The 54799-nt window shown below is 54.7% G+C and carries 58 protein-coding genes (1 of these 58 only partly in view); 57 read left to right on the plus strand and 1 reads right to left on the minus strand.

Going from position 1 to position 54799, the window contains the following annotated elements; genetic code table 11:
* Positions 1 to 11: the 5' end (the start) of a helix-turn-helix domain-containing protein gene (locus ACSEXW_RS14510; RefSeq protein WP_438446880.1), read on the minus strand. It extends 220 nt beyond the left edge of the window; only the first 11 of its 231 coding nucleotides appear in the window; the start codon lies at positions 9 to 11; its stop codon lies beyond the left edge, outside the window.
* Positions 12 to 184: 173 nt separating this feature from the next.
* Here ACSEXW_RS14510 and ACSEXW_RS14515 point away from each other — a divergent pair, with 173 nt between their 5' ends.
* The 57 genes from ACSEXW_RS14515 to tnpA form a co-directional block, all read left to right on the plus strand.
* Positions 185 to 367, plus strand: a complete 183-nt coding sequence (locus ACSEXW_RS14515; protein ID WP_438446881.1) for a hypothetical protein — start codon at positions 185 to 187, stop codon at positions 365 to 367.
* Positions 364 to 630: a hypothetical protein gene (locus ACSEXW_RS14520; protein WP_438446882.1), complete on the plus strand. Its 267-nt coding sequence runs from the start codon at positions 364 to 366 to the stop codon at positions 628 to 630. Before ACSEXW_RS14515 ends, ACSEXW_RS14520 begins: the two co-directional genes overlap by 4 nt.
* A 398-nt stretch (positions 631 to 1028) precedes the next feature.
* On the plus strand, positions 1029 to 2297 hold the full coding sequence (locus ACSEXW_RS14525; protein ID WP_438446883.1) for an FtsK/SpoIIIE domain-containing protein: 1269 nt from the start codon (positions 1029 to 1031) through the stop codon (positions 2295 to 2297).
* Entirely contained in the window at positions 2290 to 2682 is a 393-nt protein-coding gene (locus tag ACSEXW_RS14530) for a competence protein CoiA family protein (RefSeq protein ID WP_438446884.1), read from the plus strand. The genes ACSEXW_RS14525 and ACSEXW_RS14530 overlap by 8 nt, the downstream gene beginning before the upstream one ends.
* Before the next feature lie 294 nt (positions 2683 to 2976).
* Positions 2977 to 5082 (plus strand): type I DNA topoisomerase, encoded by a 2106-nt coding sequence (gene topA / locus ACSEXW_RS14535; RefSeq protein WP_438446885.1) that lies wholly within the window; start codon positions 2977 to 2979, stop codon positions 5080 to 5082.
* 167 nt (positions 5083 to 5249) lie between these two features.
* Positions 5250 to 6581, plus strand: coding sequence for an FADH(2)-oxidizing methylenetetrahydrofolate--tRNA-(uracil(54)-C(5))-methyltransferase TrmFO (gene trmFO / locus ACSEXW_RS14540; RefSeq protein WP_438446886.1), 1332 nt, complete (start codon positions 5250 to 5252; stop codon positions 6579 to 6581).
* A 173-nt stretch (positions 6582 to 6754) separates the two neighbouring features.
* On the plus strand, positions 6755 to 7297 hold the full coding sequence (gene hslV / locus ACSEXW_RS14545; RefSeq protein WP_438446887.1) for an ATP-dependent protease subunit HslV: 543 nt from the start codon (positions 6755 to 6757) through the stop codon (positions 7295 to 7297).
* A gap of 18 nt (positions 7298 to 7315) precedes the next feature.
* Positions 7316 to 8707 (plus strand): ATP-dependent protease ATPase subunit HslU, encoded by a 1392-nt coding sequence (hslU, locus tag ACSEXW_RS14550; protein ID WP_438446888.1) that lies wholly within the window; start codon positions 7316 to 7318, stop codon positions 8705 to 8707.
* Between the two features lie 29 nt (positions 8708 to 8736).
* The gene (codY, locus tag ACSEXW_RS14555; protein ID WP_438446889.1) at positions 8737 to 9516 is read left to right on the plus strand and encodes a GTP-sensing pleiotropic transcriptional regulator CodY; all 780 of its coding nucleotides are present in this window, start codon (positions 8737 to 8739) and stop codon (positions 9514 to 9516) included.
* 240 nt (positions 9517 to 9756) lie between these two features.
* A complete protein-coding gene (flgB, locus tag ACSEXW_RS14560) occupies positions 9757 to 10161 on the plus strand; it encodes a flagellar basal body rod protein FlgB (RefSeq protein WP_438446890.1) in 405 nt (134 codons plus the stop codon).
* Between the two features lie 2 nt (positions 10162 to 10163).
* Positions 10164 to 10616, plus strand: coding sequence for a flagellar basal body rod protein FlgC (gene flgC, locus ACSEXW_RS14565; protein ID WP_438446891.1), 453 nt, complete (start codon positions 10164 to 10166; stop codon positions 10614 to 10616).
* Between the two features lie 16 nt (positions 10617 to 10632).
* Positions 10633 to 10947, plus strand: coding sequence for a flagellar hook-basal body complex protein FliE (gene fliE, locus ACSEXW_RS14570; RefSeq protein WP_438446942.1), 315 nt, complete (start codon positions 10633 to 10635; stop codon positions 10945 to 10947).
* Positions 10948 to 10988: 41 nt separating this feature from the next.
* Complete coding sequence (gene fliF, locus ACSEXW_RS14575) at positions 10989 to 12569, plus strand: flagellar basal-body MS-ring/collar protein FliF (protein ID WP_438446892.1); 1581 nt, start codon at positions 10989 to 10991, stop codon at positions 12567 to 12569.
* Between the two features lie 12 nt (positions 12570 to 12581).
* Positions 12582 to 13604 carry a flagellar motor switch protein FliG gene (gene fliG / locus ACSEXW_RS14580; protein WP_438446893.1) on the plus strand — a complete coding sequence of 341 codons (1023 nt, stop codon included), beginning with the start codon at positions 12582 to 12584 and terminating at the stop codon, positions 13602 to 13604.
* Between the two features lies 1 nt (position 13605).
* A complete protein-coding gene (locus tag ACSEXW_RS14585) occupies positions 13606 to 14433 on the plus strand; it encodes a FliH/SctL family protein (RefSeq protein WP_438446943.1) in 828 nt (275 codons plus the stop codon).
* Positions 14433 to 15752 carry a flagellar protein export ATPase FliI gene (gene fliI, locus ACSEXW_RS14590; protein ID WP_438446944.1) on the plus strand — a complete coding sequence of 440 codons (1320 nt, stop codon included), beginning with the start codon at positions 14433 to 14435 and terminating at the stop codon, positions 15750 to 15752. The genes ACSEXW_RS14585 and fliI overlap by 1 nt, the downstream gene beginning before the upstream one ends.
* Before the next feature lie 8 nt (positions 15753 to 15760).
* On the plus strand, positions 15761 to 16201 hold the full coding sequence (fliJ, locus tag ACSEXW_RS14595; protein WP_438446894.1) for a flagellar export protein FliJ: 441 nt from the start codon (positions 15761 to 15763) through the stop codon (positions 16199 to 16201).
* Between the two features lie 36 nt (positions 16202 to 16237).
* The gene (locus ACSEXW_RS14600; protein ID WP_438446895.1) at positions 16238 to 17161 is read left to right on the plus strand and encodes a hypothetical protein; all 924 of its coding nucleotides are present in this window, start codon (positions 16238 to 16240) and stop codon (positions 17159 to 17161) included.
* A 40-nt stretch (positions 17162 to 17201) separates the two neighbouring features.
* Complete coding sequence (locus ACSEXW_RS14605) at positions 17202 to 18656, plus strand: flagellar hook-length control protein FliK (RefSeq protein WP_438446896.1); 1455 nt, start codon at positions 17202 to 17204, stop codon at positions 18654 to 18656.
* A 39-nt stretch (positions 18657 to 18695) separates the two neighbouring features.
* Entirely contained in the window at positions 18696 to 19142 is a 447-nt protein-coding gene (locus tag ACSEXW_RS14610; RefSeq protein WP_438446897.1) for a flagellar hook capping FlgD N-terminal domain-containing protein, read from the plus strand.
* The gene (locus ACSEXW_RS14615) at positions 19142 to 19516 is read left to right on the plus strand and encodes a TIGR02530 family flagellar biosynthesis protein (protein ID WP_438446898.1); all 375 of its coding nucleotides are present in this window, start codon (positions 19142 to 19144) and stop codon (positions 19514 to 19516) included. The genes ACSEXW_RS14610 and ACSEXW_RS14615 overlap by 1 nt, the downstream gene beginning before the upstream one ends.
* Positions 19517 to 19627: 111 nt before the next feature.
* Positions 19628 to 20458: a flagellar basal body rod protein FlgG gene (gene flgG, locus ACSEXW_RS14620; RefSeq protein ID WP_438446899.1), complete on the plus strand. Its 831-nt coding sequence runs from the start codon at positions 19628 to 19630 to the stop codon at positions 20456 to 20458.
* Positions 20459 to 20529: 71 nt separating this feature from the next.
* On the plus strand, positions 20530 to 20751 hold the full coding sequence (locus ACSEXW_RS14625; RefSeq protein WP_438446900.1) for a flagellar FlbD family protein: 222 nt from the start codon (positions 20530 to 20532) through the stop codon (positions 20749 to 20751).
* Positions 20751 to 21230 carry a flagellar basal body-associated FliL family protein gene (locus ACSEXW_RS14630; protein ID WP_438446901.1) on the plus strand — a complete coding sequence of 160 codons (480 nt, stop codon included), beginning with the start codon at positions 20751 to 20753 and terminating at the stop codon, positions 21228 to 21230. The genes ACSEXW_RS14625 and ACSEXW_RS14630 overlap by 1 nt, the downstream gene beginning before the upstream one ends.
* Positions 21231 to 21269: 39 nt before the next feature.
* On the plus strand, positions 21270 to 22271 hold the full coding sequence (fliM, locus tag ACSEXW_RS14635) for a flagellar motor switch protein FliM (protein WP_438446902.1): 1002 nt from the start codon (positions 21270 to 21272) through the stop codon (positions 22269 to 22271).
* Positions 22261 to 23589, plus strand: coding sequence for a flagellar motor switch phosphatase FliY (gene fliY, locus ACSEXW_RS14640; protein ID WP_438446903.1), 1329 nt, complete (start codon positions 22261 to 22263; stop codon positions 23587 to 23589). The genes fliM and fliY overlap by 11 nt, the downstream gene beginning before the upstream one ends.
* 21 nt (positions 23590 to 23610) lie before the next feature.
* Complete coding sequence (locus ACSEXW_RS14645; protein ID WP_438446904.1) at positions 23611 to 23973, plus strand: response regulator; 363 nt, start codon at positions 23611 to 23613, stop codon at positions 23971 to 23973.
* Between the two features lie 29 nt (positions 23974 to 24002).
* Positions 24003 to 24635 (plus strand): flagellar biosynthetic protein FliO, encoded by a 633-nt coding sequence (locus ACSEXW_RS14650; RefSeq protein ID WP_438446905.1) that lies wholly within the window; start codon positions 24003 to 24005, stop codon positions 24633 to 24635.
* A complete protein-coding gene (gene fliP / locus ACSEXW_RS14655; RefSeq protein ID WP_438446906.1) occupies positions 24625 to 25386 on the plus strand; it encodes a flagellar type III secretion system pore protein FliP in 762 nt (253 codons plus the stop codon). The genes ACSEXW_RS14650 and fliP overlap by 11 nt, the downstream gene beginning before the upstream one ends.
* Positions 25387 to 25410: 24 nt before the next feature.
* Positions 25411 to 25680: a flagellar biosynthesis protein FliQ gene (gene fliQ / locus ACSEXW_RS14660; protein WP_438446907.1), complete on the plus strand. Its 270-nt coding sequence runs from the start codon at positions 25411 to 25413 to the stop codon at positions 25678 to 25680.
* An 8-nt stretch (positions 25681 to 25688) separates the two neighbouring features.
* Positions 25689 to 26474, plus strand: coding sequence for a flagellar biosynthetic protein FliR (gene fliR / locus ACSEXW_RS14665; RefSeq protein WP_438446908.1), 786 nt, complete (start codon positions 25689 to 25691; stop codon positions 26472 to 26474).
* Between the two features lie 23 nt (positions 26475 to 26497).
* Positions 26498 to 27589 carry a flagellar biosynthesis protein FlhB gene (gene flhB, locus ACSEXW_RS14670; RefSeq protein ID WP_438446909.1) on the plus strand — a complete coding sequence of 364 codons (1092 nt, stop codon included), beginning with the start codon at positions 26498 to 26500 and terminating at the stop codon, positions 27587 to 27589.
* Between the two features lie 20 nt (positions 27590 to 27609).
* Positions 27610 to 29643, plus strand: coding sequence for a flagellar biosynthesis protein FlhA (gene flhA, locus ACSEXW_RS14675; protein WP_438446910.1), 2034 nt, complete (start codon positions 27610 to 27612; stop codon positions 29641 to 29643).
* Positions 29640 to 31031 carry a flagellar biosynthesis GTPase FlhF gene (flhF, locus tag ACSEXW_RS14680; RefSeq protein ID WP_438446911.1) on the plus strand — a complete coding sequence of 464 codons (1392 nt, stop codon included), beginning with the start codon at positions 29640 to 29642 and terminating at the stop codon, positions 31029 to 31031. The genes flhA and flhF overlap by 4 nt, the downstream gene beginning before the upstream one ends.
* Positions 31024 to 31905, plus strand: coding sequence for a MinD/ParA family protein (locus ACSEXW_RS14685; protein WP_438446912.1), 882 nt, complete (start codon positions 31024 to 31026; stop codon positions 31903 to 31905). Before flhF ends, ACSEXW_RS14685 begins: the two co-directional genes overlap by 8 nt.
* A 53-nt stretch (positions 31906 to 31958) precedes the next feature.
* On the plus strand, positions 31959 to 33098 hold the full coding sequence (locus tag ACSEXW_RS14690) for a protein-glutamate methylesterase/protein-glutamine glutaminase (RefSeq protein WP_438446913.1): 1140 nt from the start codon (positions 31959 to 31961) through the stop codon (positions 33096 to 33098).
* A gap of 79 nt (positions 33099 to 33177) precedes the next feature.
* Positions 33178 to 35241 (plus strand): chemotaxis protein CheW, encoded by a 2064-nt coding sequence (locus ACSEXW_RS14695; RefSeq protein ID WP_438446914.1) that lies wholly within the window; start codon positions 33178 to 33180, stop codon positions 35239 to 35241.
* A 31-nt stretch (positions 35242 to 35272) separates the two neighbouring features.
* A complete protein-coding gene (locus ACSEXW_RS14700) occupies positions 35273 to 35731 on the plus strand; it encodes a chemotaxis protein CheW (RefSeq protein WP_438446915.1) in 459 nt (152 codons plus the stop codon).
* Positions 35732 to 35769: 38 nt separating this feature from the next.
* The gene (locus ACSEXW_RS14705; protein ID WP_438446945.1) at positions 35770 to 36357 is read left to right on the plus strand and encodes a chemotaxis protein CheC; all 588 of its coding nucleotides are present in this window, start codon (positions 35770 to 35772) and stop codon (positions 36355 to 36357) included.
* Positions 36354 to 36848: a chemotaxis protein CheD gene (locus tag ACSEXW_RS14710; RefSeq protein ID WP_438446916.1), complete on the plus strand. Its 495-nt coding sequence runs from the start codon at positions 36354 to 36356 to the stop codon at positions 36846 to 36848. Before ACSEXW_RS14705 ends, ACSEXW_RS14710 begins: the two co-directional genes overlap by 4 nt.
* A gap of 2 nt (positions 36849 to 36850) precedes the next feature.
* Positions 36851 to 37264 carry a hypothetical protein gene (locus tag ACSEXW_RS14715; protein WP_438446917.1) on the plus strand — a complete coding sequence of 138 codons (414 nt, stop codon included), beginning with the start codon at positions 36851 to 36853 and terminating at the stop codon, positions 37262 to 37264.
* 18 nt (positions 37265 to 37282) lie between these two features.
* The gene (locus ACSEXW_RS14720; RefSeq protein ID WP_438446918.1) at positions 37283 to 38071 is read left to right on the plus strand and encodes a FliA/WhiG family RNA polymerase sigma factor; all 789 of its coding nucleotides are present in this window, start codon (positions 37283 to 37285) and stop codon (positions 38069 to 38071) included.
* A 20-nt stretch (positions 38072 to 38091) separates the two neighbouring features.
* Positions 38092 to 39501 (plus strand): flagellar assembly protein A, encoded by a 1410-nt coding sequence (locus tag ACSEXW_RS14725; protein WP_438446919.1) that lies wholly within the window; start codon positions 38092 to 38094, stop codon positions 39499 to 39501.
* 18 nt (positions 39502 to 39519) lie between these two features.
* Positions 39520 to 39855: a hypothetical protein gene (locus ACSEXW_RS14730; protein WP_438446920.1), complete on the plus strand. Its 336-nt coding sequence runs from the start codon at positions 39520 to 39522 to the stop codon at positions 39853 to 39855.
* A gap of 56 nt (positions 39856 to 39911) precedes the next feature.
* Entirely contained in the window at positions 39912 to 40508 is a 597-nt protein-coding gene (locus tag ACSEXW_RS14735) for a hypothetical protein (RefSeq protein WP_438446921.1), read from the plus strand.
* The gene (locus ACSEXW_RS14740) at positions 40495 to 41010 is read left to right on the plus strand and encodes a hypothetical protein (RefSeq protein ID WP_438446922.1); all 516 of its coding nucleotides are present in this window, start codon (positions 40495 to 40497) and stop codon (positions 41008 to 41010) included. The genes ACSEXW_RS14735 and ACSEXW_RS14740 overlap by 14 nt, the downstream gene beginning before the upstream one ends.
* A gap of 246 nt (positions 41011 to 41256) precedes the next feature.
* Entirely contained in the window at positions 41257 to 41955 is a 699-nt protein-coding gene (rpsB, locus tag ACSEXW_RS14745; RefSeq protein WP_438446923.1) for a 30S ribosomal protein S2, read from the plus strand.
* Between the two features lie 205 nt (positions 41956 to 42160).
* Positions 42161 to 42811 (plus strand): translation elongation factor Ts, encoded by a 651-nt coding sequence (tsf, locus tag ACSEXW_RS14750; RefSeq protein ID WP_438446924.1) that lies wholly within the window; start codon positions 42161 to 42163, stop codon positions 42809 to 42811.
* Between the two features lie 108 nt (positions 42812 to 42919).
* Positions 42920 to 43648 (plus strand): UMP kinase, encoded by a 729-nt coding sequence (pyrH, locus tag ACSEXW_RS14755; RefSeq protein WP_438446925.1) that lies wholly within the window; start codon positions 42920 to 42922, stop codon positions 43646 to 43648.
* 1 nt (position 43649) lies between these two features.
* Positions 43650 to 44204 carry a ribosome recycling factor gene (gene frr, locus ACSEXW_RS14760; RefSeq protein WP_438446926.1) on the plus strand — a complete coding sequence of 185 codons (555 nt, stop codon included), beginning with the start codon at positions 43650 to 43652 and terminating at the stop codon, positions 44202 to 44204.
* Positions 44205 to 44265: 61 nt separating this feature from the next.
* Entirely contained in the window at positions 44266 to 45039 is a 774-nt protein-coding gene (gene uppS / locus ACSEXW_RS14765; RefSeq protein ID WP_438446946.1) for an undecaprenyl pyrophosphate synthase, read from the plus strand.
* Between the two features lie 20 nt (positions 45040 to 45059).
* Complete coding sequence (locus tag ACSEXW_RS14770; RefSeq protein WP_438446927.1) at positions 45060 to 45857, plus strand: phosphatidate cytidylyltransferase; 798 nt, start codon at positions 45060 to 45062, stop codon at positions 45855 to 45857.
* Positions 45858 to 45874: 17 nt separating this feature from the next.
* Entirely contained in the window at positions 45875 to 47014 is a 1140-nt protein-coding gene (locus tag ACSEXW_RS14775) for a 1-deoxy-D-xylulose-5-phosphate reductoisomerase (protein WP_438446928.1), read from the plus strand.
* A 186-nt stretch (positions 47015 to 47200) separates the two neighbouring features.
* Entirely contained in the window at positions 47201 to 48457 is a 1257-nt protein-coding gene (gene rseP, locus ACSEXW_RS14780; RefSeq protein ID WP_438446929.1) for an RIP metalloprotease RseP, read from the plus strand.
* 21 nt (positions 48458 to 48478) lie between these two features.
* Positions 48479 to 49927, plus strand: a complete 1449-nt coding sequence (gene proS, locus ACSEXW_RS14785; RefSeq protein WP_438446930.1) for a proline--tRNA ligase — start codon at positions 48479 to 48481, stop codon at positions 49925 to 49927.
* A gap of 167 nt (positions 49928 to 50094) precedes the next feature.
* The gene (locus ACSEXW_RS14790) at positions 50095 to 54420 is read left to right on the plus strand and encodes a PolC-type DNA polymerase III (protein ID WP_438446931.1); all 4326 of its coding nucleotides are present in this window, start codon (positions 50095 to 50097) and stop codon (positions 54418 to 54420) included.
* 174 nt (positions 54421 to 54594) lie between these two features.
* A partial coding sequence (gene tnpA, locus ACSEXW_RS14795) for an IS200/IS605 family transposase (protein WP_438446932.1) occupies positions 54595 to 54799 on the plus strand: 205 nt, incomplete at its 3' end.

Here is a 54799-nt window from a genome sequence, read left to right on the forward strand (position 1 = left end):
GGCTTAAGCATCTGTAAATCCTCCGTTATATTCGTTCCCCCATAGTTTCACCGCCTCCAATTCAATTTCCTTCTCATACCACTATTATAACATAGACATGCCCATAAATGAAACCAACAGTTTAAGAATATATCCAACAGTTGCGAATACACATATACCAAACACCACGAAGGAGGCACTTAGCATGAGCAATCCAAACTTAGTCACCGTGTACTTGGGTAAGGAAGATGCGGATCTAAAGGAGGCGTTAGAGGGAATGGACAACAAAGCGAGGGCCGAGATTGCGAAGGCGGCGTTACGGCTGTACTTCGCACGGAAACCAGGGAACCCGGGTAAACCATGGATTAACGGAGGTGCAGTAAAATGAGCGGATACGCAATACCACGGATCAACATTCGTTCACGGGGCTTTAGCTGGGATGACGATGACCTAATCGCAGGAGAGCAGCCGGAAACGGACTTTTCGGACGTATGGTACTTTTTTATAGAAAATGGGATCGTGCTTAACGTTGTGCTTGGCGGGTGGAGACTCATGGATTGGTGGTATCACGGTGGATGGGTATGGATGCGGATACTGTTCGAGGAGTACGCCGGATGGTTACTACAGATGATTGACCTTGGCACATGGTGACGAGCTGTGACAGAGAGCCGCGGTCAAGCTATGTCACGATCACAGCTTGTTATCCCCATAAACTCTGGGATATGTGGATACTTTTTCTCACGAATCCTATTTACAATAGTCCGCCCCGCGCTGGCTCCCGCCTTCGCGTTGCTTACTTGTAAATAGTCCACGGACGCGGACAAAAGAAAAAAATAGTCCACGGACGCGGACAAAAGAAAAGAGGCCCGCGCGTGCGCAGTCCCCTTCTCCAGACGTATGGGATTCGAACCCATGTGCCCCAATATAACGGATCTCTGACTCCAATTAAGGGCTTTAGTCAGTATCAACCTTATGTCCTGAACCTTTCGGCTGTCTCGGTCAACGTCTTATTGACTTTATTATACCATAAATAGGAGGCATGTACCACTATGAATGTGGTGAAGCAACTCCATTCCGTCCTCAACCGCATGGTGGAATCCGACATCAAACAGCACCGCACTACAGGCTTCCATCACATCGATTCTAGGCGCGTTCTATGCGGTTCTGAACACGCGTTTCGGCTACCCATAGGCAAGTCAGCACAGGACATTCATAAGCATCTAGACGCGGTTCAGGCCAGCGTAGGAAGTCCCGTAGAAGTCATAGACCGTGGCGGTGTGGTAGTGCTAAGGGTAGTCGAAAAAGACTTAGGCATGGTCCGACCGAACGAGGAACACTTCCGCCGTAGTGAAATCATCATCGGCTATAACAGGTTACAGCAACCAATCTACCACTCAATGAACGCCCACTTATTGACCGGAGGCGGCTCGGGTTCGGGAAAAACAGAGGCCCTCCGCTACTGGATATGGCAGTTAGTGCGTCATGGCTGTGAGATCCGCATATGCGATTTGAAGGGATTCAGCTTCATCCCATTCGAGATCCTGCCCCACGTCTATATTGCCAAGGACATGTTCGAGGCCCGGGATATGTTGGTCGCTACGGTATCGGAAATGATGCGCCGTAAGGAACTCGTATTGACCAGCCGGAACCGGGATGTGCTGAAAGGCATGCGGACCATTGTCACGATTATAGACGAAGCCGCCGCCCTAAGTCCGAAGCAGAACAGCGGGAAGCTGAAAGAAGTGGCGCAGGACTGCGACGATTGTATCGCCATCTTAGGCCAGCAAGCGCGAGAGCCGAAGATGCCCGTCATCCTCGCCACCCAGCGCCCCAGCTATGACGCGGTGAATCTCCAATTCCGGGCCAATTGTGAAGCATCCGTAGCATTCCGGGTGAAGGATCGCTCTAACTCTGAACTCATTATAGGCCACGAAGGAGCCGAACGTATCAGCCCTCATACGCCGGGACGCTGCATCTACGCCTATGACCGGGACCATACGCTGCAAGTTCCCTTTGTAGGTGATGACCGCGCGTGGGAACGCACCTTAGAACCGCTGAAAGTGCAGGTGATAGACGGTGGACGCTCCACGGCACAAAGAGCGAATCTTAGAGGCGCTAACCAAAGTCCCGATAGCCAGCACGTCACAGTTAGCGAGACTAAACGACAGCCTAAACCCAAGGAAGAAAGCAAGCGCCGTCCTACGGGAGCTGGAGCAAGAGAGGTTAGTGGAAAGTCTGCAACATGGAAAAGAAAAGGTATGGCGGTTAACGGGGAAGGGGCGGAAACGCTACGGGATATCTCCGACGAGATTGGGTAGTATCGACCATGCGTTGGCGGTGGGGAATCTGTGGTTCACGTGTAGCCCGTCCCATTGGATGTATGAGCCTCGGGAGAAGTTCGAGCATGAAGGCCGCAAGCTGGAGTGGAGACCGGATTGCGTGATGGTGTTCCAACTGAAGCTCTATGCGGTGGAGGTGCAGCGGAGTTACCCGCCGGGGAAGAATCCATGGGCGCGGAAGTGGGCCATCTACGGAATGTACTTTAACGGAGGTCATTATAAGACAGCGAAGTATCAGGAATGGGCTGGTGGTAAGATTGTAGCCCCTAATATAATCGTCATCACGAAGCAGAACCCCGATACCGTTCGAGCCGGTTTCGATGTGGTCGGTAGAGAGTTATTGATCGTTAAAAATATGACATAATTGAGACAATGGTAGCATTTACAAAATAAAGCGTGACAAAGGCGTAACGTTTCTTCTATTATATAGACCACGGGGCAATGACCACCAATTTGACCACATACTCACCAATGTAATATGATGATAACCGTATCAGATGGATATAATGGACAATAAAATAATGCAATATGGACGTAGTGGAAACGTTCAATCCTTACAAATGAAGAAAAGGATCGAGCAGCTCCCGGGTTCGGTCTATGTTCTTATCTGATTCATCCTAACACCCCAAACCATCCGTCCAGGGAGGAGGAAGGCAATATGGCAGACTCGCTGGTTATTGTGGAATCGCCTGCTAAGGCCAAGACCATAGGGAAGTATCTCGGCAGCAAGTTTATTGTGAAAGCATCAATGGGCCATATCCGTGACCTTCCGAAGAGCCAAATCGGCGTCGAGGTCGAGAATAATTTCGAACCCAAATATATAACGATCCGCGGTAAAGGCGACGTTCTGAAGGAATTGAAGGACGCCCGCAAGAAGGTGAAGAAAGTCTATCTGGCGGCTGACCCTGACCGCGAAGGGGAAGCGATTGCCTGGCACTTGGCCCACTACCTGGACCTGGACGATACCGATTCGTGCCGCGTGGTGTTCAACGAGATCACGAAGCAAGCCGTGAAGGACGCGTTCAAGACACCTCGGCCGATCAATAAGGATCTGGTCAATGCACAGCAGGCCCGGAGAATTCTGGACCGGCTTGTGGGTTATAAGATCAGTCCGCTTCTGTGGAAGAAAGTGAAGAAGGGCTTGTCTGCGGGCCGGGTTCAATCCGTAGCGGTCAAGCTTATTAATGATAGAGAGAATGAGATCAAGGCCTTCGTGCCGGAGGAGTACTGGACGATCACCGCTCAGCTGACGGCGGGAACGAGCCCGTTGGAGGCCAAGTTCCACAGCGTCGGCGGCGAGAAGAAGGAGCTCCACAACGAGGCCGAGGTCCAAGAGATCCTGGCATCCATCCAAAAAGCGGACTTCACGGTTCTGGACGTGAAGGAGAAGGAACGCACGCGCAATCCTTCGGCGCCCTTCATCACGAGCACCATGCAGCAGGAGGCGGCCCGGAAGCTGAATTTCCGTGCGGCGAAGACCATGTCCGTCGCACAGCAGCTGTACGAGGGCATCGATCTGGGCAAGGAGGGTACCGTCGGTCTCATCACCTATATGCGTACCGACTCCACCCGGATTTCTCCGGTGGCCCAAGAGGAAGCCAAAGAGTTTATCCTGGGGAAGTTCGGCGAGTCCTACTATCCGGAGACTCCCCGGGTCTATACTAAGAAGGCCGCCAACGCCCAGGACGCCCACGAAGCCATTCGTCCCAGCTCCGTCATGCGTACCCCGGAGGATGTGAAGGAGTATCTGAGCCGCGACCAGCTTCGGCTGTATAAGCTGGTTTGGGAGCGCTTCGTCGCCAGCCAGATGGCATCCGCGGTGATGGACACCATGACAGTGGACATCCAGGCGGCCAATACGGTGTTCCGCGCCAACGGCTCCAAGGTCAAGTTCCCAGGCTTCATGAAGGTATATGTGGAGAGCAACGATGACGGCACCACGGAAGAGGAGAAGTTCCTGCCGCCGCTGTCCAAGGGAGACGCTCTGACGAAGAACGCCATCGAACCGAAGCAGCACTTCACCCAGCCGCCGCCCCGTTACACGGAAGCCCGATTGGTTCGTGCGCTTGAGGAGATGGGCATCGGACGGCCCAGCACGTACGCCCCGATTCTGGAAACCATCCAGAAGCGCGGCTATGTGGCTCTCGAGGAGAAGAAGTTCATTCCTACGGAGCTGGGTGAGCTGGTCATCGAGCTGATGGAGGAGTTCTTCCCGGAGATCCTCGATGTGGACTTCACCGCCCACATGGAGGAGGAGCTGGACCATGTGGAGGAAGGCAAGGAAGACTGGGTCAAGGTATTGAACGGCTTCTATCAATCCTTCGAGAAGCGCTTGGAAGTAGCGGAGGAGGAAATGAAGGAAGTCGAGATCCAAGACGAGGTCTCCGACGAGGTCTGCGAGAAGTGCGGGCGCCATATGGTGTACAAGATGGGCCGCTTCGGCAAGTTCCTGGCCTGCTCCGGCTTCCCGGATTGCCGGAATACGAAGCCCATCGTCAAAGGCACAGGCGTCGTCTGCCCCACCTGCAAGGTAGGACATGTGGTAGAGCGCCGCAGCAAGAAGGGCCGTGTGTTCTTCGGCTGCGACAAGTATCCGGACTGCGACTTCGTCTCCTGGGATCGTCCCGTGGGCCGGGATTGCCCGGATTGCGGAGAGCTGCTCATTACCAAGACCAACCGGAGCGGCACCGTGATCCAATGCTCCAAGTGCGATTACAAGGAAGAGCCGGCCGAGGATGCGGCGGACGGCGACGATCTGGAATAGAGGCTTAGCCAATCGTTTGCAGCACCGAAGGAACGAAGTGATCCTGCAGGGCGGCGCAAGAGCCAGATGCGCCGCAGGAAGGGAGACGCTTCGTTTTCCTTTTTCGCCCCTACGGGCAGAAGTCCCTGTGGTTGACAGGGCACAATATGAATCGGGAGGGTTCCCTTTTGTCCAGCGTGAAACCAGTCATTGTGATCGGAGCGGGCTTGGCCGGCAGTGAAGCCGCCTGGCAGATTGCCCAGAGAGGCGTACCGGTCATTCTTTACGAGATGCGTCCGGTCCGGAGCACTCCGGCCCATCATACGGACAAGTTCGCCGAGCTCGTATGCAGCAATTCACTGCGGGCCAACGGCTTGACCAATGCCGTCGGATTATTAAAGGAAGAGATGAGAATGTTGGGCTCTCTCATCATGGGCCAGGCGGACAAGCATGCGGTTCCGGCCGGCGGAGCCTTGGCCGTTGACCGGGACGGTTTCTCCGGAGGGGTAACGGACGCGCTTCGATCCCACCCCTTGGTGGAGGTCCGCCATGAAGAGGTTACGGAGCTGCCCTCTGACGGGATTGTCGTCGTCGCTTCGGGGCCCCTTACTTCGCCGGAATTGTCTGCTCAGCTTAAGGGCTTGACGGGAGAGGAGTACCTCTACTTCTATGATGCGGCTGCCCCGATTGTGGAGAAGGACTCCATCGATATGAGCAAGGTGTATCTGGCCTCCCGTTACGACAAGGGAGAGGCGGCTTACTTGAACTGCCCCATGACCGAGGAGGAGTTCGACCGGTTCCACGAAGCGCTGATCTCGGCGGAGACGGCACCGGTGAAGGAGTTCGAGAAGGAAGTCTACTTCGAAGGCTGCATGCCCATCGAGATCATGTCCCGGCGCGGCAAACAAACGGCTCTCTTCGGTCCCATGAAGCCCGTCGGACTAGTGAATCCGCATACCGGCAAGCTGCCCTATGCCGTCGTGCAGCTGCGCCAGGATAACGCCGCGGGAACGCTGTTCAACCTGGTGGGCTTCCAGACCCATCTCAAATGGGGCGAGCAGAAGCGGGTGTTCTCGATGATTCCCGGTCTGGAGAATGCGGAGTTCGTCCGCTACGGGGTCATGCACCGCAATACCTTCATCAACTCCCCCAAGCTGCTTCGGCCCACTTATCAATTCCGGAACCGCGAGAACCTGTTCTTCGCCGGACAGATGACCGGAGTGGAGGGCTATGTGGAATCGGCGGCCTCCGGCATGATCGCCGGCATCAACGCCTCCCGGCTTGCGCGAGGCTTGGAGCCGGTTACGCTTCCGGAGGAGACGGCCATCGGCAGCATGGCAGCTTATATCGTGTCCACGGATTCGGGACATTTCCAGCCGATGAATGCCAATTTCGGCCTGCTCCCGGCCCTTCCGGAGCGAATCAAGAACAAGAAGCTGAAGTACGAGCAGCTGGCTAACCGCTCCATTCAAACAATTCAGAATTTTATACAAAACGACACCGATTTCCCTTGTGTGTGATTCACGGGCTATGGTACTATTAGAATTGTTTTTTGACCGCATGCCCAAATCGAATGTGAGCGCGCTTCAATCGTATGTAAGCCCCGTGGAAGGCTCGGATGCCATCCATCGGGGTTTTCCCGCGCATGGCTCTTAAGACCGCCAATACGGCCATCGGCATAAGGAGGAGCAATATGGGTGATTTTCACGCCACAACGATCTTTGCAGTCCGGCATAACGGCAAGGGCGCCATTGCCGGCGACGGTCAGGTCACCTTCGGCAACAGCATGGTGATGAAGAATACCGCCAAGAAGGTACGGCGCTTATACCGCGGACAGGTAGTATCGGGCTTCGCAGGCTCCGTTGCCGACGCAATCACACTGTTCGAGAAGTTCGAGGGCAAGCTGGAGGAGCATCACGGCAACCTTCAGCGCTCTGCTGTGGAGCTGGCGAAGGATTGGCGCTCGGACCGGGTGCTTCGGCGTTTGGAGGCTATGATGATCGTTATGGACCGCAGCGGGCTTCTCTTGATCTCCGGCAACGGCGAGATCATCGAGCCGGACGACGGGATCCTGGCGATCGGCTCCGGGGGCAACTTCGCCCTGGCTGCCGGACGCGCTTTGAAGAAGCACGCTCCCCAGCTGGATGCGAAGGAGATTGCCAAGGCTGCCCTGGAAACGGCGGCGGATATTTGTGTTTTCACCAACCACAATATCATTGTGGAAGAAATCGAATAGCGGCGGGAGGAGATCCGGATGAAAGACGCGCTGACCCCCAGGGAAATCGTTTCGGAGCTGGATAAGTACATCGTCGGACAGAAGCAGGCCAAGAAGTCTGTGGCCGTGGCATTGCGCAACCGCTACAGAAGAAGCCTACTCGAGGAATCGGTCCGGGACGAGATCATCCCGAAGAACATCCTAATGATTGGACCCACGGGCGTAGGTAAAACGGAGATTGCGCGGCGGCTGGCCAAATTGGTCAACGCGCCGTTCGTCAAGGTGGAAGCAACGAAATTTACGGAAGTGGGCTATGTGGGCCGGGATGTGGAATCCATGGTCCGGGATCTGGTGGAGACGGCCATCCGCATGGTCAAGGCGGAGAAGGCCGACCAGCTGAAGGAGCGGGCCGGCAAGATGGCGGAAGACCGGATTCTACATATTCTGGCGCCCAATCCCAACAAGAACAAGCCGGGACGCAATCCCCTGGAGATGCTGTTCGGCGGACAGAAGGAGCCGGAGCCCCAGGCAGACGAGACGGATCCTGGACTGGCATCCAGAAGAGCCGCTCTTAGGGAGAAATTAAGCCGCGGCGAACTGGAGAACGAGCTGATTGAAATCGAGGTTGAGGATCATGCTCCCTCCATGCTCGACATGCTGGGCGGGCAAGGGAACGAACAGATGGGGATGAACATGCAGGAGATGTTCAGCCAATTCATGCCCAAGCGTACGAAGAAGCGCAAGCTTCCCGTGAAGGAGGCCCGTAAGGTGCTGACCCAGGAGGAAGCCCAGAAGCTGATGGATATGGACGAAGTCATCCAGGAATCCATCCGCCGCGCGGAGCAATCCGGCATCATCTTCATCGATGAAATCGACAAAGTGGCCAGTGCAGGCAGAGGAAGCGGTCCGGATGTCTCCCGTGAGGGCGTACAACGGGATATTCTGCCTATCGTAGAGGGATCCACCGTGATGACCAAGTACGGCCCCGTCAAGACCGATTACGTGCTGTTTATCGGGGCGGGAGCCTTCCACATCGCGAAGCCCTCCGATCTGATTCCCGAGCTGCAGGGAAGATTCCCGATCCGGGTGGAGCTGACCAGCTTGACCCATGAGGACTTCGTCCGGATTCTCAAGGAGCCGAAGAACGCCTTGACCAAGCAGTACACCGAGCTGCTCCAGACGGAGGGGATCCGGATCGAATTTTCGGACGAGGCGATCGAGGAGCTGGCGAAGATAGCCGTTGAGGTGAATCAGAACACGGAAAATATCGGCGCGCGCCGGCTCCATACCATTCTGGAAAAGCTACTGGAGGATTTGAGCTTCGAAGCGCCTGACATCCGTCTGGATACCTTCGAGGTGACCCCCGCTTACGTCCGGGAGAAGCTGTCCGAGCTAGCCAGAAACCGGGATTTAAGCCAGTACATCTTGTAGAAGGAATTGTTGTTGGGAGGCTTTAAGGCATGGCATTGCTGTCAAAAACCAGGAGGCTTAACCGTCTCCTGCAGAGAGCGGCGGGCAAGGCTCTCTCCTTCATGGAGATGGCCGAGGTGCTAAGGGATACGATGGTGGCCGACATCTTCGTTACAAGCCGCAAAGGAAAAATATTGGGCTGTGCATTGGCGGGTACCGCCGCATCGGAGGAGCTGGAGCAGATCCTCTTTACCGAACGCCGGTTCCAGCCGGAGCAAAATCAGCTCCTGCTTAAAATCGAGGAGACGAGCTCCAATCTAGACGAGGACAATCCGTACCGGTTCGTGACGGAGCAGATCCGCGAGCTTTTCGGCCAACCTTATGTAACCGTCATTCCGATCATCGGCGGAGGAGACCGTCTGGGGACGCTGGTGCTGACCCGGACGGGAGATCCTTTCGAAGAGGACGACTGGATTCTGGCTGAGTATGGGGCGACCGTCGTGGGGATGGAGATCCTTCGCGAACGTGCCGAAGAGAGCGAGGTGGAGGCGCGGCGCAAAGCGATCGTACAGGTGGCGGTGGGCTCGTTGTCCTTCAGTGAACTGGAGGCCGTGGAGCATATCTTCGAGGAGCTGAAAGGCAAGGAAGGCTTGCTCGTCGCATCCAAAATCGCTGACCGCGTAGGGATCACCCGCTCGGTCATCGTCAATGCGCTTCGGAAGCTGGAGAGCGCGGGAGTAATCGAAACCCGGTCTCTAGGGATGAAAGGGACCTACATCAAATTATTAAATGACCAGTTGGTCCAGGAATTGGTAAAAAGGCAAGCGTAGCTTTCAGTCATAAACAGTGTTTTTTCGACAAAAAAGTCCTATCGACTAAAGATAGGGCTTTTTTCTTATTGTACATATTGCCAAAATTTTGCATGATTTATGGTGTTGATTCCTTTCTACTGCACGATATGACAAGTTTAGCAGTAATTTTTATATATTTTCTTGTCGAAAGAAGGAGGAGTTTACTTCGACACTGTTGAATAAGTTTACGTAATCTGCGCCCAAAGGTAGGTTGGACATATGAACATATTGAATTCATCCTCTTTTAAGCTGATGGAACGGACTTTGGACGCAGCTTCCTTGCGCCAAAAAATTACAGCAAACAACATCGCCAACGTTGATACTCCTTATTACAAGCGTTCGGACGTTCAATTCGAAGAGCTGCTGCAGGGGGAATTGAATCGTAATTCCCTTCCAGGTAAAAGGACCCATACGAAGCATATTCCGATCGGCACCCCTGCGGCTCCGATTCAGCCGGCTGTCATCGAAGACCGGAGTTCCGTCATGAATAATAACGAGAACAATGTGGATATCGATTCGGAGATGTCGCTTATGGCCAAGAACCAGCTGCGCTACAACGTCTTGACCCAGCAGGTCAACAGTGAGATGCAGAAGCTGCGAATCGTAATCGAAGGGAGGAAATAACCATGAGACTGACTAACGGGTTTGACATCAGCAGTTCCGCGTTAACTGCACAGCGTCTAAGAATGGACGTGATTTCCTCCAACATCGCCAATGCGGATACCACCCGCGGCAAGCTGGTGGACGGCAAGTGGGTGCCGTACCAGCGCAAGATGGTATCGATGGCGGCCAAGCCTTCCCAACCCTTCTCCCAAGTCCTGGCGGGCGCCATGCAGGCCCCTGCGGCAGGCGAGGGCGTGAAGGTAACCAAGATTACCGAAGATAACGCTCCCTTCAAGCAAGTCTACAATCCGACGCATCCGGATGCGGATGAGAACGGATTTGTTCTTCTTCCCAATGTGGATGTTCTGAAGGAAATGGTGGACATGATGTCCGCGACAAGATCCTACGAAGCGAACGTCACCGCCTTGAACGCTTCCAAAGCTATGATCGCCAAGTCTCTTGAAATCGGCAAGTGATAAGGAGGAGTAAATGATGCTAGAAAAGATGAGCTTCCAGCCTTCCGTTTCGGCACTTAAGATCCTTCAGCCGGCGGATAAGGGCAAAGAGACGGGAGCGGCTCAGGTCGGACAGTCCTTCGGGGATCTGCTGAACCAGACGCTGAATCAATTAAGTACGCAGGAGAAAGTAGTCGGGGAGTTGAACGGTGCTTTTATCCGTGGGGAATCCGTTGATACGCATCAGCTGATGATCCAATCCGAGAAGATGAGCCTTGGCTTGCAGCTGACGGTTCAAGTCCGGAACAAAGCGATCGAAGCCTACCAGGAGATCATGAGGATGCAGATGTAATCCGGTATGGATGCCTGAAGTCTAACGGATGAGGTGACATAGTGAACGAGAGATTACTCCAAAATTGGACAAACCTCAAACAATTTTGGAATAAATTCAACCGGACTTATAAATTCATGATCGTCGGCACGATTGTCTTGACGATTGCGATTATCGGCCTAGTGATCTATAACAATTCCAAAATTGAATACGCAACGGCATTTACGGATTTACAGCCGACCGATGCTTCGAACATTACGAAGTATTTGACGGACAGCGGTATTCCTTACCGGATGAGCACGGACGGCAAAACGATCGGTGTCCCTCGGAACATGGTGTCCCAGGTCAAAGTCGATGTCGTGGGTAAAGGATTGAGCAAGAGCGGAGCCATCGGCTGGGGCGTCTTCCGGGAGAGCAACATGCTGGGGCTTACGAACGATCAGACTCGAATCATGGAGCTCGAAGCACTCCAGGGAGAATTGGAGCAGTTGATCAACACCAACGTGGCGGTCGCTAGTTCCAAAGTCCTGGTCACTCAACCAGGAAAAAATACGGTGTTCATCCGCGACAAGGAGCCGCCAACGGCATCCGTCGTCCTGAATACCAAGCCGGGCTACACGCTGGATCAGCAGAAGATCGATACGATGTACCTGCTCGTATCCAAGAGCGTACCTAATCTGGTTGTAGAGAACATTACGATCTCGGACCAGAACGGGGACCTCCTGCCCTATTCCAAGCTGGCCTCCAGCGTGGTGAATGCAGGCAACGCGGCAGCTCAGCAGTTCCAGATCAAGCGGGAATTCGAGCGGGATCTCCGCAAGGAGATTATGAGCATGCTCGGACAGATTGTGGGCCAGGACCGGGTGGTTCCGATGGTGGTCGCCACGCTGAACTTCGACAAGAAGAAGACTAGCAGCGATCTGGTCAAGCCCGTGAATGGAGAGAGCGGAATCGTCGTCAGCTCCCAAATAAACGAGAAGAGCTCGACGAACGGAACGAACGGCGGCGTGACAGGCACGGGGCAGACGGATGTTCCGACTTATCCGGCCGGCACCGATAACAACAGCGGCAAGTCCGAGGAGTCGTCCCGGACCTTCAACTACGATTTCAATAAGATCAAGGAAGAGATCGAATCGCAGCCTTTCTATGTACAAGACCTGACGCTTAGTGTCGGATTAGACAGCTCCGCGGGCAATGTGACCCCGGAGATGAAGACAGCGGTCGAGAAGATGCTGGCCAGTCTGGTTGCCACCTCACTGGCGAACAACGGCAGAACGCTGACGACGGAAGAACTGGCCTCCAAAGTGACGGTATTCGATCAGTCCTTTGCAGCTTCAGCAGCATCGGCGGCGGCCGCAAGAAACAATTGGCTGCTGTATGGTGCCATTGGACTTGGAGTTGCGGCATTGGCGGCGGCAGGAGGCTTCGTCATCGCATCCCGCAGACGCAAGGCCAAGCAAGCGGCCGAAGAAGAAGCGGAAGCAGCAGCGGCAGCAGCCGCACCGGCCAAGGTGGAGTTCCCGACCATTGATCTTGACCACATAACCAACGACAACCAAGCCCGGAAGCAGCTCGAACAACTGGCGAAGAAGAAACCGGAGGAATTCGTCAACTTGCTCCGCACCTGGCTGGTAGATGAATAGAGGTGTTAGCGTTTGGCAGTCAAAGGAGTGCAAGGCACCACGTTGACAGGCCGCCAGAAGGCCGCCATTCTACTGATCAGTTTAGGACCGGAGGTCTCGGCCCAGATCTTCAAGCATCTGCGGGATGACGAGATCGAACAGTTGACCCTGGAGATTGCCAATGTGCGCAAGGTGGATTCCACGGAGAAGGACTCCATCCTGGCTGAATTCCATCAGATATGCATGGCACAGGAGTTCATCTCCCAAGGCGGTATCGCTTATGCCAAGGAGATCTTGGAGAAGGCATTGGGAAGCCAGAAGGCGCTGGACATTATCAACCGCTTGACGGCTACCCTGCAGGTCCGTCCATTCGATTTTGCACGGAAGGCGGAGCCATCCCAGATCCTGAACTTTATCCAGAATGAGAATACGCAGACGATCGCATTGGTGCTGTCGTACCTCCAGGCCCAGCAGGCATCCATGATCCTGTCGGCGCTGCCGGAGGACAAGCAGGCGGATGTAGCCAAGCGGATTGCGCTGATGGACAGCACCTCTCCGGAAGTCATCGCGCAAGTGGAGCGGGTACTGGAGCAGAAGCTGTCGGCGACGGTCACCCAGGATTACACCTCCGCAGGCGGCATCGAATCCATCGTTCAGATCTTGAACGGTGTCGACCGCGGCACGGAGAGAACCATCTTGGACGCTCTCGAGATTCAAGATCCCGAGCTGGCCGAAGAAATCAAGAAGCGCATGTTCGTCTTCGAGGACATCGTCAATATCGACAACCGCTCCATTCAACGCATTATCCGCGACATCGAGAATGCCGATCTGCAGCTGGCGCTCAAGGTGGCGAGCGAGGAAGTACGGGAATCCATCTTCCGCAACATGTCCAAGCGGATGGCGGAGACCTTCAAGGAAGAAATGGAATACATGGGTCCTGTGCGGCTGCGTGACGTAGAAGAAGCGCAGACCCGTATCGTATCCACGATCCGCCGACTGGAGGAATCCGGTGAAATCATTATCGCCCGCGGCGGAGGAGATGATGTGATTGTCTAGGGTGATCAAGCCTCACTTCTATACCACATTAGACGACAAAAAGCAGATTGAGGTTGCAGGTCCTTCACAGTCCGAACAAGCGTTGCAGGAAATGTCTGCAGCAAGTGCCCCTTCCGAGGAGGAGCAACGCGAGCTTCGCCAGCTGCTGGAGACGAAGGACCAGATCCTGCGGGATGCGGAAAGTGTGGCGGAGGAGCAGATCCGGCTTGCCATGGAAGAAGCGTCGCAGCTTCGGGCGAATGCCCAGGCGGAGATCGACGAATGGTGGCATGCGCGGCGGGAACTGGACCATCAGGTGGAGACCCAAGCCCGGCAAGATGGATTCGAAGCGGGCTTCCAAGAAGGGGTTCAGCATGCGCAGGAGCAGGTGGCCCAAGATTATGCGGGCATGATCGCCGAAGCCAAGACCGTTCTCGAGCAGGCTTATGAGATGAAGAATCAGATCATCAAAGAATCCGAGCCTTTCTTGGTGGACTTGTCCATCGCCATCGCGGAGAAGATCATCCAGCACGAGCTAAGCTCCAACCCGGATTGGATAATCGGCATTACCCGTTCCGTCTTGTCCCGGAAGCGGGAGAAGGGAGTCATCTCTCTCTGCGTCGCTCCCGAGCAGTTCGCTTATATCCGGGATGCCCGTGACGAGCTATTGCTGGCCGTCGATTCGCAAGCAGAGCTTCAGATTCTCCCGGATTCCACTGTCGGAAGCAACGGCTGCGTGGTCCGGACCGATTTCGGCAGCGTCGATGCCCGGGTGGATACCCAACTGAAGGAGATCAAGCTGGCGCTTCAGCAATTATCACTGGAGCAGGAAGGGGCGGAGGAAGAGTGATCAAGCTTCCTGAATCTTCCCGTTACATCGAACGGCTTAAAGCCATGGACCCGGTACTGGTGAACGGCAAAGTAACCCAGGTCATCGGGTTGACCGTGGAATCAGAGGGGCCCGATGCCAGCGTCGGAGATGTGTGCCACATATATCCTTATAAGTCTTCCAAGCCTCTTAAGGCGGAAGTGGTTGGCTTTAAGAACAACCGGGTCATCCTGATGCCTCTCGGGGAACTGCATTCCATCGGCCCCGGCTGCGAGGTGGTCGGCACCGGCAAACCCTTGACGGTTCAGGTGGGACACGAGCTCTTGGGCAAGGTGCTGGATGGTTTAGGACAGCCGCTGGACGGCGGTTTTCTTCCCAGCCGGATGAGCCATTACTCCACGCACAATCAGCCCAGCAATCCGTTGAAGCGCCCCCGGGTTCTCGAGCCCATCAGCGTTGGGATCCGGGCCATCGACGGGTTGTTGACGGTCGGCAAGGGGCAGCGGGTGGGCATATTCGCTGGCTCCGGCGTAGGCAAAAGCACCCTGCTCGGCATGATCGCCCGGAACACATCCGCCGATGTCAATGTCATCGCTCTCATCGGGGAACGCGGACGCGAAGTGCTTGATTTCATCGAGAGAGATCTGGGGGCGGAGGGATTGGCCCGCTCGGTCGTTGTGGTGGCCACATCCGATCAGCCGGCTCTCATCCGGATCAAGGGAGCGCTCATTGCCACGAGCATTGCGGAATTTTTCCGGGACCGCGGCTTGAACGTCATGCTGATGATGGACTCGGTAACCCGATATGCCATGGCTCAGCGGGAAGTTGGGTTAGCCGTAGGCGAACCGCCTGCCACCAGAGGTTATACACCATCGGTCTTCGCCACCTTGCCCAAGCTGCTGGAGCGCTCGGGAACCGGGCCGAAAGGCTCCATCACCGCATTCTATACGGTTCTGGTGGATGGAGACGACATGAACGAGCCGATCGCGGATGCGGTCCGCGGCATCTTGGACGGACATATTGTTCTGAACCGGAACCTGGCGAACAAAGGCCATTTCCCCGCCATCGACATTCTGGCCAGCGTCAGCCGCGTCATGAAGGAGATCGTGCCGGAGGAGCATCAGGAAGCGGCCCGATTCTTACAGCGGCTGCTCTCGGTTTATAAGGATTCGGAGGATCTGATCAATATCGGGGCGTACCAGAGGGGCTCCAACCCTGAAATTGACAAGTCCTTGCAATATATCCAAGCCATCAATGATTTTACGCGGCAGAAGGTATCGGAGAAAATCCATTTCGATGAAGTGCAGGCCAGGTTACTTAGCGAATTCGGCGGAGGCTGATAAGGTCCATGAGATTCCGGTATTCCTTCCAAAAAATCGTCGATCTGAAGACAAATGAAAAAACTCAGGCCGAATGGATTCTGTCTGGCGCCGTCGTGAAGCTCCGGGAAGAGGAGTCGAGCTTGACCAGCCTGTTCTCCGAAAAGGATGAAATCCGGGAACGTATGCATGTAACCGCCGAGGATCGGACGACTGCATCCGAGTTGATGTCCTACCAATCCTACCTGAACCATCTGGACGACCGGATCAAGCGCAAGGCGGCGGATGTCCGACATGCCGAGGTCAATGTCGTGGAGAAGCGTGAAGTATTGTCCTCCAAGATGGTGGAGGAGAAGGTTTGGAATCAGGCCCGAGACAAGGCGTTCCGCCAATATCAGGCGCTTATGCTGAAGAAGGAGCAAGAGATGCTGGATGAGCTTGCTTCCAACAGATATAAGCGAACCATGTAATCGGCGGGTAAGACCGTATGAAGGAGGTGCTGCTGCATGGAGATGGATGCCGAAAAACCAACGTTTAACGCCTTCGAGAGATTCTTGTATTGGTTCTTCATCCCGATCGTGTTCACGATGGTGCTCGTGGGAGCTTTACTCTCTCTATTCGATTACAACTTCATGAACCAGCTGCTAAAGGTAGGAGATAAGGTGCCCGGCCTCTCCATGATTCTTCCAGACCCCAAGGTCGATAAGACTGCCGTGAAGACGAGCACTCCCGAAGCGGCGGAGACCACCCCGGAGCAGGTTGCTGCAGAGAACGAAGCGGCACTCAAGGACCTTCGGAACCAGTTGGCTAAGCGTGAGCAGGAACTGAAGAGCGCCAGCGATGCGTCCAGCCAGAAGGACCAGACCATCAAGGACCTGCAGGCGAAATACGCGGCTCTGGAAGAGCAGTCCAAGCAAAAGGGCAAGACGGACGAGGAGTATATGGCGAAGATTAAGGAAACGGCTTCTATGTACGCCAAGATGTCTGCCAGCAAAGCAGCTCCGATTATGCAGAATCTCACTGTGGCGGAGCAAGTCCTTCTCTTGTCCGAGATGAAGGTGGACGAGAGGGTCGCCATATTGGAGAAGATGGATCCGGCCAAAGCGGCGGAAGCCTCTATCTACCTGAAGGATACGAAGCCTGCCAAGGATAAGCAGATCGCGGCTTTGCAGGAACGGCTTAAGATTAACCAGACTGCCGCTGCGACATCCTCCGATAAGCTGACCAAGAGCGATCTGGGCCAAACCTTCGCCAACATGACGCCCAAGAGTGCGGCAGCGCTGCTGATCGAGATGGAGAAGACGACTCCCGCCAAGGTAACCGAGATTCTGAACAGTATGGATACAGCGTCGCGTTCCAAGGTGATGTCCTCGTTATCCGACGCTTCCAAGGAAACCGCAGCTTCCATTACGACGCGGTTGGCTCCTTAATGAACACACTCCCATGCATGGAAAGGAGGTGAAACATAAAATGCAAACGGTACAAACCATGACAAATGCTGCAGGTGCCGCATCCGTAAATCCGACAGCAGCTACAGCCGGTACCGGTACGGTGAATGGCGATGCCGCCGCCTTCGGCAAACTTTTGCTCCAAGTGTTAGGCGGTGCAGCTAATGGCGATTCCGCTTCCGGAACACTGCCGGATCTGGCGCAGCTGTTGGCCGGATTGCTGGGGGTTCAAGGGTTATCCGGGATCTCCGAAACAGGTGAATCTGATTCTCAAGCGATCGTAGGCGAGCTGTTGACGAAGCTGGCCGACCAGCCGGAGCTTCTAGACAAGCTGTTATCGAATGATGAGGTACAGGATTGGATGCTTCAGGCTGCCTCTCTGCTTCAAGCCATGCAGCTGCTTCCTGAGAACGTACTCCCCGTTCAAATGGAGGAGCCCGTTCAAGAGGATAAAGCCATCGAGGGTGTACATACTGCCGCCGTGTCTACCGAGCAGGCGCAGGATATCCTGAGATCCATGGCACAAGCTGTCCAAACAGGCCGGGAAGGAAACGTATTCCTGGAGCAAATGGAAGAGAAGCTCGGGATGATATTGGCTAAGCAGCCGGAAGTGCTGGAACTGCTCCAGCCCGCCGGCACAGGTAAGGATGCGGCAGCAGCTGCTGTGGCAGCTTCCTCCGCTGAAGGGATCGAAGCCTCCGTCAACGAGAAGCCTGCGGTACAGAACAACCGAAAAGACTTGCGCAGCAGTGCCCGTGAAGGCCAGTCCGTTCAAGCCGACACGACAGGCAAGGTTCAGGTTACGCACATGACTTCTGCATCCAATCGTCTGAAGATGCTGGCTGCGAAGACGATGCCCATCCACCGGATCGATCTGGTGAAGACGCAGGATGGTCAAGCTGCAGCTGAGCCCGCAGTGGTTTCTGCAGAGCCGAACGAAGCAGCACCGTCTGTCACTTTCGCACAAGAGCTGAACCGGTTGGTTCCCCACAAGGCGGAGCTCCCGTCGGAAGGCATCGTTCGAAGCCAAGCGCTGGTGGAGGACATGACCAAATTCGTGCTCGGTAAGCTGCGGCTTCAAGAAGTGAACGGCATTACGGAAGCCCGTCTTACTCTGACTCCGGAAACACTGGGTCAAGTGGAAGTCAAGCTTTCCATGCATAACGGCCAATTGGTCGCTCAATTTGCCGCTCAAACGGCGATGGGGAAAGATGCGTTGGAGGCCCAACTCTCTCAACTGCGCTCCGCACTGGTAAGCCAAGGCATCCAGGTGGATAAGCTGGAGGTGTCCCAAAGTCTTGCCTTCCAATCCGGCATGTTCCAAGATCAGCGACAGCAGCAATCCTTCCAGCAATCCAACCGCCAGAATCAATCCGGCGGACAATCGGACGGAAGCGAGGATTATGCTCTGGAAGCATCTAAGATCATGAACGGCTCCCGGGATTCCAACGGAGAGGGCTTCGATGTAACGGCATAATGTCCGAACAATCGCAACAGGAAGCAAGGAGGTGTGAACATGGCGGATTCCACCGTCTCCACCAAGAATATGTGGCCTTATTATTCTTCCAACAACGTCCAGAAAGCCGGCACCTTCAAAGGAAATGAGATGGGGAAGGACGAGTTCCTGAAAATTCTCATCGCCCAGTTGAAAAATCAAGATCCGGCATCGCCTTTGCAAGACAAAGAATTCATCGCCCAGATGGCTCAATTTACTTCCGTTGAGCAGCTGAGCAATATGGCGAAGGAAATGTCGATGCTTCGGCAATCCATCGGAATGGCATCCGGGCTGATCGGCAAGATGGTCAGCTGGACCGTTAAGGATTCCAATGGGCTGAATACGACCAAAGAGGGCAAAGTGGACGCGATCTCTTTCAAAGACGGCAAGCAGTATGCCAATGTGAAAGGAGAGAACGTAGCCCTGGATCAACTGACCAAGATTTGGGATTCAGGAGCAGCATCGTAATGGAACAAATGAAGATCGGACAGCTGTATCCAACACCTATTCCGCCTGGAGCGGCAAGGCCGGCAAACCAAGGTTCCTCGCAGCCGGTCAAGAGCTTTCAGGAGATTCTAGACGGGAAGGTCTTGAAATTCAGCCACCATGCGGAAGTCAGATTGAAGCAGCGTGGGATCGAGCTGAAGCCGGAGCAGATGACGAAGATCGAATCTGCCATTGACCGGGCGGCTGCCAAAGGGGCCAAGGATTCCCTGCTGATCATGAACGACTTGGCATTAATCGTGAATGTGAAGAGTAGGACCATCGTTACGGCCATGGATGGCGCCCAATTGAAAGACAATGTGTTTACCCAGATCGACAGTGCGGTTGTCGTATCTTGACAGGACAAAGAGGGCTGGCCCGAACAGGAAGCCCCGACCGAGCGGACCGACTGATGCTCGGACGGTTTGTCCTCCATAACTGAATCAACTCATATTGGGAGGAAATCATTCATGTTGAGATCTTTGTATTCAGGCGTATCCGGAATGCGCGGCTTCCAAACGAAACTTGACGTTATCGGCAATAACATCGCCAACGTGAACACCATCGGCTTCAAGGCCGGACGCGCCATGTTCAAGGATATCCTGAGCCAGACCGTTGCAGGCGTAACGGCTCCTAACGGAAACGACGCCGGCGGCGTTAACGCCAAGCAAATCGGGTTGGGTGTGACCCTGGGCTCCATCGACACGATCCATACTCCCGGCAGTGCCATGACGACGAATGTGCCGACGGATCTGCGGATTGACGGCGACGGATTCTTCGCCGTCTCCTCCACCCCGGACCAGGAGCCTCCGTTCCTGACCCGTGCCGGTAACTTCACCGTCGATGCGGCAGGTAACCTGGTAAATGCAGACGGCTTGTTCGTCCGTTCCTCCGAGGGTACGCCAATCGTAATCGGCGATGATATTACCGCCTTCTCCATCTCTCAGGATGGCGCTCTGGTTACCGTTAATGCGGAAGGCGTAGCTGAAGTGACCACCACGAAGATCGCCGTTATGAAGGTAGCCAACCCTGCGGGCTTGGAGAAAATCGGAGGCAACCTGTACCGCTTGACACCAAACGCCAATCCGGACGGAGCAATCGAGTTCGGCGATACGGCGACCGCCAACAATGCGGAGCAGGGAACCGGTGCGATTATTGCGGGCCAGCTGGAAATGTCCAACGTGGATCTGACATCTGAGTTCACCGAGATGATCGTAGCCCAGCGCGGCTTCCAAGCCAACTCCAGGATCATTACCACCTCCGACGAGGTGCTGCAGGAAGTTGTCAATCTGAAGCGTTAATAGAAGTCCCCGTTCTCAATAAACCTTCCGGGGGACTGATCCTCCCCCGGATCCCTTAAGGGAGGGGAAGCATGATTACCGTAACACGCCTGAATGGCGCATCAATTACCATTAACGCTCTTCTCATCGAGACGATCGAAGCAACTCCCGACACCGTAATTACCTTGACAACCGGGAAAAAAATTATGGTTCTCGACAAGGTTCCCGATGTGGTAATCTTAATACAGCACTTTTTGTCGGCGATCGGATCGGTCAGAGGAACGATCATGAGCTCCGAGTCGGAGGGATCTTAGTGTTCAAGAATAAGTTTTTCATGATCATCATGGCGATGCTTATCGTGATTACCTTGATTTTGGTTGCGTTCTTCGCCTTATGGCACATTATGGACAAGAACAGCAAGCCGGCCGACCCGAATGAAGCGGCCCGCTCTTCGGTCAGCCAAGTGGACGCCAAGAAACTGACGCCAGCCGAAGTCAAGGCCTTGACCGTGTTCGTCAAGGACGTGGTCACGAATCTGGCTGATAAGGGACGGATCGTCAAAGCCAGCTTCGCGTTTGAAATGGATAATAAGAAGGGCAAGGAAGAGTTCGAGACATTGGACTTCAAAGCAAAGGGCATCATTCTTCAGACTTTGGCCGACATGAAGGCCGAACAGATCCAAGGCAGCAAGGGCCAGGAATATCTGGTTTCCACTCTGATGAACAAGATCAACAGTATCCTGACCGAAGGTAAAATCAAGCAGATCTCGATCACGGATTACTATGTGGAATAAACGGGGTGTTTCCGCACCCGTGTTGAAGGAGGTGACGCTATGGTTGACGTACTTTCGCAAAATGAGATAGACGCCTTGCTTGCGGCATTGTCATCCGGTGAGATGGATGCGGAGGAGCTCAAAAAGGAGGATACGCAGAAGAAGGTCCGCGCCTACGACTTTAAGCGCGCTACCCGCTTCTCGAAGGATCATCTTCGGAGCTTGACACGGATCCACGAGAACTTCGCACGGTTCTTGACCACCTACTTCTCGACACAGCTCCGGACCTTTGTTCAGATTAATGTGGTTCAGGTGGAGCAGCTGCCGTATGATGAGTTTATCCGTTCCATTCCGAAGATGACGATCCTTAACATCTTCGAAGCGGAGCCGCTGGAGGGCCGTATGGTTTTGGAGGTACATCCCAACGTCGCCTTCGCCATGCTGGACCGTCTGTTGGGCGGTTCGGGCATATCCCCCTCGAAAATCAATGCGCTGACGGAAATTGAAACCATCATCATGGAACGTATTTTCAGCCGCGCATTAGATACATTGCAAGAAGCCTGGAAGACCGTTCTGGACTTGTATCCTCGGCTGGAGGCATTGGAAACGAATCCGCAGTTCATGCAGATCGCTTCCGCCAACGACACGATCGCCTTGATCTCCTTAAGCACGAAGATCGGGGATACAACCGGCATGATCAACCTTTGTATCCCGCACGTCGTTATTGAGCCGATCATGCCGCGCTTATCCGTACACCACATGTTCGTGACGCATAAGAAGTCCAAGACAGTGGAAGAAGCCGAAGCTCTGCAAAGCCGGGTCACAAAAGCCAAGCTGCCGATCATTGCAGAGCTGGGGCACTCCGAAATTTCGGTCCGGGATTTCCTGAACCTCGCGGTAGGGGATGTCATTCCCTTGACCAAACCGGTAGAGGAAGGGCTTCATATCCGTGTAGGAGAGAGGCTGAAGTACATTGGAACCCCGGGAACCATGAGAGGAAAGGTAGCGGTTCAAATTTCGGAGATCGTAGATGAAGGAGCCGAGGAACAAAATGACGAATAACAAGGATTATTTGTCCCAAGAAGAGATCGATGCGCTTCTGCGTCAGACCTCTGACGAACCCGCCGGCGGTTTCGAAGGCGGACCCGTAATGGATGAGTATCTCTCTTCCTTGGAGCAAGATGCACTGGGTGAGATCGGGAACATCACCTTTGGGAGTGCGGCAACGGCATTATCGACGCTGCTGGGCAAGAAGGTGGACATCACCACTCCGAAGGTGTCCATCATCACCCAAGAAGAGCTGCAATCCGAGTTTCCCAAGCCCCATGTGGCCGTTCATGTGAACTATGTAGACGGCTTCCACGGCATTAATCTGCTGGTGATCAAAACGACGGATGCCCAAGTTATCGCGGACCTGATGATGGGGGGAGACGGTACCTCGCCAAGCGGAGAGTTGAATGAGATCCATATCAGCGCCGTGCAGGAAGCGATGAACCAGATGATGGGCTCCTCCGCAACCTCCATGTCGACGATCTTCAACCGGTTCGTTAATATTTCGCCTCCTGGAATAGACATCATGGATCTGGCCAACGGGAATACAGCCAACCTCCCGAAGGAAGATGTCTTCATCAAGGTTTCGTTCCGGATGGTCATCGGTGATCTCATCGATTCAACGATCATGCAGCTGCTTCCGGTGAATTTCGCGCGGGATATGGTCTCCATTCTGATGGGAGGAGCTTCTGATCATAGCGAACCTGCAGCACCCCCGGCTCCGTCTGCGCCGGCACCTGCACCAGCCGCCAGCCAGCCGCCAGTGCCGGCACCATCCGCACCGCAGCCGGCTGCCTATCAGCAGCCTCCGGCGTATCCGGATCCGGCCGCCTACCAGCAGCAGCCTCCGGCATATCCGGATCCTGCGGCTTATCCGCAGCAGCCTCCGATGGGCTACCCGCAGCCTGGCTATCCGCAGCCGGGGTACGGACAGCCTCCTATGATGCCTCCCATGATGCCGGGGTACCAACAGGCAGCAGCAGCTTCATTCCCAATGCCGAACCGCAATGTGAATGTGCAGCCGGTACAGTTTTCGAACTTCAACCAGCCGCCCATGATGCAAGCGGATGACGGAAACCTGAATCTTCTACTAGACATCCCCCTACGTGTCACGGTAGAGTTGGGAAGAACGCAAAAGGTGATCAAGGATATCCTAGACTTGTCTCAAGGCTCGATCATCGAGCTGGACAAACTGGCGGGTGAGCCGGTTGACATCTTGGTCAACAACAAGCTCATCGCCAAAGGAGAAGTCGTCGTCATCGACGAAAACTTCGGTGTACGGGTAACCGACATCATTAATCAGTGGGATCGCATCCAAAAGCTACAATAATTCTTGAGGAGGATTTTTACTATGGCAAACCGTATTCTGATTGTGGACGATGCAGCATTTATGAGGATGATGATCCGTGACATCCTGACAAAAAATGGGTACGAGGTTTGCGGCGAAGCCAACGACGGCGCTCAAGCAATTGAGAAATATAAGGAGTTGCGCCCGGATCTGATCACTATGGACATTACCATGCCCGAAATGGACGGCATCAATGCGCTGAAGGAAATCAAGAAGATCGAGCCGAACGCTAAGGTCATCATGTGTTCCGCTATGGGTCAGCAGGCGATGGTTATCGATGCGATCCAAGCAGGAGCCAAGGACTTTATCGTTAAGCCGTTCCAGCCTGACCGCGTTATCGAAGCCATCAAGAAAACTCTCGGGTAATTCCAGCCGAAGGGAAGACGGACTGCCGAATGAAAAGACGTACGAAGCGGCTTATGGCCGCGGCAACGTTCATGGCTAGTTGCGGAGCTTACGCGGGGGTTTGTTATGCCCAGTCGGGCGACGGGAAGATCGAAGGGTTGCCGGATACCGGCAGCCCGGCTGACACCTTCTGGATGCTAGCTAAGGTTGTCGCCTTCTTAATCATAATTATCGGAATCTTCCTCTTAATCATGAAGGTTGTTGCGCAGAAGAACAAAATGTTCCATTCCACCCGTTCCATCAAATCCATCGGCGGCCTGGGATTAGGACCTAACAAGTCCGTACAGGTCGTCCAGATCGGGCGAAGTCTTCTGGTGCTTGGAGTCGGCAACGATGTGGAATTGGTATCGAAGATCGAGGATCCCGAAGAAATCCAGTATATTCTAGACCATATCCAACCGGGACCAGGTGATTTCAAAGGATTTCCCAGCATGGGCGAATGGCTGAAGAGATGGGGAAAACGTCAGGATGCTCCGGAGGATATGGATGTAACACCGTCCTTCCAAGCCGTCTTTCAAGAGAAAATGCAGCGGATCGCGAACCGCCAGCAGAAGGTGGATGAGGTAATGGGCCGGGGGCAACAGAATCCTTATGATCGGTTAAGTGACCGTCATGAAGAATAAACTGTTGTTCTCCCTCCTGGTGGTGGTATTGATCGGGTTATGCTCCGCGGCTACGGCCTTCGCGGCGGATCCCATACCGAATATCAATCTCAGCATCGGAGACGGAGCCCAAGGAGCAGAGGGAGCCTCCGGCACGCTGAACATTCTGCTTATTCTAACCGTGCTGACACTGGCGCCATCCATTCTTGTTCTGATGACGAGCTTCACCCGTATCGTGATTGTGCTGGGCTTCGTTCGAACCTCGCTCGGCACGAATCAGATGCCTCCGAACCAGGTTCTGATCGGATTAGCTTTGTTTATCAGCCTGTTCATCATGTCACCGACGATCGGCGAGATCAACCAAGTTGCTTATCAGCCGTACGTGAAGGGACAGATTACGCAAACGGAAGCGCTGGCCAAAGCAGCGGTCCCGCTCAAGCATTTTATGGGTGAGCATACGAGGGAGAAGGACCTGAAGCTGTTCTTGGATTATTCCAAGGCCGAGACACCTACAGGCTTTGACGACACCCCGTTGACTGCCCTGATTCCGGCCTATGTCATCAGCGAGCTGAAGAGTGCGTTTCAGATGGGCTTTATGATTTTCATTCCCTTCCTGGTTATCGACATGGTCATATCCAGCACCTTAATGGCGATGGGGATGATGATGCTGCCGCCCGTGATGATTTCCTTGCCCTTCAAGATTCTGCTCTTCATTCTGGTGGATGGCTGGTACTTGGTTGTGAAGTCCTTGCTGGAAAGCTATACGACATAATCTTGACGGTCAGGAGGAACATGCATGAGCTACGAATTTGTCATCCGTCTGGCAGGCGAAGCGGTATACGCCGTTTTAAAAGCCAGTGCACCCATGATGATCATTGCTCTTGTCGTCGGTCTCCTGATCAGTGTCTTTCAGGCTACGACGCAGATACAAGAACAGACCTTGGCCTATGTACCGAAGATCCTCGCGGTGCTGCTGTCCGTGCTGGTCTTTGGTCCATGGATTTTAACGACCTTGGTTGATTTTACTTACAATCTCTTAAGCAATTTGAATCAATACGTCGGGTAGGCAGAAAAATGGAGACCTTACTGCTATCCTTGTCCGGCTTTCTGCTTACTTTTTGTCGAATTGGTTCTTTTTTTGTCGTGGCTCCTGTAATCTCATCCCGCAATGTTCCAGGCTCTTTCAAGGTGGGTTTGGCTTTTTTTGTCTCTCTCCTGACGTTCTCAGGCATGGGGCTTCAGCCAGTCCCGTTGGACGGTCTCTACATCATCGCGGTGATCAAGGAAATCCTGGTGGGCTTGCTCCTGGGCTTCATCGGGTATATGTTCTTCACGGTCGTGCAAGTTTCCGGTTCCTTTATCGATATGCAGATCGGGTTATCCATGGCCAACATCATCGATCCAATGACAGGGGTTTCAAGCCCCATTATCGGTAATCTGAAGTTTATGGTCGCGACCCTGCTGTTTCTGTCTTTCAACGGACATCATTTTTTGCTGCAGGCCATCATGGACAGCTACAAATGGATCCCGCTGCAAAATGAAGCATTCGTCAATATGTACAACGGGGCGATATCGGATTTTCTGGTCCGAACCTTTACCGATACCTTCGGAATCGCATTCAAGATGGCGGCACCTCTGGTCGCCGCATTGTTTTTGACCGATTTAGGCCTTGGCATTCTGGCGCGCACCGCACCACAGTTCAACATATTTGTCATTGGCGTGCCGCTTAAGCTGCTGGTCGGACTCCTGCTGCTGGCGATGCTGCTGCCGAGCATGCTCTTTTTGTTCCAGGATTTATTCTCAGCCTTATTCACTGCAATGGAAAAAGCGATCGCCATCATGGCCGGGCAGCAGACGTAGCTTAATGGAAAGGGGGAAAAGACGTGGCATTATACCGCTACCGTCTGAATCTGCAGCTGTTTTCCGGAGAGAAGACGGAGCAGGCAACCCCCAAGAAAAAGGCCGATGCCCGCAAAAAGGGCCAGGTCGCCAAAAGCCAGGAATTGCCCGGAGCCTTCATCTTATTTTTCTGCTTCCTGGCCTTCATGATGTTCGGCGGCTACATGAAGGATCATCTCTACAAGATGATATTCGGTGTCCTGAACGATATGCTGCTGACGGAATTGAACATGAACAGCGTAAGGGCGCTGTTCTCCCAGCTGTTAGTGGAAATGATCCTGCTGCTTGCACCGATATTTTTGGTGTCCATAGTCGTGGCTGTTCTCGGCAACTACATGCAGATCGGCTTTATGATGTCCGGCGAGGCGCTGGCTATGAAATTCAGCAAGCTCAATCCGGTGGAGGGCGCCAAAAGGATCTTCAGCATGAGGGCAGTGGTCGATATGCTGAAGACGCTGCTCAAGATGACTCTGATCGGATTTATTGTTTATTCCTCTCTGTGGGGGGAGAAGGACAACCTTCTCAATATGGCTAATCTTCCCTTGAACGGGATGCTGAAGATTGTATCGGGCATTGCCGTAATGTTAGGCATCAAAATCGGCATCGCACTGGTCGTTCTGTCCGTGTTCGATTATATGTACCAGAAATACGAGTATGAGAAGAGCCTCCGGATGTCGAAGCAGGACATCAAGGATGAGTACAAAAAATCCGAGGGCGATCCGCTGATCAAAGGCAAGATCAAGGAGAAACAGCGGAAAATGGCGCTGCAGCGGATGATGCAGGATGTTCCGAAGGCCGACGTCGTCATCACCAACCCGACCCACTATGCCATCGCCATCCAGTATGAGGCCGGCAAGATGGAAGCTCCTCGGGTGTTGGCCAAAGGAACTGATTTTGTGGCTTTGAAAATCCGGGAGGTGGCCAAACAGAACGGCATCGTCACCATGGAGAACCGTCCTTTGGCCCGGGCCCTTTATGATCAGGTTGAGATCGGCCAATTTATCCCGGCTGACTTGTTCCAAGCCGTGGCGGAAGTGCTGGCCTATGTGTACCGTTTGAAAGGTAAGGCAAAATAAAAGGAAAGGAGCGCACCTTCATGCGAATCAGGGATTTGTCCATCCTGCTGGGTATTATCGGAATCATCCTGATGATGGTGGTTCCTGTCAACAAGCATGTGATGGACGTACTGCTCATCATCAACATCTCTCTGGCCATGATGATCCTATTGGTATCCATGAATACCCAGGAGGCGCTCCAATTTTCCATATTCCCGTCGATGTTGCTTATCACGACCTTGTTCCGTCTGGCGCTGAACGTATCGACGACGCGAAATATTTTGGCGCATGCGGATGCCGGGGATGTGGTGGCGACCTTCGGGGAATTTGTGGCCCAAGGCAATATTGTCGTGGGTTTTGTCGTATTTCTGATTCTGGTGGTTGTTCAGTTTATCGTCATCACGAAGGGCTCGGAGCGCGTGGCCGAAGTGGCGGCGCGGTTTACCTTGGACGCCATGCCCGGTAAGCAGATGAGCATCGACGCGGATCTGAATGCCGGCATGATCAACGAAACCCAAGCCCGGGAGCGCCGCTCCAAGATCGAGCGGGAAGCGGATTTTTACGGCGCCATGGACGGTGCGAGCAAGTTCGTCAAAGGGGATGCCATCGCAAGTATCATCATTCTGATCATTAACCTGCTGGGCGGCTTGATCATCGGAGTGATCTACCACAACATGGACATCCCCGAAGCCGCAAGAACCTTCACCAAGCTCTCCATCGGTGACGGTCTGGTCAGCCAGATCCCTGCGCTTCTCATCTCTACGGCGGCCGGTCTGATCGTGACGCGGGCCAATTCCGAGAGCAATCTGGCAGCGGATATTACCGGCCAGCTCTTCGCTTATCCGAAGCTGATGTATATCGTAGCCGGTACGATCGCCCTGCTGGGGATCATAACCCCGATTGGCGTTGTATCCACCTTCCCGATTGCAGGTCTGTTCGCATTCGCCGGTTACCGGATGCAGAAGAATCTGAATCAGAAGCAGGTGGAAGAGGAGGAGGCGGAGGAGCAGCAGCAGATCGAGGAGGTCCGCAGCCCCGAGAGCGTCATCAGCCTGCTGCAGGTGGATCCCATCGAGTTCGAGTTCGGTTATGGTTTGATCCCGTTGGCTGACACCCAGCAAGGGGGGGATTTGCTGGACCGGATCATCCTGATTCGACGTCAATGTGCCCTTGAACTTGGGGTTGTGGTCCCGGTTATTCGCATTCGCGACAATATTCAACTAAAACCGAATGAATATATTATCAAAATTAAAGGAAATATGGTGGCTCGTGGTGAATTATTACTTAATCACTACCTGGCCATGAGTCCCGGGTTCGATGACGACTCCATCTCGGGTATTGAGACCGTGGAGCCAGCATTCGGTTTGCCGGCGATCTGGATCGATGAGCCTACCAAGGAACGGGCGGAACTATCCGGCTACACCGTGGTGGATCCTCCTTCCGTCGTTGCCACTCACTTGACAGAGATTATCAAGCGGCATGCCCATGAGCTGATCGGGCGTCAAGAGACCAAAGCCCTGGTGGAGAATGTCAAGGAGTCCTATCCGGCTCTGGTCGACGAGCTGATCCCCAATGTGCTCACCATCGGAGATCTGCAGAAGGTACTGGCGAAGCTGTTGAAGGAGAAAATTTCGGTCCGCGATTTGGTTACCATAATGGAAACCCTTGCGGATTACGGCAGCTACACCAAGGACCCGGACATCTTGACGGAATATGTGAGACAAGCCTTGTCCCGGCAGATCACCCAGCAATTCGCTTCCGCCGGAGATGCATTGAAGGTCATCACAGTGGGGCCGTCCCTGGAAAAGAAAATTGCGGAGTCCGTGCAGCAGACGGATCAAGGATCCTATCTGGCTCTGGATCCGTCCTCGTCCCAGATGATCTTCCATAAGCTGAATGAGCAGATCGGCAAAGCGGTGCAATCCGGTCAACAGCCTGTCATCCTTACATCACCAACCATACGGATGTACTTGCGCCAGCTTTTGGAGAGAACCCTGCAGGATATCCCCGTGTTATCGTACAGCGAACTTGAGCCGAACGTTGAAATTCAGAGCATGGGAGTTGTGAATCTATGAGGGTAAAGCGTTATGTGGTGGATTCCATGCCGGATGCGCTTCAGCAAATCCGGACCGATCTGGGAAAGGACGCCGTCATACTGAATACCAAGGAAATTCGCTCGGGTGGATTCCTCGGACTGTTCAGCAAGAAGAAAATTGAAGTCATCGCGGCGACCGATACGGCTTCGGCCACCGCAAACGCTAGTCGTCCTCGTCAACCCACTACTCCGGCAAGACCAGCTCCGCAGCCATCCGCCGGCTTAATGCCGGAGATGTCCGCCGCGCAGACGGCCGTAGCCGTGTTGGAGCAGCGGATTGCGGCCCAAGAACCTCAACCGGCCGTGTCGGCCCCTCGTCAAGAGGCACGAAATCTAGAGCCGGAAGGGCCGATGGTGCCGATGGTGCCGGTGGTGCCGCTTCAGCACGGAGCGGCCGCTTACGGAGCGACTGCCGGACAACCGGTTGCGGTGAAGCCCAAGCTGCAACAAGCGGTACCGGTGCAGGAGAGCAAGATTGCCAGCGTACCCGAGGATACGGTATTGGCCGAGCTTCGCGCAATGAAACAGATGATGCAAAAGCTGGCATCCGCAGGTGTACTGGCGGAGGAGCCGAACCCGGTCATCGAAGAGCTGAAGGAACGGTTGACCGAACAGGAGCTTCGTTCGGAGATCGTACAAGAGCTGCTGGGTGACTTGGAGGAAATGGCCCGCGACAGCGGGGAGGAATTGGACGGCGAATTCGCCAAGCGGGTTCTGAAGGATAAGTTGAGAATCATGCTTGGGGCGAACACTCACAAGTCCCTTTCACCCGAGACTCGGATTGCACATTTCGTAGGTCCTACCGGGGTTGGGAAGACCACGACCATCGCCAAGCTTGCCGCGGAGCAGGTGTTGAAATACCGGCGGAAGGTCGGTTTCATTACCTCCGACACGTACCGGATTGCGGCGGTCGACCAGTTGAAGACCTACGCCACTATATTGGGCGTGCCCTTGGAGGTCGTATTCTCTCCGATGGATCTGAAGAAGGCATTCGATGCCCTTCATGATCGGGACATCATCTTCATGGATACGGCCGGACGCAATTTCCGGAATGAGATGTACGTCTCGGAGCTCAATGCCCTGCTTCATGCAGGAGGCAGAAGCGAAACGTACCTGGTGATGAGTTTGACGACGAAGTACAAGGATATGAGAGCCATCGCCGACAATTTCTCCAAGTTTAAGCTCGACAAGGTTCTGTTCACGAAGCGGGATGAAACGGACACCTTCGGCCCCATCGTCAACCTTCTTCATGAATTCCCGCTGCAGTTGTCCTATATCACGACCGGACAGAACGTTCCCGATGATTTCGCCGTTGCCGACGAGAATGAAATTATTGACCTGATATTGGAGGAACAATCGGATGAATGACCAAGCGCAGACCTTGCGAGACCTCGTGTCCTCCCGGCATGATTTGCGCCCCGGTGCAAGGACGACCAAGATCATCACCGTCACGAGCGGGAAAGGCGGGGTGGGGAAATCCAATTTCACCTTAAATTTTGCGCTTACGCTTCAATCCAAGGGGTTCAAAGTTCTGGTATTCGATGCGGATATCGGATTGGCCAATATCGATGTGCTGATGGGAGTCACCCCGAAGTATAATCTGTACCACCTCCTGAAGAAAGAGAAAACCATCTGGGACATCATCCATACCGGCTACAACGGGCTGGAATTTATCGCAGGCGGGTCAGGCTTCAGCGACTTGATCCGGCTTTCCGAGGAGCAGTTGGATTACTTCGCCGAGCAGGTCAGCCAGCTGAATGGGCATTGTGACATCATCCTGTTCGACACCGGTGCCGGTCTCTCGAAGGAAACGCTGAAGTTCATCCTATCGGCGGAGGAGACCATCGTGGTGACTACTCCGGAGCCGACCTCTATTACGGATGCCTACGCCATCATCAAGATGGTGAACAATATGCAGCCTGGGATCCGGTTCAAGCTGGTGATTAACCGGGTTACGGAACCGAAGGAAGGCAAGCAAACGGCAGACAAGATCACGCTTGTCGCCAAGCAATTCCTTCAAATGGACATTCCGACCCTGGGCTATGTGGCGGATGACAGTAATATTACCAAGGCAGTGAAGCGTCAGGTTCCGTTCACCATTGCATTCCCGAATTCCCCCGCCAGCTATAACCTGAAGGAAATGGCGGAGCTCTTCGTTCAAGGACAGGCCTTCGAGCCTCTGATGAATCAGACGGCAGGCATGAAGGGATTTTTGTCCAAGATGCTGAAGCTGATGAAATAACCGACTATTGATCAGTGATGAACTAACATCGAGAGAGAGAGGGGAGCAGCGGGATGAATACCAAACGTATTCTGGTCGTCGATGACTCCGTTTTCATGCGTAAAATCATCTCGGATCTCATCTCGGAGCGTCCCGGCTACCAAGTGGTAGGAACGGCCAGAAATGGCCGTGAAGCTGTGGAACTGGCCAAAAAAGAGAAACCCGATTGTATCACCATGGATGTGGAAATGCCTGAAATGAACGGCTTGGAAGCCTTGAAGATCATCATGAAGGAGAATCCGACGCCGGTCATTATGTTAAGCACCTTAACTCAGGAGGGGGCCTTGGAGACGATTCAAGCACTGGAAGCCGGGGCCGTGGACTTTGTTCAAAAACCGTCGGGTTCCGTCTCCTTGGACCTGTTCAAGGTCAAAGAAATCCTCTATGAGAAGCTGGATATCGCCGTCCAATCCAAGATCAAACGATTTGCCGCTCCCATACAGCCTGCTCAAAAAGCACCGCCGCCTGGAGATCCGGAAGAGGCCGATAGGAAGATAACGCCGAATAGGCCCATGGTCCTCCCACCGGCAAAGCCGCGAGAAAAGCTCAAGCCGACATCCTTGCCCGGTACAGGCTTCGATCAACTGGTGGCCATCGGGACTTCAACCGGCGGGCCGAGGGCTCTGCAGCAGGTACTGAGCCGGCTGCCGGCGAATTTTCCCGCACCGATCGTCATCGTCCAGCATATGCCTCCGAATTTTACCCATTCTCTGGCGATCCGATTGGACACCCATAGCGCCATCCGGGTTGTCGAAGGGGAGGATGGAATGGGGCTGTTGCCCGGGACGGCTTATGTAGCGCCTGGCGGTTATCACATGCGGATTCACAAGGAGCAGGGCAAAGGCTACAGGCTCCGATTATCCAAGGAAGAACCCCGAGGAGGCCACCGTCCTTCCGTTGACACTATGTTCGAGTCCATTCTTCCATACCATGAACTGAAGCGCCATATCGTCATCATGACCGGAATGGGTAGCGATGGCGCGAGAGGGCTTCATGCATTAAAGCAGCAAGGTGCGGCTTCCACCATCGCGGAATCGGAAGATACGTGTGTCGTATATGGAATGCCGCGAGCTGCGGTCGAGCTGGGAGGCGTGGATCACCTCTTGCCCGTACATGCCATCGCGAACAAATTGGTGGAAATCTTGATGAAGTAGAACGGTGGGGAGCGCCTGTGTGCGAGCCCCAAGACTACATAGATAGGGTTAGCGTGAACTAAGACGGAGGTGTATGGAAGTGGAACTTAACCAGTACTTATCCATGTTTATCGATGAATCAAAGGATCACCTTCAAGCCATTAACGAGAACCTGCTCAGCTTGGAGCAAAGCCCGTCGGACATCAGCATCGTCCAGAATATATTCCGTTCTGCGCATACGTTGAAGGGCATGTCAGCAACAATGGGCTTCGAGGATTTGGCGAAGCTGACCCATGAGATGGAAAACGTGCTCGACCTAGTCCGCAATAACAAACTTTCCATGGATTCATTCATCTTCGATTGTCTCTTCAAAGGCACGGATGCGCTGGAGAACATGGTGAACGACATCATCCAGGGCGGTACGGGTCAAGCGGATGTATCCCATATCGTAACGGCTCTGAAGTCAATCGTTTCTGGCGATTATCAGAAGCAGGAAGCACCGGCGGCCGCTCAGAAACAGGAGACGAAGCCGGCAGCATCTGGCTCCATGGATTTGGACGAGTTCCAGTACTCCGTCATCGAACAATCCATATCCGCCGGGCATCAAGTGTTCTTTATAGAGGTTAGCGTCCGCGAGGATTGTGTTCTGAAAGCGGCACGTGCCTATATGGTGTTCGATCTGTTCGAGCACAACGGGGAAGTCGTGAAATCCACTCCTTCCGTACAGGATATCGAGCAGGAGAAATTCGATCGGTCCTTCTCCGTATTCTTCATCTCCCAATTGGGACAAGAGCAGCTTCAGGGCATGATTCTGAATGTGTCCGAGATCGAATCGGCCAAGGTTGTAACAGTAGACGAAGCTTTCTTGAAGGACATCGCGGAGCAAAAGAACGCGGCTCACATACAAGCTCAAGCCGTCGTGACCCAAGCACCGGCAGCTTCCGTACCTGCCAATGCTCCTGCAGGAGGACAGGCTCCGGCGGCCAAGGCGGCCGGCGGTCAGCAGGCTGTAGCAAACCGGACCATCCGGGTGGATATCGAACGGTTGGATCTCTTGATGAATCTCTTCAGCGAAATGCTGATCGACCGGGTTCGGCTGGAGCAGCTGGCCAGCGAAGTCCGGCGCTCGGATCTGACCGAGACGGTCGAGCACATGGCCAGGGTCAGCAGCGATCTGCAGAACATCGTGTTGAAGCTCCGGATGGTTCCGGTGGACACGGTCTTCAACCGCTTCCCTCGTATGGTGCGAGACGTGGCCAAGTCATTGGACAAAAAGGTGGATCTGGTCATCATCGGTGCGGAAACGGAGCTCGACCGCACGGTCGTGGACGAGATCGGCGATCCGTTGGTCCATCTCCTTCGGAATTCCGTCGACCACGGGGTCGAACCGATTACAGATCGGATCAAGGCCGGCAAGAACGAGACCGGCACCGTGTATCTTAGGGCCTTCCACAGCGGTAACCACGTCTTCATCGAGATCGAGGACGATGGCCGCGGCATCAACCGGGAGAAGGTGCTGAAGACCGCCATCAACAAAGGGATTGTCAAGCCGGAGCAAGCCGACCGGATGACCAATGATGAAGTGGCCGCTCTTCTCTTCGCACCGGGCTTCAGTACCGCCGACAAAATCTCCGATATTTCAGGCCGCGGCGTCGGTCTGGACGTCGTGAAGACCAAGATCGAATCCCTGGGCGGCGTGGTCAGCGTTGAATCCAAGCCTGGACTTGGCACGAAGTTCTCGGTTCAGCTGCCTCTGACCCTGTCCATTATCGCCGCCATGCTCGTCCGGGTGGAGAAGGAAAAATACGCTATTCCGCTGTCCTCCATCGTCGAAACGGCTTCGATCAAGTCCGAGCAGGTCCGTTATATCCATGGCGCTCCTATGATTACGTTCCGCAATAGCGTCATCCCGCTGGTATCGTTGGCCGAGGTGTATGAAGTGCCTTCCGCTGCGGAATTCAAAGCGGGCGAGACGGAGATCGTCATCGTGAAGAAGGGCGATAAGATGGCGGCATTAATCGTAAGCGAGCTGATCGGCCAGCAGGAGATCGTCTTGAAGAATATGGGCAAGTACTTGTCGAACGTGTTCGCTATCTCCGGCGCCACCATTCTGGGAGACGGCCAAGTGGCTCTGATCATCGATACCAACGCACTCATTAAATAAGCGGACCAATATTCCTCGGGAGGGAATCCACATGGGAGAAGAAATCAAAGTCATCGTGTTTGCGCTTGCCAATGAAGAGTACGGAATCGAAGTGGAGAAGGTCAAAACCATCGAGCGCATGATGCCGATGACCCGTGTACCGAAAACCTATGACTTCATCAAAGGAGTCATCAATCTTCGCGGCGTGGTCGTTCCGGTTCTCGATTTAAGAGGCCGCTTCGGCCTGCCGGAGAGTGAATACACGGACAATACCAGGATCGTGATCATCGCCGTTAACGAGATGGAAGTCGGAATGATCGTGGATTCGGCCAATGACGTCATCGACGTGGACACCGATCAGATTCAGGATCCGCCGGAGATCGTCGGCGGTGTACGCGCCAAGTATCTGCGCGGCGTTGCCAAGGTGGGAGACCGTCTTCTGGTACTGCTGAACCTGAAGGAAGTATTAAGCAAGGGTGAGATTATCAAACTAGAAGAGCTAGAGGAGTAATGCCGGTGACTGAATTCAAACCTTTTGCCGAACTGCAGATGGACGTTCTGAAGGAAGTGGGGAACATTGGGGCGGGGCATGCCGCAACGGCATTATCCAAGCTGCTGGATAAGCCGGTGGACATGCTGGTCCCCAAGGTCCGGATGGTTCCGTTCGAAGAAATTGCGGAGAGCGTCGGCGGCATTGAACAGGTTGTGGTGGCTATCTTCCTGCGGGTGGACGGGGAAACTCCCGGGAACATGTTCTTTATTCTGACCCAGGAATCAGCCAAACGGCTGCTCAGCAACATCGTCGGGATCGAGGTGGAGAGTGACGACTCCTATACGGAGATGGAGCTGTCCGCCTTGAACGAAATCGGCAATATTCTGGCCGGCTCCTATCTGACCTCCCTGGCTGATTTTACGAATTTGAACATGCAGCCGACCGTCCCTTCTCTCGCCATCGATATGGCCGGCGCCATCCTGACGTACGGACTCCTGCAATATGGCGAGATGGGCGATCATGCGCTATTGATTGATACGGCGTTTCTGGAAGGGAAGAACGAAGTCGAGGGTCACTTCTTCCTGATCCCGGACCCCCAATCCTTTGATAAAATCTTCGCAGCGTTAGGAGTGCCGCACGGATGACGCAGGAAGCTCTTATCAAAGTCGGAATGGCGGACCTGAACGTAGCCTCATTGACCGGAATTTTGAAGACAACAGGTCTGGGTTCCTGCGTAGGAGTAACCCTGTGGGACCCCAGGGTAAAGGTGGCGGGTATGGCCCACATCATGCTTCCTTCATCGGACATCGCCAAAGAGGGCAATATGAACATAGCCAAGTATGCCGATACCGCACTGCCTGAAATGATCAGCAAAATGGAGAAGCTAGGCGCACTCGTCAGCCGCATGGAAGCGAAGCTGGCCGGCGGAGCACAGATGTTCGCCTTCTCCAACAACAGCGACACCATGAGAATCGGTCCTCGTAACGTCGAGTCCTGCAAGGAGATCTTGAACCGGTACCGGATTCCGATCCGGTCGGAGGATACTGGCGCGAACTATGGGCGAACCATTGAATTTGATTGTGCTACCGGAATGCTGGTGATCCGGAGCGTACAACATGGAGTAAAGGAAATATAGCGATGATAGGATCCTTCCGTTGGAACTTGTTTGCAGGAGCTGTCGGATTTGCCGGAACGCTGCTTGCATCCTTTCCTCGAAACGTATGGAAAACCGCACTGATTCATAGCTTCTACAGCTTCCTTTTTCTCATCCTGTTCACCTTCGTGGTCCGTTGGGTCTTGGCCCTCTTGATCGCCTCCTCCGGTGTACGATCCGGCCCGGGGGATATCCAGGAGACCGGGACCGAACCCCACAAGGGGCGTACCATCGACCTGTCTACCCCGGATAATGGGGAAATGCCGGGCTCCCAGACGGAGCAGGGCTCCGAAGACTCCTTATCCTTTACACCTTTGAATCCGCCTAAGCTTACAACCAAGATGGATCAGGACCCGGAAGAGCTCGTTAAAGCGCTGCGCCGTATGACGGAAGAGTAAGGGGGTGGAGGATAGACCGTGTTAGAACAAAAAGCTTCTCAAATCTCCCATTCGGAGCTCTGGCGGCAATGGAAGGAAGAAGGCCGCTCCGAAGCTAAAAAGGAATTGATCGAGGTCTTTTTACCCCTGGTGGAATTCGTCAGCAACCGCCTAGCCATTGGATTGCCCAAGAACGTATCCAAGGATGATTTGATGAGCTTTGGAATCATCGGCTTGATTGACGCAGTGGAGAAGTTCGATTACTTGCGCGGATTGCAGTTCGAGACCTACGCCTCCTGGAGAATCCGCGGCGCGATCATAGACGGCTTGCGTCAAGGAGATTGGGTGCCCCGTTCCGTCCGTGAGAAGGCGAAGCGGGTGGAGGAGGCTTACTCCAAGCTCGAGCAGCAGTATTTGCGGTCCGTGACGGACGAAGAGATCAGCTCTTACCTCCAGGTGTCCATTCAGGAATTCCAACAGATGGTGCAGGATATTGCCGTTACCACGGTTTGTTCCATTGACGATCCGATCCGGGATGAGGAATCGGAGACCCGATTATCTCTATTGGTGGATGAAAAAGCCAAAAATCCCGAAATTACGGTTAATGAGTTTTTCCTGAAGGATATGCTGGCCAAATCCATCGACCGTCTTACGGAGAAGGAGCGCACGGTGATCTCGCTCTTCTACTTCGAAGACTTGTCATTAAGCGAAATCGCCGAAGTGATGTCCTTGTCGCCCTCGCGGATCTCTCAGCTCCATTCGAAAGCGATCCTGAGGTTAAGAGGGTCACTGACCCGGCACAAAGCACAGCTGATGCAAAATTCATAAGGCGAGAGGAGGAGATCCGGATGACTGAGCAAGGAATGCCGTTGGAGTATTATGTGAATGTTACGTTGTCCCAGGATAAATTAGTTGCTTACCTTCATTTCACGAATTGCGACGAAACCTTTACATGCACGGTTGCGCAATTGGAAGATATCGTTAAGAACCAGCATATCATCCATGGAGTCAACCACGAGATTTTGGCTAAAATCGCATCGACCCCTGTTGCTTATATGTTGGAAAAAACCATAATTGCAACCGGAGATAAACCGGTAGACGGCAAAGACGGCTACATCGAATACATGTACGATTTGAACGGGAATGAAAAACGGCCGTTGGAACGAGAAGACGGGACCGTTAACTATAAAGAAGTCACCTCCATCAACAATGTCCGTAAAGGACAGATCATTGCGAAGCGGATCCCTCCCATGGACGGGACGAACGGTAAAGCGGTCACAGGTGAAGCGCTGTTTGCCAAGGCGGGCAAAGAAGCACGTTTCAAGCTAGGCAAAAATGTGGTGACCGATACGGAGCAAACAGCCATGTATGCCGCCATAGACGGCGTTGTGGTCAAGACGGACCGGGATAAAATCAACGTTTTCCCCATCTACGAGGTGAATGGGGATGTGGATTTTAATGTCGGGAATATTAATTTTGTGGGCACCGTGGTGATTCGCGGCAATGTTCATCCCGGGTTCAAGGTCAAGGCATCGGGAGATATCCGGGTTACAGGCGGCGTAGAAGCGGCTGAGCTGGAAGCGGAGGGCTCCATCGAGATCAGCGCTGGAATTCTGGGCCAGCATAAGGGATTCGTTAAGGCCGGCAAGAACGTGAAAAGCTCCTTCATCCAGGACGGTACCGTCGAAGCGGGTGAGGATATTGTTGTTTCACAAAGCATCATGCACTCCACCATCCGCGCGGGTAAAAACGTTCTCTGTCAGGGAACCAAAGGACTGATTGTAGGCGGTACCATCCAAGCGGGCGATAAGGTTGTGGCCCGTACCGTCGGCAATTCCATGTCCACCGTAACCGCTATCGAGGTCGGAGTTCTGCCGGAGCTGCGCAATGAGCTTATCCAATTGCGGACTCAGATGCGGAGCCAGATGGATAACCTGGATAAGACGGAGAAGGCTCTCTCTCTGCTGGATCAGATGGCGGCAGCCGGACAGCTGTCGCCGGATAAGCTGGCCATGCGCATCAAGCTGGGCCATACCAAGAAGCAGGCCGTCGACGAGCTGGCCCACCTGAAGGAACGGATTCTTGAGATCGAGAAGACGCTGGAGGATACGGATAAAGCGAAGGTCATGGTCGGCTCCATGGTATACGGCGGGACGAAGATCGTCATCGGGCGGTATACCAAGTTCGTCAAGGATCCAACATCACGTGTGTGCTTCAAGCTTGATAACGGAGACATCGTGGCGACCGCGAACTTCTAGAGCCGGGAGGGATGAAGGATGAGCTTCAAAGCCATCGACATGTCCTTGGCCGTTCATAAGACCAACGATGCCGCCCAGCTGCAGCGTGACCTGCATCATAAGCCGCAAAGCGATCAGTCTGCCTTGGCCCAATCGGGTATCAAGACGGATGAGATCAATCGGCAGAAAGCGCCGAAGCTCGAAGAAACGGACAAGTCCAAGATCCGTGACAACCGCAAAGGGAAGCGGCAGGATAAGTCTGGCACATCAGCCTCCCATGCCGAGCAAGCATCGCCGGAGAATGGGCCAGAGGCGAAGAAGCCGCCTGAACCCCTTCATCCCTACAAGGGGCGTCATATTGATATGTCGCTCTAACGTAGCTGTATTGGAACCTGACGGAATCGGAAGTGATAGGTTTGAAGGAACCGTTTATGTACGTAGTGATGATCGGGCTGCTGATCTTGGTATTCTCATCTCTCCTGCCCAAGAACAAGTCCTCCGCCTCGAAGAGCGGGTCACCTGAGCTGATGAAGGAAATGGAAGAAACGATGGAGGGTTTCCTCGCCGAGCTGGAGGAGGATAACCAGAAGCTGATCGGAACGATGACCGCCATGAAGCAGGAACATGAGGCAGCGGTTCGGAAGCTGTCGGACCGGGTGGATCTGCTCGAGCAGCAGCTGCGTGAGCAGAGTCTGGAGTGGAACCGGTTGACGCTTCAACGGCTGGAACGTCAAGAAGCCGAGCAAGCGGAGCGGGACCGTCATCCTGCCAGCGTTGGCGCTGTCATGTCCGTACAAGCTGCGGGCAGTGCCGGAACGACCATATCTTCTGCGAAGACGGAGCTTGTTCCGGATGAGCCTCCGGTGATGCCGGTGACGATCCGGTCCCGCTATGAGGAATTGTTCCGGATGCATGATGAGGGCAAATCGGTGGAATACATAGCGAAGAAATCCGGCATGAACAAAGGCGAGGTTCAGTTGATCATTCAATTGGCCGTACAGGAGGAACGCAAAGGTGTTCAAAAATAGATCGTTCCTTAAAGGGCTGGGTTCGGGCTTTATTGCCGGAGCTCTTTTGCTGCAGATTATGATCATGGTCCGCGAGGTGGATAACCGGGTGCCGCAGACCGAACAAGGCACTCGCCCGGAGGTGACCGCTGAGGTCATCAAGCAGCGGGCAGCGGAATTCAATCTGAAGGTCTATGACAAGAACGAGAAGGTCTACGACCAGAAGCAATTGGATGATACGGTGGCGAAGGCAGTGGCGGCGGCGAAGGCGGAAGGGGCTGGCGCTCCGGCTGGGACACAGGGACCGAAGCAGGTGACCGTCTATATCTTAGAGGGGATGCCGGCGACGAACGTGGTCGACCTTCTGTATAAGTCGGGGATCATCGTGGACCGGCAGGCTTTGGAGACGACCATCATCGAAGGACAGTACACCTCGAAACTCCGGGCCGGGCTCTACACGTTCAACCTGAATGAGAAGATCGAGGATGTCATTGCGAAGCTTACGGCACCTCCGCGCCATTGACAAGGGCTCCCTCCCCGGGAAGCCCTTGTTCGTTTTTATTCGGCTGTCTGTGGCAATGAGTGTCGAAATCAAGGTTTTCGCCAGTTGCAACGCCTATGCAGTTGTGGTATAGTTATTAGCGGTGTTAAGAAGTGTTACAAAACACACGCCGATCAATTCTCGGAAACGGTGCTCCGCAAGGAGTTTTTCCGCGAAAGTGCGACCGGCGGCGGACACTAAAAACCAATTTTAAGGAGGTGCGTGAGGATGGCAGTAATTTCCATGAAACAGCTTCTGGAAGCTGGGGTACACTTCGGTCACCAAACCCGTCGTTGGAACCCGAAAATGGACAAATACATCTTCACCGAAAGAAACGGCATTTACATTATCGACCTGCAGAAGACTGTGAAGAAGGTCGAGGAAGCTTACAACTTCGTGAAATCCGTCGCAGCAGAGGGCGGCACTTTCCTGTTCGTAGGCACCAAGAAGCAAGCTCAGGATTCCGTTAAGGAAGAGGCTGAGCGCAGCGGCATGTACTACATCAACCAGCGTTGGTTGGGTGGTACGCTGACCAACTTCTCCACCATTCAGAAGCGGATCGACCGCCTGCATGAGCTGGAGCGTTGGGAGCAAGACGGCACCTTCGAAGTACTGCCTAAGAAAGAGGTTATCATTCTCCGCAAGGAAATGGAACGTCTGGAGAAATTCCTGGGCGGCATCAAGAACATGAAGGGCCTGCCGAGCGCATTGTTCGTCATCGACCCGCGCAAAGAGCGCATCGCCGTAGCCGAAGCCCGCAAGCTGGGTATTCCGATCGTAGGTATCGTCGATACCAACTGCGATCCGGACGAAATCGACTACGTGATCCCGGGTAACGACGACGCGATCCGCGCCGTGAAGCTGCTGACTGCCAAGATGGCTGACGCAGTGATCGAAGCGCATCAAGGCGAGCAAACCACGGCGTAAGCTGAAGCGATAGAACGTAGAAGAAAGGGTGGGTTGAAGGTGTAATAACCTATCACCACCCTTTTTTTCAGGAATAATTAGTTCCTTACATATCCGGATACACTAAATTCTGACACGATCCTAGAGCTTCGCATCCGGGTGTCAGGCTGAGATTGACCCATGCTGTGACCAGTGAGAAGCTGGCCAAACCATAGGAGGGCTAACCATGGCAGTTAATGCTTCGCAAGTAAAAGAGCTGCGTGAAAAAACAGGCGCAGGAATGTTGGATTGTAAGAAGGCGTTGGAAGAAACCGACGGCAACATGGAAAAAGCGATCGAGTTTCTTCGTGAGAAAGGTCTTGCTGCAGCAGCCAAAAAAGGCGGCCGTATCGCAACCGAAGGTACCGTTGAATCCTATATCCATGCCGGCGGCCGTATCGGCGTTCTGGTTGAGATCAACTGTGAAACCGACTTCGTAGGCAAAACCGAGCAGTTCCGCGAGTTCGCACGCGATATCGCCATGCAAATCGCTGCAGCCAGTCCGAAATTCGTGCGCCGTGAAGAGGTTTCGGCCGAAGAGCTGGAGAAGGAGAAGGAAATCCTTCGCGCTCAAGCGTTGAACGAAGGCAAGCCGGAGAAAATCGTCGACAAAATGGTGGAAGGCCGCATCAACAAGTACTACGAAGAGTACTGCTTGCTGGAGCAGGCTTTCATCAAGGATCCGGACAAAACCGTAGAAACCCTTCTGAAAGAAAAAATCGCCGCCATCGGCGAGAACATCTCCATCCGCCGCTTCGTTCGTTACGAGCTGGGCGAAGGTCTGGAGAAGAAGCAAGACAACTTCGTAGAAGAAGTTATGGCTCAAGTGAAGCAATAAGACACATAGCACAGGCAGGACTAAGAGAGCAGGAACACGAAAGTGTTCCTCTTTTTTAAAATTAGAAAGAGTAAAAATGGGTATACCCGGGCCATGGAGGTAGAGAAGTTGGAACAACCAAAATTCAAACGAGTCGTATTAAAGCTGAGCGGCGAAGCGCTCTCGGGCCAGATCGGCTACGGCATCGATTCGCAAACGATCGTATCCATCGCCGATCAAGTGAAGGCTGTCGTCGAATTGGGCGTTGAGGTCGCCATCGTAGTAGGAGGCGGCAACATCTGGCGCGGCATTGCTGGCAGTGCCAAAGGAATCGACCGTGCTACCGCCGACTATATGGGAATGCTGGCAACGGTGATGAACTCCCTGGCGCTCCAGGATGCATTGGAAACGGCCGGTGTGCCGACCCGAGTCCAATCCTCCATCACCATGCAGCAGGTGGCAGAGCCCTATATCCGCCGCCGGGCCATCCGGCACCTGGAGAAGGGACGCGTCGTCATCTTCGCAGCAGGCACCGGCAATCCGTACTTCTCTACGGACACCACGGCAGCTCTGCGTGCCGCAGAGATTGAAGCCGAAGTCATCCTGATGGCGAAGAACAAGGTGGACGGCGTATACTCCGCAGATCCCTTCAAGGATGCAACAGCTGTGAAATACGAAACGCTGACATATTTGGATGTGCTCAACAAGAACCTGGGAGTCATGGATTCCACGGCTTCCTCCTTGTGTATGGACAACAACATTCCGCTGATCGTCTTCTCCATCACGGAGAACGGCAACATCAAGCGGGTGGTGCTCGGCGAAAAAATCGGGACCATTGTTAAAGGGAGTGCAGACTAAGATGCCGCAATCGATCAAGAAAAACGCTGAAGAGCGTATGGAAAAAGCGATCGCTTCCCTGAAGAAGGAGCTGGCTTCCCTGCGTGCGGGCCGCGCCACTCCGTCCTTGGTAGACCGGATCCAGGCGGAATATTACGGTGCGCCGACTCCGATCAACCAATTGGGCAACATCACTACTCCGGATTCCAGAACGCTCTTGATCCAGCCGTGGGACAAATCGGCCATCTCGGTCATCGAGAAGGCGATCATGAAGTCCGACTTGGGTCTGACGCCGTCCAACGACGGCATCGCGATCCGTCTGGTCATCCCCGCATTGACGGAGGAACGCCGGGCTGAGCTGGTGAAGCTGACCAAGAAATACGGGGAAGAGGCGAAGGTGGCCATCCGTAATATCCGCCGCGACGCCAACGACGACATCAAGAAGCTGGAGAAGACCGGTATGCCGGAGGACGAATCCCGCAGGCATCAGGACGAGATCCAGAAGCAGACGGACAAGTATGTAGCCGAGATCGACAAGGTACTGGCTGCCAAAGAGAAAGAGATCATGGAAGTATAAGGCAACAACGCCCCTTTCTCGGAGGGGGCTTTTCGATTTTTTGGCACCGGGGGAGATGGATTTGATCGGGCTGTTCAAGAAGTGGGGAAAGCAAACGACAGAGGGCACGGAGCTCTCCAGAGATGAGCTGCTGAAGGGGAAGATTCCGAAGCACGTCGCTGTCATTATGGACGGAAACGGACGTTGGGCCAAGTCCCGGGGGATGCCCCGGATGGCCGGCCATCACGCGGGCATGAAAGCCGTGAAGAGAGTCACCATGGCCGCCGACGGGCTGGGCGTGGAAGCTCTGACCATGTACGCCTTTTCGACCGAGAATTGGAAGAGGCCCCAGGACGAGGTGGACTTCCTGATGAAGCTTCCCCAAGAGTTCTTGGCGATCGAATTGGATGAACTGGTGGAGAAGAACGTCCGGGTCCGGATGACGGGAATCAAGGACGGCCTTCCGTCCCATACGGTGTATGCCGTGGAAGAAGCCATGGAACGGACGAAGCATAATACCGGACTGATCTTGAATTTTGCATTGAACTATGGAAGCCGCAATGAGATGATCACGGCGATGAAGGAAATGATGGAGGATGTCCAGAGCGGCAAGATCCGTCTGGAGGACATCGAAGAGGAGACCTTCGGCCGGTACCTGAAGACTTCAGGGCTGCCGGACCCGGATCTCCTGATCCGTACCAGCGGTGAGCTGCGGCTCAGCAACTTCATGCTGTGGCAGATGGCCTACACCGAGCTCTTCTTCTCTCCCTTGTATTGGCCGGACTTCGGCGAGCGGCACTTCCACGAAGCGATACATGAATATCAAAGACGTTCCAGAAGATACGGCGGCTTGTAGAGGCACTGGAGGAATCAGGGTTGAAGCAACGGATTATTACCGGCGTCGTAGCCGGTGGGGTGTTTGTAGCCATGTTGGCGTTGGGCGGCTATTGGTATTTCGGATTGGTGCTGCTGCTTGCCATCATCGGCTATGATGAATATGTGAAAATGATGGGTTTGAAATCCTTTACCGGAACGTGCTTGCTAGGGCTGGCCGCCATGCTGGCCATTACGGTGCCTTGGGACCATATCGTGGACGGAGGAGAGATCTCCGTGTCGTCGGTCCTCTGGTTCCTCATGCTGGCACTGCTTACCGTAACGGTCGTATCCAAGAACAAGCTGACGATCGACCATGCTGCCTTTCTTGTCATCGGAGTCCTCTATATGGGCTTCGGCTTCCATTATATGATCGCTACCCGCTGGCTCGAGCCGCACGGTCTGTTTTGGACGCTGCTCGTGTTTTTTTGCATCTGGGCTTCCGATTCCGGAGCGTACTTTACGGGCAAAGCCTTCGGCAAAACGCCCTTGTGGCCGGCCATCAGTCCGAATAAAACCATCGAAGGGTCCTTCGGCGGCCTTCTGCTATCCGTCATCGTCGCGGCGGTATTCAGCTGGCTCCATCCGGAGCATCTGTCGATGCTGCGGGCTGTCGGCTTGGGTCTCTTGATCGGCGCTGTCGGCCAGATGGGCGATCTGATCCAATCCGCATACAAGAGGGTCAAGGGAATCAAGGATACGGGAACGCTTCTGCCGGGTCACGGAGGAGTCTTGGACCGGGTAGACAGCTGGCTGATCGTGTTCCCGTTTCTTCATCTGATCTCCATGATCCCATCCTAAGGGAAAAGGGTGGCATAATGAAAAAGCGCATAGCCGTACTGGGCTCTACCGGCTCCATCGGCACCCAAACCTTGGACGTGGTAGCCCATGATCCGGACCGCTATCAAATTGAAGCCTTGGCGGCGGGCAGCAACATCTCGCTTCTGCTGAAGCAGATCGATCGCTTTGCACCTCGGCTGGTTTCCGTGGCCAACCGTGAGTTAGCTCGGGAGGTCGAACTTGCAGCCGGTCGGAAGACCAAGGTGTTGTACGGCGACGAAGGCTTGATCGAGGCTGCAGCCGCCACGGACGCTGATCTGGTGGTGACGGCCGTGGTGGGCAGCCAAGGGCTGAAGCCTACCTTGGCCGCCATCGATGCCGGCAAGGCCATCGGACTAGCCAATAAGGAAACCTTGGTTACGGCCGGCCATCTCGTATCGGAGCGGGCCAAGGCCAAGGGCGTGCCGCTGCTCCCGATCGACAGCGAGCACTCCGCCATCTTCCAATGCCTGAACGGCGAGTCCCGGCAGGAGGTCTCCAAGATTATTCTGACCGCCTCCGGCGGATCGTTCCGCAGTCGTTCGAGAGCCGAGCTGGAAGGCGTGACGGTCGAGGAGGCGCTCCGCCATCCCAATTGGTCCATGGGAGCCAAGATCACCATCGATTCGGCGACAATGGTCAACAAAGGGCTGGAGGTCATCGAAGCGCACTGGTTATTCGGGATGCCTTACGATCAGATCGAGGTGCTCCTGCACCCGGAGAGCGTCATCCACTCCATGGTGGAATTCCGGGATCACAGCGTGATGGCCCAGCTGGGCAACCCGGATATGCGGGTTCCGATTCAATATGCGCTCACGTATCCAGCAAGAAGGCCTACACCGACCGAGCCGCTTCGGCTGGCGGAGATCGGGAAGCTTCACTTCAAGGAAATGGACTTCGAGCGGTATCCTTGTCTGGCCATGGCCTACGAGTGCGGCCGCACGGGCGGGACGATGCCTACGATATTTAATGCCGCTAATGAAGTGGCGGTTGCCCGGTTTTTGCGGGGAGAGATTGCATTCTTGGATATCGAAGAAGTCATCAGCCGGACCATGGAACGTCATACTCCGGTTCACACCCCCGATCTGGACGACATTGTGGAAGCGGACCGTTGGGCCCGCGAAGCGGCAGGCCGGTAATCTCTTAAGAAGGAACAGGCAGTGAATAAGCATCCCCCATAACGGCATATAAGTGGAATAGGGGGAAGGACTTGGGCTATCGGCGGCCTCGCTTGTGTTGGCTTCCGGATTAATGGTAAATTAAGCATAGGCGCCAAGCAGCCGTCGCATCCTTCGGATCAACCCGAACCAAAAGGGGGAAGAAGATTGTCCAACGTCCAAATCGGTATACAGATCATACTCATGTTCTTCTTGCTCGTAACGCTGCATGAATGGGGCCACTTCTATTTCGCCAAACGGGCGGGAATACTGGTCAGGGAATTCGCCATAGGCTTCGGACCGAAGCTGTTCTCATACAAGAAGGGGGAGACCACCTATACGCTCAGGCTGCTCCCCATCGGCGGATATGTGCGCATGGCCGGAGAGGATCCGGAGATCGTACAAGTTTCCGCGGGACAAACCATCGGCATCCGTCTGAAGAACGACCGGATCACCCATCTCTATCTGGACCAGCTGGACCAGAGATCCCAGTCGATCCAGGGCGAGGTGGAAGCCATCGATCTGGAACGGGAGCTGTTCGTTCGCATGATTGTGGACGGTGAATCGGTTCGATTCCCTGTAGAACCTCATGCGTACATGGTCGCCCGGGGCAAGGAAACCCAGATTGCGCCCTGGGACCGCCAGTTCGGAAGCAAAACCGTCGCCCAGCGGGCCATGTCCATTGCGGCGGGGCCGGTGATGAACTTCCTGCTCGCCTTCCTGCTGTTCCTGATCGTGATGGTGATGAACGGCATGCCGACCAACGTCAAGCTGGGCAAGGTGGAGGCGGATAGCCCCGCCTATACAGCCGGCCTGAAGGAAGGCGACATCGTACTGGAAGTGAACCATACGGCCATCGGAAGCGACTCCGGCAAGCTGTCGGAATTGATCCAAGCCTCGAAGGATCAGCCGATGATGTGGATCATCGAACGCAACAAGGAGCAGATGCAGAAGACGCTGACGCCGAAGCAGATGGAGGATAAGGTCCGCGTCGGCATCACCCTGACGTACGACAAGCGCAGCGTAGCGGTCGGGGAGGCCATCTCCGGCGCTTGGGATCAGATGGTGTTCGTAACTCAGAATATCCTGGTCGGATTCAAGCAACTTCTCTTCGGCCAGTTCAAGATGGATGATCTGGGCGGACCGGTCCGGATCGTAGAGGTATCCGGCCAATTCGCAAGCGCAGGCTTGGCCCCGATGATCTCGTGGTCTGCGCTGCTCAGCCTGTATCTGGGCATCTTCAATCTGCTGCCCTTCCCGGCATTGGACGGAAGCCGGCTGGTCTTCCTCGCTGTGGAAGCCGTCAGGGGACGTCCTATTGACCCGAACCGGGAGAGCATCGTGCACTTCATCGGCTTCGCCATGCTGATGCTGCTGATGATCGCAGTGACCTATAACGATATATTACGGCTTATTCAGGGATAATGTTTGGAGGGTTCAATCTTCATGGCCAACGAGAAGCAGTTTGTTAAAGAAATCACCCCCCAGAGCGAGGACTTCTCGCGCTGGTACATCGACGTCATCAAGAAAGCGGATCTCATGAGCTATTCGCCGGTCCGCGGTTGTATCGTGTTCAAGCCGGACAGCTACGAGATCTGGGAGAACATCCAGCGGGAGCTCGACCGCCGCTTCAAGGAGACCGGACACCGCAATGCCTATTTCCCGATCTTCATCCCCGAGAGCTTCTTCCAGAAGGAGAAGGAGCACGTGGAGGGCTTCAACCCGGAGCTGCCGTGGGTAACGGAAGCCGGCGGCGAGAAGCTGGAGGAGCGTCTGGCCATCCGCCCGACCTCCGAGACAATGATCGGGCATATGTATTCCGAGTGGATCAATTCCTACCGGGACCTGCCGCTGCTCATCAATCAATGGGCCAACGTTGTGCGTTGGGAGAAGCGGACCCAGCCATTCCTGCGCACCAGCGAGTTCCTGTGGCAGGAAGGCCATACCGCGCATGAGGACGAGGCGGACGCCCGTCGTGAGACCATGCAGATGCTCGAGATCTACCGGGACTTCGCTGAGAACTTCCTGGCCATTCCGGTTGTCGTCGGACAGAAGACGCCTTCGGAGAAGTTCGCAGGTGCCGTAGATACCTATTCTATCGAAGCGATGATGAAGGACGGCAAGGCGGTACAGGCCGGCACCTCCCACTATCTGGGAACCAACTTCGCTGTCGCCTTCGACATCAAGTATCTGGACCGCGAGAACCAGCATCAGTTCTGCCACACCACCTCCTGGGGCGTCAGCACTCGTCTCATCGGCGCCTTGATCATGGTTCACGGTGATGACCGGGGCTTGGTTATGCCGCCTAAGGTGGCGCCGACCCAAGTCATTATGATTCCGATCGGTCCGCCGAAGACACGGGACCAGGTGCTGCCGCGGGTTAATGAGCTGTATGCCGAGCTGAAGCAAGCCGGGGTTCGCGTCAAAGTGGACGACCGCGAGGGACAAAGCCCGGGCTGGAAATTCAACGAGTACGAGATGCGCGGCGTTCCGATCCGGGTGGAGCTGGGACCCCGCGATATGGAAGCCGGCCAGATGGTTCTGGTCTCCCGCGTAAGCGGCGAGAAGAAGATCATCAAGCAGGAGGACTTCGTTCAGGAGGTCCAAGCCATGCTGGAGGAGATCCACACCCAGATGTACGAGAAGGCCAAGCAGTTCCGGGATGAGAACCTCACCAGCGTCGATACGCTGGACGAGTTCAAGGCATTCCTGGAGGAAAAGCGCGGCTTCGCTTATGCAGGCTGGTGCGGTTCCGACGCCTGCGAGGCACAAGTCAAGGAAGAGACCGGAGCCACCAGCCGGAACATTCCGTTCCAGCCGGCCGTCACCAAGAGCACCTGCGTGTGCTGCGGTGAACCGGCCAAGCATACCGTCCTGTTCGGACGGGCTTATTAATCCGCAAGCGCGAAACGAGGCTTGCCTCCGATGTTGGAGGCGGGCCTCTTTTTCATCATAAGGAACGATTGCCCTTCTATTGGGACTTGACGAACCCTGTCGTAGACAGGAAAATAGAAAGGCAGTCCTCCCCCATAGCGGGGAAATGAGGGGGATCGTCACATAAGATGTCCAAGCGCAACCGTTTTGAGCTCTTGTTGCAGCATGCCCAGATTCCGGCCGACGTGGCGGAAGGCTATTTCCATGACGGTTACATAGACATGGTCGAAACCACTCGTTCCAACCGGGAATGGACCTTCCACCTGGTCAACGGGACTCTGGTGCCGAAGGATATATACCGCTCCTTCATGAAGATGCTGCGCGACAAATTCGCCCACATCGCCGCCGTTAAGGTCGTCATGCATTATACGGAGAACCTCTCCCATGCAGACATTGCCCATGAATATTGGAGCCTGTTCGTGGAATGGGTCCAACGCGAGGTCGCTTCGGTCAACGGATGGCTGGGCAAAGCGAAGATGGAAGCCGAAGGCACGGTGCTCCATATAACCATGCTGGACCAGTTCGGTATGGAACTAGCAAAGAAGAAGCAGATCGACGAGCTGGTGAAGTTGTTCTTCGACCGGTATTTCGCCCGTTCGTACCACGTCAAGCTGAAGGTCAACGAATCCGCCGAGTTGAAGGAGCAGGTCTACGAGCAATTCGCCCAGCAGATCTCGGAGGAAGGCAAGACCGTCACCCAGGAGATCATCACCTCCATTGAGAAGGAAGACGAAGCCTCCAAGGGCTCCGATGCGGAGCTCAAGCTGATGGTGGGCTACGATATTAGGGAAGAAGCCGTTCCTCTGCAGCAGATCCGCGAGGAGGAGAAGCGGGTCGCCATCCAGGGTATGGTATTCGGCCTGGAGACCAAGGAGCTGAAGACCGGTACGGTTCTATACAGCTTTAGCATTACCGATTACACCGATTCTCTGGCCATCAAGGCCTTCGCCAAGACGAAGGAGGACCAGAAGATCTATGCGCTCATCACCAACGGCAAATGGCTGAAGCTCCGGGGCAAGGTCGAATATGACCGGTTCCAGAACCCGCCGGAGCTGATGATGATCCCGCAGGACGTGAACGAGCTGGTACCCCCGGCCGAGAGGAAGGACCAGGCAACGGAGAAGCGGGTGGAGTTCCACCTGCATACGAACATGAGCACCATGGACGGCATCAATACCATCGACGATTACGTCAAGACCGCCGCCAAGTGGGGGCATAAGGCTATCGCCGTAACCGATCACAGCGGGGTGCAGGCTTTTCCGGATGCGGGGAAGTCAGCTAAGAAGCACGGCATTAAGGTGATCTACGGCGTAGAGGCCAATGTAGTCAACGACTCTGTGGCCATCGTTATGAATCCCGAGCCCCGCCCGTTGCGGGAAGCGGAATATGTGGTCTTCGATATCGAGACCACGGGCCTGTCCATCATCAATAACAAGATCATCGAGCTGGCCGGGGTCAAGATGCGGGATGAGAAGGTGATCGACCGGTTCTCCACCTTCATCAATCCCCATGAGCGGATCCCGTACAATATTCAGCAGCTGACCAGCATAACCGATGAGATGGTGCAGGACGCTCCTGAGCTGTCGGAGATGCTGCCGAAATTCGTCGAGTTCGTAGGGGACGCCGTCTTGGTCGCCCATAACGCCCGGTTCGACATGGGCTTCATTCAGGAGAATCTGAAGCGGCTGGGTCTTCCGGTATTCCCGAACCCGGCGCTGGATACGCTGGAGATGGCCAGGCTCCTGCTCCCTAACATGAAGAACCACCGGCTCAACACGCTGTCCGACCGTTTCAAGGTCAGTCTGGAGAATCATCACCGGGCCGTGGATGACGCGGAGGCGTTAGGCTACGTGCTGTACCATCTGATTAAGGAATCGGAGAACCAGAGCATTACCAATCTGGCACAGCTGAACGATTATGTGGGCAAGGACTTGTCGAACCAGCGTCCGTTCCACTGCTGCATCTATGCCCGCACCCAGGCGGGCAAGAAGAATCTGTACAAGCTGATCTCCATGTCCCATACGGAGTACTTCCACCGGGTGGCCTGCATTCCGAAGAGCAAGCTGGTGGAATACCGGGAGGGACTGCTCGTCACGTCCGGGTGCGAGAAGGGCGAGTTCTTCGAGACCGTCCTGAACAAGACCGTGGCGGAAGCGGAGGTGGTTGCCCAATTCTACGACGTGCTGGAGATCCAGCCCATCGAGGTGAATATGCACCTGGTGGAGAAGGGGCTCGTCGGAAGCCGCGAGGAGCTGGAGCAGGCCGTCCGCCGGGTCATCGACATCGGCCGGAAGCTGGGCAAGCCGGTCATCGCCACCGGCAACGTGCATTATCTGCACCCCCGGGACAAGATCTGCCGGGACATTACGATCCAGGGCATAACCGGCTTCAGTCCGCTGAAGGACCAGCGGAAGCCGGACGTTCACTTCCGGACGACGGACGAGATGCTCAGAGAGTTCGCATTTCTGGGCGAGGAGCTGGCCAAAGAGGTGGTGGTTCACAATACCTCCAAGCTGGCGGACGAATTCGAGGAGCTGAAGCTGTTCCCGAAGACCGGCGGTCCCACGGACAACGGCCTCTTCTCCCCGATCATCGAGGGTGCGGAGGAGGAGATCCGGGAGAAGTGCTACGAGACGGCGCGCAAGCTCTACGGCGATCCCATACCGGAGCTGGTGACGGCCCGGCTGGAGAAGGAGCTGAAGCCGATCATCGGCTATGGCTTCTCCGCCAACTACCTGATCTCGGAGCGCCTCGTCAAAAAATCCAACGCCGACGGCTATCTGGTCGGCTCCCGGGGCTCCGTCGGCTCGTCCTTCGTCGCGACGGCGCTTGGAATATCGGAGGTCAATCCGCTGCCTCCGCACTATATGTGCCCGGCCTGCCAATTCAGCGAATGGTTCACGGACGGCAGCGTTCCGTCGGGCTTCGACCTGCCGAACAAGAATTGTCCGAACTGCGGCGGTCCGCTGAAGGGGGAAGGGCAGGACATTCCCTTCGAGACGTTCCTGGGCTTCAAGGGAGACAAGGTTCCCGATATTGACTTGAACTTCTCCGGCGAGTACCAGCCCCATGCGCATAACTATACGAAGGTGCTGTTCGGCGAGAAGAACGTATTCCGCGCCGGTACCATCGGCACGGTGGCGGAGAAGACCGCCTACGGCTTCGTAAAGAAATACGAGGAGGAGAAGGGAAAGAGCTGGAAGACGGCGGAGGTCTTGCGCCTTGCGGCAGGCTGCACCGGCGTCAAACGGAGCACCGGCCAGCATCCCGGCGGCATCGTCGTCGTGCCGGACTACATCGATGTGGAGGACATTACTCCGGTTCAATTCCCGGCCGATGATACGAGCGCCGATTGGAAGACGACCCACTTCGATTACCACGCCTTCGACGAGAACCTGCTGAAGCTCGATATTCTGGGACACGATGATCCGACCATGATGCGGATGCTCCAAGACTTGACCGGCGTGGATCCGACCTCGATTCCGATGAACGATCCGAAGGTCATGAGCATGTTCAACTCCGTTGACGCTCTGGGCGTAAGCCCGCAGCAGATCCGGACGACGGTGGCCACCTATGGCGTGCCGGAGATGGGCACCAAGTTCGTCCGGCAGATGCTGGAGGAATCCCAACCGAGCACCTTCGCGGACCTTCTGCAGATTTCGGGTCTGTCGCACGGAACCGGCGTATGGCTGGGCAACGCACAGGAGCTCATCCGCAACGGAACCTGTACGATCAAGACGGTTATCGGCTGCCGTGACGATATCATGTTATACCTCATCTATAAGGCGGGCATGGATGCGGGGCTGGCCTTCAAGATCACGGAGAGCGTGCGGAAGGGCAAAGGCCTGAGCGATGAATGGAAGCAGGAGATGAAGAACTGCAAGGTGCCCCAATGGTACATCGATTCCTGCGAGAAGATCCAGTACATGTTCCCGAAGGCGCATGCCTCGGCTTACGTCATTTCTGCCGTGCGGACCGCCTACTTCAAGCTGTATTATCCGATCCAATATTATGCCACGTACTTCACCGTCCGCGCCGAATCCTTCGATGTGGAGCTGTTCTGTCAAGGCTATGACGCCATCCTGAGCAAGCTCATCGAGATCGAGGAGAAGGGATTCCAGGCCACCACCAAGGAGAAGGGCATGGTGTCCATTCTGGAGATGGCGCTGGAGATGACGGCCCGGGGCTTCGGCTTCAAGCCGGTGGATCTGTACCGCTCGGATGCCACCCAATTCCTGGTGGACGGAGACAAGCTCCTGTTCCCGTTCGCAGCGGTGGACGGCATCGGCGAGAATGCGGCGAAGCAGATCGCTGCAGCGAAGGACGAGGGGGACTTCCTCTCCATCGAGGACTTCCAGCAGCGAAGCCGAGCCACCAAGACCATCGTGGAGCTGCTGAAAAACATGGGCTGCTTCCGCGGCCTGCCGGACAGCAATCAGCTATCATTGTTCTAATAGGAAGAAGAAGCCCTGCCGGATCGGCAGGGCTTCATTATTTTGTATAAGAAAACCCCCAGTTCGACTGGGGGTTCAGGAAGCTTATAGCTATGAGTAGTCAATCCTTTGAACTCGATGATAAAATTTTAGCCGGTCTGCCAACCGCTAAAAAGTATCGAAGGAGAACAAAGGATGGACAACAGCAGTCTAGCACACACGAAATGGAACTGTAAATACCACGTGATCTTTGCGCCCAAATATCGGAGACAAGTGGTATATGGAAAACTGAAAAGAGAAATTGGGAAGATCTTACGGGAGCTATGTGAACGAAAAGGAGTCGAAATCATCGAGGCAGAAGCCTGCCCGGATCATATCCATATGCTCGTAAGTATCCCAC

The sequence above is a fragment of the Oryzibacillus soli genome (assembly GCF_051594765.1).
Classification (GTDB): domain Bacteria; phylum Bacillota; class Bacilli; order Paenibacillales; family NBRC-103111; genus Paenibacillus_AR.

Bases quoted from the DNA above. Each gene is read 5' to 3' on its own strand.
- ACSEXW_RS14615 (WP_438446898.1), top strand. From the start codon at position 19,142: ATGGAACAAATGAAGATCGGACAGCTGTATCCAACACCTATTCCGCCT.
- rpsB (WP_438446923.1), top strand. From the start codon at position 41,257: ATGGCAGTAATTTCCATGAAACAGCTTCTGGAAGCTGGGGTACACTTC.
- fliJ (WP_438446894.1), top strand. From the start codon at position 15,761: ATGAGATTCCGGTATTCCTTCCAAAAAATCGTCGATCTGAAGACAAAT.
- ACSEXW_RS14690 (WP_438446913.1), top strand. From the start codon at position 31,959: ATGAATACCAAACGTATTCTGGTCGTCGATGACTCCGTTTTCATGCGT.
- ACSEXW_RS14700 (WP_438446915.1), top strand. From the start codon at position 35,273: ATGGGAGAAGAAATCAAAGTCATCGTGTTTGCGCTTGCCAATGAAGAG.
- flgB (WP_438446890.1), top strand. From the start codon at position 9,757: ATGAACATATTGAATTCATCCTCTTTTAAGCTGATGGAACGGACTTTG.
- proS (WP_438446930.1), top strand. From the start codon at position 48,479: ATGGCCAACGAGAAGCAGTTTGTTAAAGAAATCACCCCCCAGAGCGAG.
- ACSEXW_RS14650 (WP_438446905.1), top strand. From the start codon at position 24,003: ATGAAAAGACGTACGAAGCGGCTTATGGCCGCGGCAACGTTCATGGCT.
- fliQ (WP_438446907.1), top strand. From the start codon at position 25,411: ATGAGCTACGAATTTGTCATCCGTCTGGCAGGCGAAGCGGTATACGCC.
- ACSEXW_RS14735 (WP_438446921.1), top strand. From the start codon at position 39,912: ATGTACGTAGTGATGATCGGGCTGCTGATCTTGGTATTCTCATCTCTC.
- ACSEXW_RS14710 (WP_438446916.1), top strand. From the start codon at position 36,354: ATGACGCAGGAAGCTCTTATCAAAGTCGGAATGGCGGACCTGAACGTA.
- flhA (WP_438446910.1), top strand. From the start codon at position 27,610: ATGCGAATCAGGGATTTGTCCATCCTGCTGGGTATTATCGGAATCATC.
- ACSEXW_RS14645 (WP_438446904.1), top strand. From the start codon at position 23,611: ATGGCAAACCGTATTCTGATTGTGGACGATGCAGCATTTATGAGGATG.
- fliR (WP_438446908.1), top strand. From the start codon at position 25,689: ATGGAGACCTTACTGCTATCCTTGTCCGGCTTTCTGCTTACTTTTTGT.
- topA (WP_438446885.1), top strand. From the start codon at position 2,977: ATGGCAGACTCGCTGGTTATTGTGGAATCGCCTGCTAAGGCCAAGACC.
- fliM (WP_438446902.1), top strand. From the start codon at position 21,270: ATGGTTGACGTACTTTCGCAAAATGAGATAGACGCCTTGCTTGCGGCA.
- ACSEXW_RS14685 (WP_438446912.1), top strand. From the start codon at position 31,024: ATGAATGACCAAGCGCAGACCTTGCGAGACCTCGTGTCCTCCCGGCAT.
- ACSEXW_RS14600 (WP_438446895.1), top strand. From the start codon at position 16,238: ATGGAGATGGATGCCGAAAAACCAACGTTTAACGCCTTCGAGAGATTC.
- ACSEXW_RS14725 (WP_438446919.1), top strand. From the start codon at position 38,092: ATGACTGAGCAAGGAATGCCGTTGGAGTATTATGTGAATGTTACGTTG.
- ACSEXW_RS14525 (WP_438446883.1), top strand. From the start codon at position 1,029: ATGAATGTGGTGAAGCAACTCCATTCCGTCCTCAACCGCATGGTGGAA.
- ACSEXW_RS14715 (WP_438446917.1), top strand. From the start codon at position 36,851: ATGATAGGATCCTTCCGTTGGAACTTGTTTGCAGGAGCTGTCGGATTT.
- ACSEXW_RS14610 (WP_438446897.1), top strand. From the start codon at position 18,696: ATGGCGGATTCCACCGTCTCCACCAAGAATATGTGGCCTTATTATTCT.
- hslV (WP_438446887.1), top strand. From the start codon at position 6,755: ATGGGTGATTTTCACGCCACAACGATCTTTGCAGTCCGGCATAACGGC.
- ACSEXW_RS14730 (WP_438446920.1), top strand. From the start codon at position 39,520: ATGAGCTTCAAAGCCATCGACATGTCCTTGGCCGTTCATAAGACCAAC.
- fliY (WP_438446903.1), top strand. From the start codon at position 22,261: ATGACGAATAACAAGGATTATTTGTCCCAAGAAGAGATCGATGCGCTT.
- ACSEXW_RS14520 (WP_438446882.1), top strand. From the start codon at position 364: ATGAGCGGATACGCAATACCACGGATCAACATTCGTTCACGGGGCTTT.
- ACSEXW_RS14775 (WP_438446928.1), top strand. From the start codon at position 45,875: ATGAAAAAGCGCATAGCCGTACTGGGCTCTACCGGCTCCATCGGCACC.
- ACSEXW_RS14515 (WP_438446881.1), top strand. From the start codon at position 185: ATGAGCAATCCAAACTTAGTCACCGTGTACTTGGGTAAGGAAGATGCG.
- flgG (WP_438446899.1), top strand. From the start codon at position 19,628: ATGTTGAGATCTTTGTATTCAGGCGTATCCGGAATGCGCGGCTTCCAA.
- codY (WP_438446889.1), top strand. From the start codon at position 8,737: ATGGCATTGCTGTCAAAAACCAGGAGGCTTAACCGTCTCCTGCAGAGA.
- fliE (WP_438446942.1), top strand. From the start codon at position 10,633: ATGCTAGAAAAGATGAGCTTCCAGCCTTCCGTTTCGGCACTTAAGATC.
- ACSEXW_RS14705 (WP_438446945.1), top strand. From the start codon at position 35,770: ATGGACGTTCTGAAGGAAGTGGGGAACATTGGGGCGGGGCATGCCGCA.
- hslU (WP_438446888.1), top strand. From the start codon at position 7,316: ATGAAAGACGCGCTGACCCCCAGGGAAATCGTTTCGGAGCTGGATAAG.
- frr (WP_438446926.1), top strand. From the start codon at position 43,650: ATGCCGCAATCGATCAAGAAAAACGCTGAAGAGCGTATGGAAAAAGCG.
- tsf (WP_438446924.1), top strand. From the start codon at position 42,161: ATGGCAGTTAATGCTTCGCAAGTAAAAGAGCTGCGTGAAAAAACAGGC.
- ACSEXW_RS14605 (WP_438446896.1), top strand. From the start codon at position 17,202: ATGCAAACGGTACAAACCATGACAAATGCTGCAGGTGCCGCATCCGTA.
- ACSEXW_RS14625 (WP_438446900.1), top strand. From the start codon at position 20,530: ATGATTACCGTAACACGCCTGAATGGCGCATCAATTACCATTAACGCT.
- ACSEXW_RS14790 (WP_438446931.1), top strand. From the start codon at position 50,095: ATGTCCAAGCGCAACCGTTTTGAGCTCTTGTTGCAGCATGCCCAGATT.
- flgC (WP_438446891.1), top strand. From the start codon at position 10,164: ATGAGACTGACTAACGGGTTTGACATCAGCAGTTCCGCGTTAACTGCA.
- fliP (WP_438446906.1), top strand. From the start codon at position 24,625: ATGAAGAATAAACTGTTGTTCTCCCTCCTGGTGGTGGTATTGATCGGG.
- flhF (WP_438446911.1), top strand. From the start codon at position 29,640: ATGAGGGTAAAGCGTTATGTGGTGGATTCCATGCCGGATGCGCTTCAG.